At 30.9% G+C, this 55,656-nt stretch carries 68 protein-coding genes and 1 tRNA gene (2 of these 69 only partly in view); 30 read left to right on the top strand and 39 right to left on the bottom strand.

The genetic code is table 11. The features are described 5' to 3' along the window. The 4 genes in view from fabD to rpaB are tightly spaced (at most 53 nt apart) and all read right to left on the bottom strand, a layout consistent with a single transcriptional unit that may run on beyond the window. Nucleotides 1-582, bottom strand: partial view of an ACP S-malonyltransferase gene (fabD, locus tag ACTF45_RS02070; protein WP_288346471.1) — the 5' portion only. 315 nt of this gene lie to the left of the window's left edge; the window shows 582 of its 897 coding nt (coding positions 1-582); its start codon is at nucleotides 580-582; its stop codon lies beyond the left edge, outside the window. A gap of 14 nt (nucleotides 583-596) precedes the next feature. Next, a complete protein-coding gene (locus ACTF45_RS02065; protein WP_288346416.1) occupies nucleotides 597-1,604 on the bottom strand; it encodes a beta-ketoacyl-ACP synthase III in 1,008 nt (335 codons plus the stop codon). 53 nt (nucleotides 1,605-1,657) lie between these two features. Next, on the bottom strand, nucleotides 1,658-3,058 hold the full coding sequence (plsX, locus tag ACTF45_RS02060) for a phosphate acyltransferase PlsX (RefSeq protein ID WP_288346415.1): 1,401 nt from the start codon (nucleotides 3,056-3,058) through the stop codon (nucleotides 1,658-1,660). After that, nucleotides 3,059-3,805 (bottom strand): response regulator transcription factor RpaB, encoded by a 747-nt coding sequence (gene rpaB, locus ACTF45_RS02055; RefSeq protein ID WP_011131773.1) that lies wholly within the window; start codon nucleotides 3,803-3,805, stop codon nucleotides 3,059-3,061. Between the two features lie 106 nt (nucleotides 3,806-3,911). Here rpaB and radA point away from each other — a divergent pair, with 106 nt between their 5' ends. Beyond that, a complete protein-coding gene (gene radA / locus ACTF45_RS02050; RefSeq protein WP_288346414.1) occupies nucleotides 3,912-5,264 on the top strand; it encodes a DNA repair protein RadA in 1,353 nt (450 codons plus the stop codon). A 12-nt stretch (nucleotides 5,265-5,276) separates the two neighbouring features. Here radA and ACTF45_RS02045 read toward each other — a convergent pair whose 3' ends face one another. Next, a complete protein-coding gene (locus ACTF45_RS02045) occupies nucleotides 5,277-5,798 on the bottom strand; it encodes a photosystem I assembly protein Ycf3 (protein WP_288346413.1) in 522 nt (173 codons plus the stop codon). A gap of 120 nt (nucleotides 5,799-5,918) precedes the next feature. Here ACTF45_RS02045 and ACTF45_RS02040 point away from each other — a divergent pair, with 120 nt between their 5' ends. Genes ACTF45_RS02040 through ACTF45_RS02030 form a run of 3 tightly spaced genes read left to right on the top strand, consistent with a single transcriptional unit; the run spans nucleotide 5,919 to nucleotide 9,813 of the window. Further along, complete coding sequence (locus tag ACTF45_RS02040; RefSeq protein WP_438949253.1) at nucleotides 5,919-8,216, top strand: heavy metal translocating P-type ATPase; 2,298 nt, start codon at nucleotides 5,919-5,921, stop codon at nucleotides 8,214-8,216. Continuing rightward, complete coding sequence (tmk, locus tag ACTF45_RS02035; RefSeq protein ID WP_288346411.1) at nucleotides 8,217-8,861, top strand: dTMP kinase; 645 nt, start codon at nucleotides 8,217-8,219, stop codon at nucleotides 8,859-8,861. It begins immediately after the preceding gene. Beyond that, complete coding sequence (locus ACTF45_RS02030; RefSeq protein WP_288346410.1) at nucleotides 8,854-9,813, top strand: DNA polymerase III subunit delta'; 960 nt, start codon at nucleotides 8,854-8,856, stop codon at nucleotides 9,811-9,813. Before tmk ends, ACTF45_RS02030 begins: the two co-directional genes overlap by 8 nt. 29 nt (nucleotides 9,814-9,842) lie before the next feature. Here the strand turns inward: ACTF45_RS02030 and ACTF45_RS02025 are convergent, their stop codons facing one another. Further along, nucleotides 9,843-10,598 carry a response regulator transcription factor gene (locus ACTF45_RS02025; RefSeq protein ID WP_288346409.1) on the bottom strand — a complete coding sequence of 252 codons (756 nt, stop codon included), beginning with the start codon at nucleotides 10,596-10,598 and terminating at the stop codon, nucleotides 9,843-9,845. Nucleotides 10,599-11,023: 425 nt separating this feature from the next. Between ACTF45_RS02025 and ACTF45_RS02020 the strand changes: the two genes are divergently transcribed. Next, complete coding sequence (locus ACTF45_RS02020; RefSeq protein ID WP_288346408.1) at nucleotides 11,024-11,383, top strand: DUF7326 family protein; 360 nt, start codon at nucleotides 11,024-11,026, stop codon at nucleotides 11,381-11,383. A 113-nt stretch (nucleotides 11,384-11,496) separates the two neighbouring features. On the opposite strand, the gene ACTF45_RS02015 is transcribed toward ACTF45_RS02020, so the two are convergent. From ACTF45_RS02015 to ACTF45_RS02005, 3 genes are all read right to left on the bottom strand, one after another. Beyond that, nucleotides 11,497-11,568, bottom strand: a tRNA-Asn gene (locus ACTF45_RS02015). A gap of 49 nt (nucleotides 11,569-11,617) precedes the next feature. Then, entirely contained in the window at nucleotides 11,618-12,301 is a 684-nt protein-coding gene (locus ACTF45_RS02010) for an ABC transporter ATP-binding protein (RefSeq protein ID WP_438949252.1), read from the bottom strand. A 1-nt stretch (nucleotide 12,302) separates the two neighbouring features. Next, the gene (locus ACTF45_RS02005) at nucleotides 12,303-12,572 is read right to left on the bottom strand and encodes a hypothetical protein (protein ID WP_288346406.1); all 270 of its coding nucleotides are present in this window, start codon (nucleotides 12,570-12,572) and stop codon (nucleotides 12,303-12,305) included. A gap of 157 nt (nucleotides 12,573-12,729) precedes the next feature. On the opposite strand from ACTF45_RS02005, the gene cysK reads away from it, so the two are divergent. Together cysK and ACTF45_RS01995 are read left to right on the top strand one after the other, a co-directional pair. Continuing rightward, nucleotides 12,730-13,698: a cysteine synthase A gene (cysK, locus tag ACTF45_RS02000; protein WP_288346405.1), complete on the top strand. Its 969-nt coding sequence runs from the start codon at nucleotides 12,730-12,732 to the stop codon at nucleotides 13,696-13,698. A gap of 16 nt (nucleotides 13,699-13,714) precedes the next feature. Further along, nucleotides 13,715-14,392 (top strand): J domain-containing protein, encoded by a 678-nt coding sequence (locus ACTF45_RS01995; protein ID WP_288346404.1) that lies wholly within the window; start codon nucleotides 13,715-13,717, stop codon nucleotides 14,390-14,392. A gap of 4 nt (nucleotides 14,393-14,396) precedes the next feature. On the opposite strand, the gene ACTF45_RS01990 is transcribed toward ACTF45_RS01995, so the two are convergent. Further along, nucleotides 14,397-14,639, bottom strand: coding sequence for an NAD(P)H-quinone oxidoreductase subunit O (locus tag ACTF45_RS01990; protein ID WP_011131760.1), 243 nt, complete (start codon nucleotides 14,637-14,639; stop codon nucleotides 14,397-14,399). A 143-nt stretch (nucleotides 14,640-14,782) separates the two neighbouring features. Between ACTF45_RS01990 and ACTF45_RS01985 the strand changes: the two genes are divergently transcribed. Next, entirely contained in the window at nucleotides 14,783-15,715 is a 933-nt protein-coding gene (locus ACTF45_RS01985; protein WP_438949251.1) for a TIGR01777 family oxidoreductase, read from the top strand. Here the strand turns inward: ACTF45_RS01985 and ACTF45_RS01980 are convergent. From ACTF45_RS01980 to ACTF45_RS01965, 4 genes are read right to left on the bottom strand one after another with little or no spacing between them, the layout of a single operon-like run. After that, nucleotides 15,666-15,935, bottom strand: a complete 270-nt coding sequence (locus ACTF45_RS01980; protein ID WP_288346402.1) for a hypothetical protein — start codon at nucleotides 15,933-15,935, stop codon at nucleotides 15,666-15,668. The genes ACTF45_RS01985 and ACTF45_RS01980 overlap by 50 nt on opposite strands. After that, complete coding sequence (locus ACTF45_RS01975) at nucleotides 15,932-17,131, bottom strand: lipid-A-disaccharide synthase-related protein (RefSeq protein WP_438949250.1); 1,200 nt, start codon at nucleotides 17,129-17,131, stop codon at nucleotides 15,932-15,934. The genes ACTF45_RS01980 and ACTF45_RS01975 overlap by 4 nt, the downstream gene beginning before the upstream one ends. Nucleotide 17,132: 1 nt before the next feature. Next, nucleotides 17,133-17,561 carry a tetratricopeptide repeat protein gene (locus tag ACTF45_RS01970; protein ID WP_288346400.1) on the bottom strand — a complete coding sequence of 143 codons (429 nt, stop codon included), beginning with the start codon at nucleotides 17,559-17,561 and terminating at the stop codon, nucleotides 17,133-17,135. Between the two features lie 8 nt (nucleotides 17,562-17,569). Further along, complete coding sequence (locus tag ACTF45_RS01965; protein ID WP_011131755.1) at nucleotides 17,570-17,962, bottom strand: HesB/IscA family protein; 393 nt, start codon at nucleotides 17,960-17,962, stop codon at nucleotides 17,570-17,572. 99 nt (nucleotides 17,963-18,061) lie between these two features. On the opposite strand from ACTF45_RS01965, the gene zds reads away from it, so the two are divergent. Both zds and ACTF45_RS01955 read left to right on the top strand, forming a co-directional pair. Beyond that, complete coding sequence (gene zds, locus ACTF45_RS01960; RefSeq protein WP_438949249.1) at nucleotides 18,062-19,516, top strand: 9,9'-di-cis-zeta-carotene desaturase; 1,455 nt, start codon at nucleotides 18,062-18,064, stop codon at nucleotides 19,514-19,516. Between the two features lie 2 nt (nucleotides 19,517-19,518). After that, nucleotides 19,519-19,989, top strand: a complete 471-nt coding sequence (locus tag ACTF45_RS01955; protein WP_288346398.1) for an SRPBCC family protein — start codon at nucleotides 19,519-19,521, stop codon at nucleotides 19,987-19,989. On the opposite strand, the gene ACTF45_RS01950 is transcribed toward ACTF45_RS01955, so the two are convergent. From ACTF45_RS01950 to ACTF45_RS01940, 3 genes are read right to left on the bottom strand one after another with little or no spacing between them, the layout of a single operon-like run. Next, entirely contained in the window at nucleotides 19,982-20,773 is a 792-nt protein-coding gene (locus ACTF45_RS01950; RefSeq protein WP_438949248.1) for a uroporphyrinogen-III synthase, read from the bottom strand. The genes ACTF45_RS01955 and ACTF45_RS01950 overlap by 8 nt on opposite strands. After that, nucleotides 20,766-21,164 (bottom strand): 30S ribosome-binding factor RbfA, encoded by a 399-nt coding sequence (rbfA, locus tag ACTF45_RS01945; protein WP_288346396.1) that lies wholly within the window; start codon nucleotides 21,162-21,164, stop codon nucleotides 20,766-20,768. The genes ACTF45_RS01950 and rbfA overlap by 8 nt, the downstream gene beginning before the upstream one ends. A 5-nt stretch (nucleotides 21,165-21,169) precedes the next feature. Continuing rightward, nucleotides 21,170-21,373, bottom strand: a complete 204-nt coding sequence (locus ACTF45_RS01940; RefSeq protein ID WP_071812981.1) for a DUF751 family protein — start codon at nucleotides 21,371-21,373, stop codon at nucleotides 21,170-21,172. Between the two features lie 54 nt (nucleotides 21,374-21,427). On the opposite strand from ACTF45_RS01940, the gene ACTF45_RS01935 reads away from it, so the two are divergent. Next, on the top strand, nucleotides 21,428-22,153 hold the full coding sequence (locus ACTF45_RS01935) for a glutathione S-transferase (RefSeq protein ID WP_288346395.1): 726 nt from the start codon (nucleotides 21,428-21,430) through the stop codon (nucleotides 22,151-22,153). Here ACTF45_RS01935 and ACTF45_RS01930 read toward each other — a convergent pair. Next, entirely contained in the window at nucleotides 22,140-22,850 is a 711-nt protein-coding gene (locus ACTF45_RS01930) for a DUF6816 family protein (protein WP_438949247.1), read from the bottom strand. The genes ACTF45_RS01935 and ACTF45_RS01930 overlap by 14 nt on opposite strands. Between ACTF45_RS01930 and ACTF45_RS01925 the strand changes: the two genes are divergently transcribed. Continuing rightward, nucleotides 22,849-23,106 carry a chlororespiratory reduction protein 7 gene (locus ACTF45_RS01925; RefSeq protein ID WP_011131747.1) on the top strand — a complete coding sequence of 86 codons (258 nt, stop codon included), beginning with the start codon at nucleotides 22,849-22,851 and terminating at the stop codon, nucleotides 23,104-23,106. The two genes, ACTF45_RS01930 and ACTF45_RS01925, sit on opposite strands and share 2 nt — an antisense overlap. Here the strand turns inward: ACTF45_RS01925 and ACTF45_RS01920 are convergent. Beyond that, on the bottom strand, nucleotides 23,103-23,660 hold the full coding sequence (locus tag ACTF45_RS01920; protein WP_288346393.1) for a shikimate kinase: 558 nt from the start codon (nucleotides 23,658-23,660) through the stop codon (nucleotides 23,103-23,105). The genes ACTF45_RS01925 and ACTF45_RS01920 overlap by 4 nt on opposite strands. 50 nt (nucleotides 23,661-23,710) lie before the next feature. Here ACTF45_RS01920 and ACTF45_RS01915 point away from each other — a divergent pair, with 50 nt between their 5' ends. From ACTF45_RS01915 to petL, 5 genes are all read left to right on the top strand, one after another. Beyond that, a complete protein-coding gene (locus ACTF45_RS01915; protein WP_288346392.1) occupies nucleotides 23,711-24,637 on the top strand; it encodes a 6-carboxytetrahydropterin synthase in 927 nt (308 codons plus the stop codon). Then, nucleotides 24,634-25,296, top strand: coding sequence for a RibD family protein (locus tag ACTF45_RS01910; protein ID WP_288346391.1), 663 nt, complete (start codon nucleotides 24,634-24,636; stop codon nucleotides 25,294-25,296). The genes ACTF45_RS01915 and ACTF45_RS01910 overlap by 4 nt, the downstream gene beginning before the upstream one ends. A gap of 12 nt (nucleotides 25,297-25,308) precedes the next feature. Beyond that, entirely contained in the window at nucleotides 25,309-26,463 is a 1,155-nt protein-coding gene (locus ACTF45_RS01905) for a GNAT family N-acetyltransferase (protein ID WP_438949246.1), read from the top strand. Between the two features lie 64 nt (nucleotides 26,464-26,527). Beyond that, entirely contained in the window at nucleotides 26,528-26,914 is a 387-nt protein-coding gene (locus ACTF45_RS01900; RefSeq protein ID WP_438949245.1) for a DUF4346 domain-containing protein, read from the top strand. Nucleotides 26,915-26,979: 65 nt separating this feature from the next. Then, entirely contained in the window at nucleotides 26,980-27,072 is a 93-nt protein-coding gene (petL, locus tag ACTF45_RS01895; protein WP_011131741.1) for a cytochrome b6-f complex subunit PetL, read from the top strand. Nucleotides 27,073-27,078: 6 nt separating this feature from the next. Here the strand turns inward: petL and rimO are convergent, their stop codons facing one another. Beyond that, entirely contained in the window at nucleotides 27,079-28,443 is a 1,365-nt protein-coding gene (gene rimO, locus ACTF45_RS01890; RefSeq protein ID WP_438949244.1) for a 30S ribosomal protein S12 methylthiotransferase RimO, read from the bottom strand. 106 nt (nucleotides 28,444-28,549) lie between these two features. On the opposite strand from rimO, the gene ACTF45_RS01885 reads away from it, so the two are divergent. Further along, complete coding sequence (locus ACTF45_RS01885) at nucleotides 28,550-29,485, top strand: vitamin K epoxide reductase family protein (protein WP_288346387.1); 936 nt, start codon at nucleotides 28,550-28,552, stop codon at nucleotides 29,483-29,485. On the opposite strand, the gene nadB is transcribed toward ACTF45_RS01885, so the two are convergent. Next, nucleotides 29,475-31,142: an L-aspartate oxidase gene (gene nadB / locus ACTF45_RS01880; protein WP_438949243.1), complete on the bottom strand. Its 1,668-nt coding sequence runs from the start codon at nucleotides 31,140-31,142 to the stop codon at nucleotides 29,475-29,477. The two genes, ACTF45_RS01885 and nadB, sit on opposite strands and share 11 nt — an antisense overlap. Next, complete coding sequence (locus tag ACTF45_RS01875) at nucleotides 31,142-31,909, bottom strand: DUF3120 domain-containing protein (RefSeq protein ID WP_438949242.1); 768 nt, start codon at nucleotides 31,907-31,909, stop codon at nucleotides 31,142-31,144. The genes nadB and ACTF45_RS01875 overlap by 1 nt, the downstream gene beginning before the upstream one ends. 186 nt (nucleotides 31,910-32,095) lie before the next feature. Between ACTF45_RS01875 and ACTF45_RS01870 the strand changes: the two genes are divergently transcribed. The 5 genes from ACTF45_RS01870 to ACTF45_RS01850 all read left to right on the top strand — a co-directional run bounded on the left by ACTF45_RS01870 (nucleotide 32,096) and on the right by ACTF45_RS01850 (nucleotide 37,091). After that, a complete protein-coding gene (locus tag ACTF45_RS01870) occupies nucleotides 32,096-33,508 on the top strand; it encodes a TIGR03279 family radical SAM protein (protein WP_438949241.1) in 1,413 nt (470 codons plus the stop codon). After that, complete coding sequence (locus tag ACTF45_RS01865) at nucleotides 33,501-34,931, top strand: TolC family protein (RefSeq protein WP_438949240.1); 1,431 nt, start codon at nucleotides 33,501-33,503, stop codon at nucleotides 34,929-34,931. Before ACTF45_RS01870 ends, ACTF45_RS01865 begins: the two co-directional genes overlap by 8 nt. Nucleotides 34,932-34,933: 2 nt before the next feature. Then, entirely contained in the window at nucleotides 34,934-35,731 is a 798-nt protein-coding gene (locus tag ACTF45_RS01860) for an inositol monophosphatase family protein (RefSeq protein ID WP_288346382.1), read from the top strand. A gap of 89 nt (nucleotides 35,732-35,820) precedes the next feature. After that, nucleotides 35,821-36,732: a YihY/virulence factor BrkB family protein gene (locus ACTF45_RS01855; RefSeq protein WP_288346381.1), complete on the top strand. Its 912-nt coding sequence runs from the start codon at nucleotides 35,821-35,823 to the stop codon at nucleotides 36,730-36,732. A 32-nt stretch (nucleotides 36,733-36,764) separates the two neighbouring features. Continuing rightward, the gene (locus ACTF45_RS01850) at nucleotides 36,765-37,091 is read left to right on the top strand and encodes a hypothetical protein (RefSeq protein WP_288346380.1); all 327 of its coding nucleotides are present in this window, start codon (nucleotides 36,765-36,767) and stop codon (nucleotides 37,089-37,091) included. Nucleotides 37,092-37,118: 27 nt separating this feature from the next. Here ACTF45_RS01850 and ACTF45_RS01845 read toward each other — a convergent pair whose 3' ends face one another. From ACTF45_RS01845 to ACTF45_RS01835, 3 genes are all read right to left on the bottom strand, one after another. After that, complete coding sequence (locus tag ACTF45_RS01845; protein WP_011131731.1) at nucleotides 37,119-37,265, bottom strand: high light inducible protein; 147 nt, start codon at nucleotides 37,263-37,265, stop codon at nucleotides 37,119-37,121. 68 nt (nucleotides 37,266-37,333) lie between these two features. Beyond that, nucleotides 37,334-37,717, bottom strand: coding sequence for a hypothetical protein (locus ACTF45_RS01840; RefSeq protein ID WP_288346379.1), 384 nt, complete (start codon nucleotides 37,715-37,717; stop codon nucleotides 37,334-37,336). Between the two features lie 32 nt (nucleotides 37,718-37,749). Further along, nucleotides 37,750-38,013 (bottom strand): DUF2973 domain-containing protein, encoded by a 264-nt coding sequence (locus ACTF45_RS01835; RefSeq protein ID WP_288346378.1) that lies wholly within the window; start codon nucleotides 38,011-38,013, stop codon nucleotides 37,750-37,752. 148 nt (nucleotides 38,014-38,161) lie between these two features. Between ACTF45_RS01835 and ACTF45_RS01830 the strand changes: the two genes are divergently transcribed. Beyond that, nucleotides 38,162-39,310 carry a trypsin-like peptidase domain-containing protein gene (locus ACTF45_RS01830; protein ID WP_438949239.1) on the top strand — a complete coding sequence of 383 codons (1,149 nt, stop codon included), beginning with the start codon at nucleotides 38,162-38,164 and terminating at the stop codon, nucleotides 39,308-39,310. 7 nt (nucleotides 39,311-39,317) lie between these two features. Here ACTF45_RS01830 and ACTF45_RS01825 read toward each other — a convergent pair whose 3' ends face one another. After that, complete coding sequence (locus ACTF45_RS01825; RefSeq protein WP_288346376.1) at nucleotides 39,318-39,461, bottom strand: hypothetical protein; 144 nt, start codon at nucleotides 39,459-39,461, stop codon at nucleotides 39,318-39,320. Between the two features lie 166 nt (nucleotides 39,462-39,627). After that, nucleotides 39,628-41,250, bottom strand: a complete 1,623-nt coding sequence (locus tag ACTF45_RS01820) for an ABC-F family ATP-binding cassette domain-containing protein (RefSeq protein WP_438949238.1) — start codon at nucleotides 41,248-41,250, stop codon at nucleotides 39,628-39,630. 71 nt (nucleotides 41,251-41,321) lie between these two features. Between ACTF45_RS01820 and ACTF45_RS01815 the strand changes: the two genes are divergently transcribed. Further along, nucleotides 41,322-41,504, top strand: coding sequence for a hypothetical protein (locus ACTF45_RS01815; protein ID WP_288346374.1), 183 nt, complete (start codon nucleotides 41,322-41,324; stop codon nucleotides 41,502-41,504). On the opposite strand, the gene ACTF45_RS01810 is transcribed toward ACTF45_RS01815, so the two are convergent. Both ACTF45_RS01810 and ACTF45_RS01805 read right to left on the bottom strand, forming a co-directional pair. Beyond that, nucleotides 41,472-41,702 carry a hypothetical protein gene (locus ACTF45_RS01810; protein ID WP_288346373.1) on the bottom strand — a complete coding sequence of 77 codons (231 nt, stop codon included), beginning with the start codon at nucleotides 41,700-41,702 and terminating at the stop codon, nucleotides 41,472-41,474. The two genes, ACTF45_RS01815 and ACTF45_RS01810, sit on opposite strands and share 33 nt — an antisense overlap. Nucleotides 41,703-41,737: 35 nt before the next feature. After that, on the bottom strand, nucleotides 41,738-42,076 hold the full coding sequence (locus tag ACTF45_RS01805; RefSeq protein ID WP_288346372.1) for a hypothetical protein: 339 nt from the start codon (nucleotides 42,074-42,076) through the stop codon (nucleotides 41,738-41,740). A 116-nt stretch (nucleotides 42,077-42,192) separates the two neighbouring features. On the opposite strand from ACTF45_RS01805, the gene ACTF45_RS01800 reads away from it, so the two are divergent. After that, nucleotides 42,193-42,501 (top strand): ribbon-helix-helix domain-containing protein, encoded by a 309-nt coding sequence (locus tag ACTF45_RS01800; protein WP_288346371.1) that lies wholly within the window; start codon nucleotides 42,193-42,195, stop codon nucleotides 42,499-42,501. Here the strand turns inward: ACTF45_RS01800 and ACTF45_RS01795 are convergent, their stop codons facing one another. The 4 genes from ACTF45_RS01795 to ACTF45_RS01780 are packed head-to-tail and all read right to left on the bottom strand — an operon-like array spanning nucleotide 42,502 to nucleotide 47,690. Next, nucleotides 42,502-43,206, bottom strand: coding sequence for a potassium channel family protein (locus ACTF45_RS01795; protein WP_011131723.1), 705 nt, complete (start codon nucleotides 43,204-43,206; stop codon nucleotides 42,502-42,504). An 18-nt stretch (nucleotides 43,207-43,224) separates the two neighbouring features. After that, complete coding sequence (locus ACTF45_RS01790; RefSeq protein WP_288346370.1) at nucleotides 43,225-44,628, bottom strand: potassium transporter TrkG; 1,404 nt, start codon at nucleotides 44,626-44,628, stop codon at nucleotides 43,225-43,227. Nucleotides 44,629-44,637: 9 nt separating this feature from the next. Continuing rightward, complete coding sequence (locus ACTF45_RS01785) at nucleotides 44,638-46,446, bottom strand: SLC13 family permease (RefSeq protein ID WP_438949237.1); 1,809 nt, start codon at nucleotides 46,444-46,446, stop codon at nucleotides 44,638-44,640. 59 nt (nucleotides 46,447-46,505) lie between these two features. After that, a complete protein-coding gene (locus ACTF45_RS01780; RefSeq protein WP_438949236.1) occupies nucleotides 46,506-47,690 on the bottom strand; it encodes an NAD(P)/FAD-dependent oxidoreductase in 1,185 nt (394 codons plus the stop codon). Between the two features lie 95 nt (nucleotides 47,691-47,785). Here ACTF45_RS01780 and ACTF45_RS01775 point away from each other — a divergent pair, with 95 nt between their 5' ends. Then, complete coding sequence (locus ACTF45_RS01775) at nucleotides 47,786-48,508, top strand: phosphoadenylyl-sulfate reductase (protein WP_288346367.1); 723 nt, start codon at nucleotides 47,786-47,788, stop codon at nucleotides 48,506-48,508. Between the two features lie 17 nt (nucleotides 48,509-48,525). Beyond that, entirely contained in the window at nucleotides 48,526-49,206 is a 681-nt protein-coding gene (locus ACTF45_RS01770; protein ID WP_288346366.1) for a type III pantothenate kinase, read from the top strand. A gap of 5 nt (nucleotides 49,207-49,211) precedes the next feature. On the opposite strand, the gene bcp is transcribed toward ACTF45_RS01770, so the two are convergent. Beyond that, complete coding sequence (gene bcp / locus ACTF45_RS01765) at nucleotides 49,212-49,679, bottom strand: thioredoxin-dependent thiol peroxidase (RefSeq protein WP_288346365.1); 468 nt, start codon at nucleotides 49,677-49,679, stop codon at nucleotides 49,212-49,214. On the opposite strand from bcp, the gene ACTF45_RS01760 reads away from it, so the two are divergent. Next, complete coding sequence (locus ACTF45_RS01760; RefSeq protein WP_288346364.1) at nucleotides 49,679-50,335, top strand: 4'-phosphopantetheinyl transferase family protein; 657 nt, start codon at nucleotides 49,679-49,681, stop codon at nucleotides 50,333-50,335. The two genes, bcp and ACTF45_RS01760, sit on opposite strands and share 1 nt — an antisense overlap. On the opposite strand, the gene ACTF45_RS01755 is transcribed toward ACTF45_RS01760, so the two are convergent. The 5 genes from ACTF45_RS01755 to ACTF45_RS01735 form a co-directional block, all read right to left on the bottom strand. Then, complete coding sequence (locus ACTF45_RS01755) at nucleotides 50,332-51,621, bottom strand: replication-associated recombination protein A (RefSeq protein ID WP_288346363.1); 1,290 nt, start codon at nucleotides 51,619-51,621, stop codon at nucleotides 50,332-50,334. The genes ACTF45_RS01760 and ACTF45_RS01755 overlap by 4 nt on opposite strands. Nucleotides 51,622-51,656: 35 nt before the next feature. Further along, nucleotides 51,657-53,294: an alpha-D-glucose phosphate-specific phosphoglucomutase gene (locus ACTF45_RS01750; protein WP_438949235.1), complete on the bottom strand. Its 1,638-nt coding sequence runs from the start codon at nucleotides 53,292-53,294 to the stop codon at nucleotides 51,657-51,659. A gap of 33 nt (nucleotides 53,295-53,327) precedes the next feature. After that, nucleotides 53,328-53,498: a hypothetical protein gene (locus ACTF45_RS01745; RefSeq protein ID WP_011819411.1), complete on the bottom strand. Its 171-nt coding sequence runs from the start codon at nucleotides 53,496-53,498 to the stop codon at nucleotides 53,328-53,330. A gap of 16 nt (nucleotides 53,499-53,514) precedes the next feature. Continuing rightward, nucleotides 53,515-54,621 (bottom strand): DUF4912 domain-containing protein, encoded by a 1,107-nt coding sequence (locus ACTF45_RS01740; RefSeq protein WP_438949234.1) that lies wholly within the window; start codon nucleotides 54,619-54,621, stop codon nucleotides 53,515-53,517. 263 nt (nucleotides 54,622-54,884) lie between these two features. Further along, nucleotides 54,885-55,247: a hypothetical protein gene (locus tag ACTF45_RS01735; protein ID WP_288348405.1), complete on the bottom strand. Its 363-nt coding sequence runs from the start codon at nucleotides 55,245-55,247 to the stop codon at nucleotides 54,885-54,887. A 97-nt stretch (nucleotides 55,248-55,344) separates the two neighbouring features. Between ACTF45_RS01735 and sufB the strand changes: the two genes are divergently transcribed. Further along, on the top strand, nucleotides 55,345-55,656 hold the start of the coding sequence (sufB, locus tag ACTF45_RS01730) for a Fe-S cluster assembly protein SufB (protein WP_438949233.1). Its footprint extends 1,131 nt past the window's final position; the window shows 312 of its 1,443 coding nt (coding positions 1-312); the start codon lies at nucleotides 55,345-55,347; its stop codon lies beyond the right edge, outside the window.

The raw sequence follows: 55,656 nt of genomic DNA, 5'->3' as shown, positions 1-55,656 counted from the left end.
ATGAAAAGCACCCGAAACATTTAATTTAAGGAATCTTTTTGCTTTAATTCGTTTTGAAATATTATCTAAAGCTTTTTCACTTCCTGATAGAACAACTTGAGAAGAGCTATTGTCATTCGCTATTACAAGATCGTCAATCTCTTCTACCAGTAAATCTAATTGATCTCTATCAAAACTTATTAATGCTGCCATAGATCCCTTTGCGGCATCTGCCATTAATTCAGATCTAACTTTTATAAGTTGTACACAATCTTCAAAAGACAAAACATCAGCACAATATAAAGCCGTAATTTCACCTAAACTATGTCCAGCAATATAGGTTGGTTTATAGCCATTTTCTTTTAAAGAGTCTAATAATACTGATTCCACTAGAAAAAGACAAATTTGAGTGTTCTTTGTATTATTTAAATCATCAGAAAGATTTTTCTTATCAGAATTTAGTTCACAAATTTCAAATAAATTTCTCTCGAATACTTCGGAGGCATAATTAAACCTAAATTTTGCATTTGGCAAATCTATAACTTTATTTGCCATACCAATTTTTTGTGAACCCTGACCAGGGAATACCCATGCGACTGTCATAATAAAACTTTTATTTAACCCCATCGAATAAGGGCTGCACCCCAACTTAACCCAGCACCAAAACCACTTGTGGCAATAATATCATTTTCTTTAATTTTCTTATTTCTTATAGCCTCATCTAGCATTAAAGGAATTGTTGCCGCTGAAGTGTTTCCGTAGTTACTTAAATTACTGAGAATCTTTTCTGATGAAACATTTAGCCTTTCTCCAACAGAATCTAATATTCTTTGATTTGCTTGATGTAATAAAAGCCAATTAATTTTCTCAGAATTGAAATTTGTTTTTTTAAATAAATTATCAATAATTAATGGTACCTCTCTAACCGCAAATTTATATACTTCTTGTCCATTCATCTTAATTGAGGAAAACCCCCCACTTGAAAAATTAATATCATCAATAATTAGATCTTGATTATTTTGAGATGGAAGATTTAAGAAAGAACCTCTTTGACCATCTGTCCTCATACTAAAGCCAATTAAATTATCTACTTCATTTGTTCCTTCGATTGCTAATGCACCCGCTCCATCCCCGAATAAGATGCAACTTCTTCTATCATTCCAATCTACATAACTTGAAAGTTGATCTGAGCCTATTACTACAGCTCTTTTATAACTACCTGCTTTTAAAAATTGAGTAGCTGTTATTGCAGCAAATAAGAAACCACTGCAAGCAGCTGTCAAATCAAAAGCAACAGCATTAATTGCGCCTAGTTTTGACTGAATTTCAGGAGCAGAACCAAATAGATCATTTGGAGTTGATGTAGCTAATATTATTAGATCAATTGTTTCAATATCCCATCTAGCCATCTCAATTGCTCCCAATGCTGCCTTATAACCCATTTCGCTAACATTTTCTGATAATCCAGAAATTCTTCTCTGAGAAATACCTGTTCTAGATTTTATCCATTCATCACTAGTCTCTACCTTCTTACTAATTTCCTGATTCGTAAGGATTTGATTTGGTACGTAACTTCCACTTCCTTTAAATGAGACTCCAATTTGATTTAAATTTATTCCTTCCAAAAGAGTTATCTATTTACTTATATAAGTCAAACATAAATCTGACAAAATATGTTTTAAGAATTTAAAACTTGAAGCTTTTGAAGTTGATTTAAATTTTCCATAACATTATGATTTACAGCAGAGTGAGCCAAACGCAGAGCACTTACTACTGATAAAGACTTACTACTACCATGGCCAATTACACAAATACCATTTACCCCAAGCAATAATGCTCCTCCATGTTCAGCATGATCTAACCTTTTCTTAATTCTTAGTAAATTACTTTTTAAAAATGCAGAACCAACCTTCCCCCTTCTTCCTCTAGGCAGTTCGGATCTTAAAATATCTAATAGAACCCCTCCAACTGACTCAAGAAATTTAAGTAATATATTTCCTGTAAAACCATCGCAAACGACCACATCAAAATCACCAGATAAAACATCTCTTCCTTCACAATTACCCCCAAAATTAAAACTTTTTTCATTTGATAGTAATTCAAATGTTTTTATAGATAAATCATTCCCTTTACATTCTTCTTCGCCAATATTTAATAAGCCAATTCGTGGTTTTTCTATTTGTAAAACATCTTTGGCATAAACATCACCAAGAAGTGCAAATTGATGAAGATAAGAGGGCTTACAATCAGTATTTGCTCCGACATCAAGAACTAATACAGGTCGAGTTTGATCTCTAGTTGGGAATAACGCTCCTATTGCAGGTCGTTCGATTCCTTTCAATCTCCCTATCCTAAATATTGCAGAGGCCATAAGAGCTCCTGAGTTACCTGCCGAATAAACAGCTTTTGCCTTATTAGTTTTAACCAAATCCATAGCAACATTTATACTCGCATCTTTTCTTTTTCGTACTGCCGTTGCTTCTTCATTCATCCCTATAGGATCTCCACTATCTATTAATTCAAGACGATTATTATCAATTTCTTTTTCTAACAAATCTATTAGACCAACTCTTTCTGCTTCATATCTAACTTTTTCAATTTTGCCTACAAACTTTATATTTATAGGAAATCTACTGATAGCATCGAGACAGCCTTCCAAAATGGGCACAGGTGCATAATCTCCCCCCATACCATCAACTGCGATCCAAATCCTCTCAGAATTTGGTACCTCTTCTTTACTTATTAAATTATCACTATTTTGTAACCTTTTTAAAGGGTCAAAAACTAATGGCTGCAGTGTATTTTTTGCAATTGAACTAGCACTAGAAACTACATTACTAGCAGTGTTAACAACTGATTCAGCACTAGAAACTACATTACCTGCTACATTACCCGCGACATTACTTGCAGTACTTACAACAGAACCAGCACCAGAAACCACGTTTCCTGCAACATTACTTGCAGTGACAGCAGAATTAGCCGCAGTATCAACTATTGAAGTCACGGCAGAATTTCTTTTATACCAAATAACTAATCTTCTTATAGCTCTAGACTTTTTAATAGAAGAATCTTTTTCCATCTATTTACCGTCAAATGGAGATATATCAACTATCCTCTGAAACAGATATCCTGTACCTCTTGCTGTAAGAATTAATTCAGGATTTGCAGGATCAGCCTCCAATTTCGATCTTAATCTAGATATATGAACGTCAACTACTCTCGTATCTACATGTCTTTCAGGTGTGTAGCCCCAAACTTCTTTCAAAATCTCTCCTCGACTAAATGGTTCTCCTGATCGACTGACTAAAAGTTCTAAAAGACTAAATTCCATGCCTGTTAACCTGATTCTTTCATCACTTTTAAAAACTTGTCTTCGATTTGTATCAATTTTAATATCTGTAACCAAAATTAAACCTGAATTTGGCATTCCAGGAAGTTGCTCTTTATCTATTCGTCTTAATACACACCTAATCCTAGCTTCTAATTCTTTTGGACTAAAGGGTTTAACCACATAATCATCAGCGCCTAATTCTAATCCTGTAATTCTATCTGCTACATCCCCTAATGCGGTAAGCATTACGATAGGTACGTCTGAGTCTTTTCTTAATTCTTGACACACTCCATATCCATCTAATTTTGGCATCATTACATCAAGTACAACCAAGTCAGGATCATAATCTTTGAACAATTTTAGTGCTTCTTTACCATCACAAGCAGTTACCACTTTGTAACCAATCATTGAGAGACGAGTCTCGAGAATTCTTCTAATGCTTGCCTCGTCATCTGCGACAAGTATTGTTTCTTTTGTTTGACTAGATACAGCCATTTGTTTCTATTAGCTAATCAGTAAGAGAATTTATCTTTTACCCAATCTAACTTGTAGAGGGGCAAAATCCCAAACATCTTAGTTACTCAATCTAATCAAAAATTAAATGTCTAATAAATTTTCGACTTTTATTTGTCAAAATTGCGGATCTGAGACTTCTCAATACTTCGGAAGATGCTTAAATTGTAATGAATGGAATACCATCGTTGAAGAAAGAAAAAACACTAGATCTAAAATAACTAGTGTTAATAAAAATAAAAAATCTAAGCTGTTTAATGAAATAGAAATAGGTAATATATCAAGATTTACTAGTGGTTTTAAAGAGTTTGACAGAGTACTAGGTGGTGGAATAGTTCCGGGATCTATAGTTTTACTTGGAGGAGAACCAGGAATTGGTAAAAGTACAATAGTGCTTCAATCAGCAGGGAAAATATCCCTTAATGAAAAAGTTTTATACATCACTGCAGAAGAATCTTTAGAACAAGTAAAAATAAGATGGGAAAGATTAAATCAAAGCAGCCTCGATTTAAAAATTTATGCAGAAACTAATTTATCTTCTATTATCGAAGAGATTAAAAAAATAAAACCTGGTTTTGCGATTATTGATAGTATCCAAGCTATTAATAATGATGAGATGGAAAGTTCTCCAGGATCTGTTTCCCAAGTAAGGAATTGTTCATCTGAACTTCAGAATCTTGCTAAAGAAAATAATATAGCGCTTTTGATAATAGGTCACGTTACGAAAGATGGAGCTCTTGCCGGTCCAAAAACTTTAGAACATTTAGTAGATGTGGTACTCAATTTTGAAGGAGATAATATTGCCTCCCATAGATTACTCAGAAGTGTAAAAAATAGATTTGGATCAACTTTTGAAATTGGAATTTTTGAAATGTTAGAAAATGGTTTAAGAGAAGTTATTAACCCTAGTTCAATATTCACAAATAAAGAAAATATAGCCGGCGTCACAACCACTATCACTAATGAAGGATCGAGACCATTTGCAGTTGATATTCAAGCTTTAGTAAATAAGACTTTCTACAATAACCCAAGACGAACAACAACTGGAATGAGTATCAATAGATTACATCAAATATTAGCAGTGATTGAAAAACATGTTGGGATTAAATTATCAGAATATGACTGCTATATAGCGACAGGAGGTGGTTTTGAAATAAATGACCCATCTTCAGATTTAGGAGTTGCCATATCAATCTTATCAAGCTTAAAAAATATTCCACCATTGATAAATTGTGCATTTATTGGCGAATTAGGTTTAAGCGGTCAGGTAAGGCAGGCAAGTAATATTAGAGCCAAAATTGATGAGGCTGTTAGGCTTGGTATTAAAAATATTTTAGTACCTAAAATTACTAGTGAAATTAAAGATAGTTTTCAAAAATTCATCCAAATTAAAGAAATTTCAAATATAAATGAAGCTATTAATCATGCATTGAACGACTAAATCTATACAAATCTAGAGATAAATATCAATTGAACTCCTTCCAGAAGTTTTTAACCAATTTTCAATATCTAAGTATCCACCAGGATAAAGTCTTACAGCCTTAGACCAAACTTGGGCAGCCTTGTCGTACCACATATCTCTTTGATCTAAATCACCATTCTGTTCAGCAAACCTCCCTCTTTTTTCATAAATTAAACCTATATTCTTAAGACAAGATGGCTGTTTTGGATTTTCTTCTAAGGCCTTTTGATAAGTTTCTATAGATCTATCTTCCTCACCATTACTCATATAAATTATTGCCATGTTCTTTAAAGTTTCTCCTCTATCAATTTTATTTTCTTCTAGTAATAGACTTTCATTATAGTAATCCAGAGCTTCTGAATAATCGCCATTATTTTGAGCAGCTAATCCATCTCTGTAATATATGTAAGCTTTTTTTTCTTTATCAGCAATAGGCATAATCTTTACAATAGATTCAGCAATTACAGTAAAAGCTTTATCTATAAAATTGTCTCTGTTTTGATTATTAGGCACTTTTTTTTAAAAAATAAATTTAAATTAGTCAATAAAGTATCAACTATTTAAAAAGTCTATAACATTTATTACTATAGTAATTAATACAAACAAGCATTACTATGCTTTCATCGCAAAAATATGAATAGTATTCAATTAAATATTACCGGGATGAAATGTGGGGGTTGTGTTAACACGGTAGAAAATATATTAAAAAATTCGGATGGGGTCCAAAATGTTTCTGTTAACTTACTTACTAAAAGTGCATATTTTGAAATTAATAAAACAGTTCCAAACATTGATCAGGTTTTAGAAAACCTCAAGCAAAGCGGTTTTCCAGCAAAGATTTACATAAATGATTTTTCAAAAAAAGTAAATAAAGTTCAATTAGAAAAAAAAAAGAAATGGATTAATCAATGGAAAAAACTTAATTTTGCACTCTTACTTTTATTGTTTTCAGGTTTAGGGCATTTAGCAGAAGGAGGTTTTTTAAATTTACCAATATTAGGAAATTTATTCTTTCATGCTGCACTGGCCACATTAGCTTTATTCTTTCCTGGAAGAGAAATTGTAATCAAAGGATTCAAATCACTTATTAAAAATCGACCAGATATGGATTCTTTAGTAGCTCTGGGAGTAAGTAGTGCTTATACAACAAGTCTATTATCATTAATATTTCCTTCGACTGGTTTTCCCTGTTTTTTTAATGAACCAGTAATGTTATTGGGGTTTATTCTTATTGGACGGTTTTTAGAAGAAAGAGCAAGGTATCAAACTGGTTCATCAATCGGAGAATTACTAGATCTCCAACCAGAAATGGCAAATATTTATATAGAAGCAAATACAGTCAAATCAGTCAGAGTACATTCTTTAAAAATAGGAGATGAAATTCAATTATTAGCTGGAGATCGTGTACCCGCTGACTGTATTGTTATTAATGGAAATTCATCTGTAGATGTTTCTCATATTACAGGTGAATCTAAACCTATAGATGTGTACTCAGGTGAACATTTACTTAATGGCTCATTAAATTTAAATTCCACCTTAAGGCTAAAGGTTATCAAAGTGGGAGAAGAAACTTCTCTAGCAAAACTTGTTAGTCTTATTGAATCAGTTCAATCTAAAAAACCTCCAATTCAGAGAATTGCTGATAAGATTGCAGGGAAATTTACATACTTCGTACTAATTATTGCAACTTCAAGCTTCTTTTTTTGGTGGAAAGGTGCAAAACAAATTTGGCCAGATTTGTTAATAAACAATCATCATGACTTGATAACCACCTCCAATCATACGTTACATAATTCATTAGGTAGTAATGCTGAAAATTTTTTAACTTTAGCCATTCAACTCTCAATTGCTGTTTTAGTCATAGCTTGTCCTTGCGCTTTAGGTCTTGCCACTCCCACTGTAATAACAGTTGCATCAGGTAAAGCTGCAAAAAAAGGCGTTTTATTTAAAGGAGGAGATAAAATTGAAATGGCATCAAAAATTAATCATATTATTTTTGATAAAACAGGAACATTGACCAGAGGTAAACCTTTCATAATCGATTATTTAAATACTGCTGATAAATTATTTCTATTAAAAATATCTGCAAGTTTAGAAAGTCAAAGCCGACATCCCATAGCTAGTGCATTAGTTAATGAAGCCAAAAAACAAAACCTTGGCTTGTTGAAAATTAAAAACATCCATACAGAATCTGGTAGAGGTATATCAGGGGAACTTGATTCAATTGATGGGGAAATCAATATTGGAAGTGTTGAATGGTTGAATAGTAAAGGAGTAATAATTGACAGAAAATCAAAAGAAATATTGGAAACTGAAGAAAACAAATCCCATTCTGTGATTGGAGTATGTATAAATAAAAAGTTACTCGGATTTATTTTATTAGGTGATTTATTAAGAGAGGATTCTATTAATTCTGTTCAAAAATTAAGAGAGAATAATTATCAAATAAAAATTTTAAGCGGAGATAGAAAAGAAACTGTAGTCGAGTTGGCAAAAAAATTAGATATTCCAGAAGCAGAAATAAAATGGGATCTTCTTCCAGAAATGAAATTAAAAATAATTGAAAATTTAAAGAAGAGTAATAAAGTTGTAATGATTGGAGATGGAATAAATGATGCACCTGCTTTGGCAGCTTCAAATTTAGGAATAGCAGTTGGTTCAGGTACCCAGATTGCGAAAGCGAATGCAGATGTTGTTTTAATGGGAGATCAGTTATCTGGATTACCTTATTCACTTAGTCTTGCAAAAAGAACAATAGGAAAAATTAAACAAAATCTATTCTGGGCTTTTGGATACAACTTGATTGCAATTCCCATAGCGGGTGGTATTCTATTTCCAAAATATGGCATTCTTCTTACACCATCAATCGCAGCATTATTGATGGCAACTAGTTCAATAACCGTTGTAATAAATGCTTTATCTTTAGAATAAATGAGGGGTAAATTTATTGTTATTGAAGGAATTGATGGTTGCGGTAAAACAACCCAAATTGATGAAATTTCTAGATGGATCCCTACTAGTGGTCTTTTGAGAGGAAAGCAAAAATTAGTAAAAACTAGAGAACCTGGAGGAAGCTTATTAGGTAAAAAAATTAGAAATTTAATACTTGACAATCATGAAGATAATAAACCTTCTTCTCTGGCTGAATTACTGCTTTATTCTGCTGATAGAGCAGAACATATTTCCAAAACCATATCACCTGCTTTAGAAAATCAAGACTGGGTACTTAGCGATAGATTTTGTGACTCTACACTTGCTTATCAAGGTTATGGTAGAAATATAAATCTTGAGATTATCAAAAATATCGAATCTATTGTTTGTCAAGGAGAATACCCAGATCTGACTATTTTTCTAGAAATTTCAGCAGAAGAAAGTGTATTACGAAGGGAAAAGTTTATTCCTGATAGGATAGAATCTGAAGGTATAAAATTCCTAGAAAAAGTTAATGAAGGTTTTAAGTTGATTGCAAAAGAAAAAAATTGGACAACAATATCTGCTGTACAGGATATAAATACTATCACTAATGAAATAAAAGAAACCTTACTAAAAAAGTTTTCTCGAGTAAACAATGATTGATCTTAAAACTGAGAATCTTTTAATTAATAAAGAAGTTAATGAGAATCTAGAAAGCATACTTAAGAGAAAAGCATTTTCCAACGGTTATATATTTTATGGTCCGGAAGGTATAGGAAAAAAACAAACCGCTATGAAATTTATTATGGAAATTTTTAATAAATATTCATCTAATTCAAACATTAAAAAAAAAATCATAGATAAAAACCACCCTGACTTCTTATTAATTGAGCCTACCTATTTTTTTAAAGGTAATCTTATAAATCGTTCAGAAGCTGAACCTTCAAAAAATAATAAAGAAACAATAAGAATAGAGCAAATTAGAAATTTAAAGACTTTTCTAGGTCAAAAATCCATTGAATCAGGTAGAAAAATTGTATTAATTGATGATGCTCACCTTATGAATGAAGCAGCATCTAATTGTCTTTTAAAAACACTAGAAGAACCCTCTAACGGTATATTTATTCTTTTAACTTCTAGGTTAAACTTACTTTTGGATACTATTATCTCAAGATGTCAACTTATAAGATTTAAATCTTTTTCATATAAACAGCTTGAGATTTTCATAAGAAATAATTTAGATTCTACGGTTTTTGATATTTATAAAGAAATAGATTTAGAATATTTTATTAATTCAGCAAATGGCTCTCCAGGAAAAATACTGAAAGATATAAAAATTTGGAACCAATTACCAAATGCACTTAAAGAAAACTTGAACTTTCCATTAAGTGATAATTTAGAAATACTAAAAATAACAAAATTAATATCTGAAGAACTAGATATTGATCAACAAATGTTTTTAATAAATTTTGTACAACAAAAATGTTGGGCAAAAACTAGAAACAAAAACATCCTTAAAAAACTAGAAGATTTGAAGGTACATCTTAAAGGTTTTATACAACCACGACTAGCATGGGAAGTTACTTTATTAAAAATAGCAATTGAAGATTTGTAAAGTTACTTAATTACTCATTGGATTAAGTTTTAATTTGTAGATTCCGCAAACTCTTGCATCCCATTATCAACCTGAGCTAACGTAGGTAACTCAAGGCAATATCCCGCTCCATAAACAGTTTTTATATATTTTGGCTTGCGAGGGTCAGGTTCTAATTTTGTTCTTAAGTGTCTTACATGAACTCTAATAGTCTCAATATCATCGTCAGGTTCGTAACCCCATACTTCCTTTAATATCAGTGCTGGAGAGACTGTTTGACCATGTCTTTGCAGCAAACAGTGAAGTAGCTCAAATTCTAAATGGGTAAGTCTCACGGCAGATTCGAACCAAATAGCTTCAAATCTTTCCGGAACAAGAGTAAGAGGTCCATAATTTAAAATTTCTTGTTGATTAGTTGAATTCAATTGTGCTCTATTAGTTCTTCTCAATAAAGCTTTAATACGAACGTATAATTCCTCTAAATCAAATGGTTTTGTGATGTAATCATCAGCACCTGAATTAAATCCAGTAACTTTATCTTTAAGTCCACCCAAAGCTGTAATCATTAATATGGGAATATTTGAAGTCCTTTCATCTCTCCGCAGTCTTTGGCATAATGTCAAACCATCAACGCTAGGTAACATTAAATCTAGAAGAATTAAGTCAGGAGAATATTGAAGGGCTAAAGCTTGACCTTTAATACCATCTTCAGCTTTTTGAACATCAAAACCAGAATGCTCAAGATGACCAGATACTAATTCACGCATATCACGATCATCTTCTATCAATAGGATTGAAATTTTCATATCTGACCGATTATTAAACTGAGATTAAGATTTTGTATAACGATTCTCTCAACATTTTGCATTTATTGCAGACCTAATTTAAAGACTTATATAAGTTATTACAATAAAAAAACTAATTACTTCAATGGATTAGACGGAAATATCAACTAAAAAGAAAATATAAATTTTATAAATTCTTTCGATTTGCTTAATAATTACTTAATAATTCAATATAAATCGGCAAGTAACGGCAGTTAAATTTGAATCAAAACATGAATGTCAATATCTATGAGAGTAATAGATTCAGATGATTGTTATTATACCAATTTAAATCTTTTGTTTTTAAACTAAATTTTTTTCGTAGAATAATATGTAAATTATTTGTGACTGAAAATTTTTTTTAGATGCTAATTGTTAACTTTATTATAAAAACAAACTGAATATTAATGAAAAAGAAATCTATTACTTACACCGATTTATCTAAAAAGCAGTTACAACATCTAAAAGAACTTTATATTCAAAAAAAAGTTGAATGCATGAGCCATAAAGAGTTAAAAGAATTTGTTTTAGAAATAATTAGCCATCAGATAAACGACACAATTGGAAAAGAGGAGGAAATGGAAGCATGGATGGAAATGTCTAAATTTTATGGCGATCAATTTGAAATTATAATTTTGGAGATTCAACAAAAATTTGCAAACAACGAAAACTTACAAAATTTTGAAGAAGATTCAAAAGAGCATAGATTAGAATTGCTTGAAAAAAATAATATCGAACAGAGTAAACAAGACATGTGGGATGATTAACTCTTTAAAATTAGGTTATTAGGCGCTTTTAAAGTTTTTCCCATTAGTTAGTTGTATTTTAAATAAAAAAGAGACCCGTAGATCTCTATACCTGCTTAAAAGGAGTTATAAAACTCCCCGGGCGGGATTCGAACCTGCGACCAATCGATTAACAGTCGATCGCTCTACCGCTGAGCTACCGAGGAACATATAGAAATTTAACTCTTACATGTACCTTATGACAAGGGGTAAACCTTAATTATATTGAAAGTTAAATGGTTTCTGCCAATCTGATAAATTTCCATTCTTCATCTCTGCAACTGCATCTGCATAACTTAATTCCTCTAAACGATGAGTAATCCATAAAGCAGTGAATGGGTTTCTTTTATTCTTTGTAAGGCCTTTAATTATTTCTAAAACGGCTAATTGACTAGAACTATCTAATAGCGCTGTGGGCTCATCCATAAGAATGAAATTCTTATCACTTATCAATGAAGATGCAATAGTTAAACGTTGTTTTTGACCGCCACTTAATGTATGAATCGACCTTTTATCAAATCCAGCTAATCCAACCTTGTTTAGAGCAATGTCAATTTTATTAGAAATATCTTTTCTACTTAAATTTTGATTAATATTCAGAAGAAGTTCACTCCTGCAGTTTGGCATTAATATTTGATGATCAGGATTCTGAAAAACCATCCCAATGTTCGCTAATTTATTTATGACTCCATTGCTTGGTTTTAGAAGTCCATTAATTAACTTAAGCAAGGTACTCTTTCCGCTTCCATTTTTACCAACAATCATCCATAACCCAGTTTTATTAATAGAAAAATTACAATTATTTATTACATGGTCATTTTTTCCTGGCCATGAAAAACCTACATTTTTGAAAGTTACATTAGGTACTCCATTTTGCAAAGTATCCTCGATCTCGATCATTTTAAATATCTAAGGAAAATCCAGGTCTTTTTGATCCACCAGCAACTGCTGACTTTTCATATATCTGAACAGAAATAACTTCTTTAGCAAGAACAGTTATCAATTTATCCTGAACTTTTTCACAACTTAATTCGATTAAAGAGGAGTTTTGGTTATCACTATTCATAGAATCTTTGATTTCATCATAGATTCTTTTAATATCCTCATACTCTTTCTTCTGAATTGAAAGGGGAAAGGGGGAATATCTTAGACTTATTTCAAGAGAATACATAAAAGAATTGTAAATTTTATATTATAAACAAACTATAGAACAATCTTTTCTAAGAAGTTGTTTTGAAATTAAGTTCAATTTAAAGTTTTTTTTATAAAAGACATATAAATACATTTAAACTAATAGAGAACAAATTTAATTTTGTAAAAATCTTTCCATGGAAATAGCAGGTGATATTACTTCTTTAGTTGGCAACACACCATTAGTAAAATTAGATCGCATAAAAAAATACTGTAATTGTCATCCAGAAATAATAGCGAAACTTGAAAGTTTTAATCCATCAGCATCTGTCAAAGATCGTATCGCTTATTCGATGTTAAATTCAGCCGAAAAAGATGGTTTAATTTTACCGGGGAAAACAACATTAATTGAGGCAACAAGTGGAAATACTGGAATTGCTTTAGCAATGGTTGCAGCAGCTAAAGGTTATAGATTGATATTAACTATGCCAGATACTATGAGTATTGAGAGAAGGGCAATGCTAAGAGCATATGGGGCAGAATTACAACTCACTCCAGGAAAAGAAGGAATGAAAGGTGCTCTAGATTTAGCAAGTGAATTATCTTCAAGTATTCCAAATAGCTTTCAGTTTAATCAGTTTGAAAATCTTGCAAATCCAGAAATTCATGAAAGAACCACAGCTAAAGAAATTTGGTACCAATCTAATCAAACTATTGATGGATTAGTTACCGGAGTTGGTACTGGAGGAACCATAACTGGATGTTCTCGATTTCTAAAAAAAGTTAATCCAAATTGCAAAATATATGCAGTAGAGCCCGCAAAAAGCGCTGTAATTTCAGGAGAAAAAGCTGGTTCTCATTCTATCCAGGGGATCGGTGCAGGCTTCGTTCCTAAGGTACTTGATACTCAATTAATAGATGAAATTTTCAAGATAGATGATGACGAAGCATTTTATTATGGGAGGTTATTAGCTCGATTAGAGGGCCTTTTATCAGGAATTAGTAGCGGAGCTGCTTTGGCAGCAACAATCAAAATAGGTCAAAGGGAAGAGCTTATTAATAAAAGATTAATAGTGATTCTTCCGAGTTTTGGTGAAAGATACTTATCTACTGCAATGTTTGAATCAAACACTGTAATTAAAGCTAGAGAAGACGGTTATCTATAGGCAAGGGTATTTAAATATGATCAAAAATCTTTATAAAGAATTAGAGGTAAAGGAAAATGCAACTCAAGGTGAAATTAAATCTTCTTATCGTCGCTTAGTTAAACAACATCACCCCGATGCAGGAGGTGAAAAAGATAGGTTTCTTGCAATACAAGATGCATGGGAGACTCTTAATGATCCTTTTAAAAAAGAACAATATGATAAAACCCTATTTTCATTAAAACAATCATCTAATTTCAAAAATGAACATTGGGAAGAGAAATTTAATACAACAAAATATAGTTCTACAATAAAAGATAATGAAGTTAAAAATTGGATTAAAAATATTTATAATCCTATTAATAAATTTATTAGCCAAATAATCAAACCTTTGAGTCAAGAAATTAAAGAACTATCTGCTGATCCATATGATGAAGAATTGATGGATAATTTTTGCAGTTACATTACTTTTTCCCAAAGAAAAATTGAAAAAGTTGATAAGCTTTATAAGTCAATATCTGTGCCCAATTCAATATCCTCTTTAGGTTTAGATCTTTATCATTGTTTTTCTCAAGTTAAAGATGCTTTATCGGAACTGGATAAGTACACACAAGGATATGTAGATGATTATTTATTTGATGGAAAAGAAATGATGAAAGAAGCAAAAAGAATCCAATCAAAAATGGCTTATGATAAAAAATCTATAATTTCCTAAATAACTATTCTGAAACTATATATTCTTTAATTTGGTCTAATTTAAACCAAACATCTGGTACTGGACGACGCCACCTTACTTGAGCATATTCTTCTTTAATACTTAGAATTTCCCCAGGGCCTTCAAATATATAACTAGGTAAATCTTGATCACTAGCTAATGCCTCGACACTTCCATCATAAATACTTTTATCTATAAAGACTAAGCTTCCTTTCTTAAGGGGCTTCTTGGGTATCGACTCAGTCATGATGAGATTTATTAATTTATTTAGATTTCAAAATTTATTATACAAAAAACTTTTTTCATTAATTTTTTTTAAATTGATTACACCATAATAATTACAATTGATACAAAATTTAAATAGTCTAGATTTATTACATAATTAAAAATATGCGTCTGCTACTCCTTGGATGTACGGGTTTTGTGGGGAAAGAGTTAGTCCCAGCTTTACTCAAAGAAGGTCACGAACTTTGCATTATCAGTAGAAAAAATATTAATAATTTGAAGATAAATATTCCGCTAGATAAATTTAAATTTCTTAAAATAGATCTTTCAAAAAAACAAAATTGGAGCAATAAAAATCTATTAAGTAATTTAAAAGATTCTGATGGGATAATTAATTTAATAGGCGAACCAATAGCAGATAAAAAATGGACTGATATTCAAAAAGAAGAGATAAAAAAAAGCAGGATTAATACAACTAAGTTTTTGATGGAAACCCTGAAAAAATCCAGAATCAATCCAAAAGTCATAGTAAATGGTTCGGCAATAGGTTTTTATGGGACAAGCTTAACTCAAGAGTTCAATGAAAATAGTCAGAGTGGTAACGATTTTTTAGCTAACCTTTGCAATAAATGGGAGGAAGTTGCGAACGGAAAACCATTTTTCTCAAGATTAGTAATTTTCAGAATCGGAATAGTCTTAGAAGCAGAAGGAGGTGCACTAGGAAAAATGCTTCCAGTATTTAAAATTGGACTGGGAGGTCCAATCGGAGATGGGAATCAATGGATGAGTTGGATTCATAGAAGTGATTTATGTGGATTAATAATTAAAGCAATAGTAGATAAACAATTTTCCGGGGTATATAACGCTGTTGCACCGGAGCCAGTATTAATGAAGTATTTCTCCAAAACTTTAGGTAGATGCCTCAAAAGACCAGATCTACTACCAGTGCCAGGATCAATACTGAAATTATTATTAGGTGATGGAGCAAAATTAGTACTAGAGGGCCAAAAAGTGATCAGTATTAAATTACAAGAAAAAATATATAAATTTAAATATCCTCTTCTTGAGAAAGCCATTTACGCCTCCACCAAGAATTAATGCCATTAACTACCGCACTTACAATTAAAATAGTGATTAAAGGTGTGATGAGTGGATTCCAAAGATTCTGAAAAATATTAAGGAAAATAAATACTCCATTAATTTGCATAATTACTGCAAAAATAAAAAATATTGCAAAAAAAATAACAACGAATAAATTTATCAATAAAAAATTATCAATAATCACTTTCAACTTTGATTCAGATTTCTGCTTAGTCATTTTTCATGAAACCCTTTTATATCATTAATTATCTTAATGCATGAATTACTCTCTCCGATTCTTAGATTTGCATTATCAAGACAAGAAACCAAAAACTTTTTGTCTAGCTTTATCAGATAAATAACTTTAAGGATTAGATTTATTGTCTGATTTATTTGATCTTTCTTATTTATATAATTGGAAGAACAAAAAACATATCTACCAAGTAATCGTCTTTGAGCTTCTGCAAAAGATTTTGTAAATTGCGGACCGTTGCCTTCAATTTGAATAACTGGCTTTGCTAAACCGATTGCCTGCTCTGATGCAGTTCCAGCCATACTTATTACGAAATTACTTTCAAATAATATTTCTTCAAACAAATTCCAGTTCAAATTAATCGTAATGAATCCATATGTAAATTCTAGACCATCATTTTTTCCTTTTTTTTCTATGTAAATCCATTTTCGTTGATTTAGTATCTGCCTAATTATTTCTATAGAAAGAGCTTTTACTATGGCAAACTTGAATGCAATATTCTCAAAATATTGAAACTTAGACATTGTCTCTAAAACTTCTAAAATCAATTTCAAATTATCTAAAAGTTCAGGAAATCTGCTTCCAGGAAATAACCCAATATTAAAAGGGACGATTTTCGATTTATTTTCAAAAAAAGAAAACTTATCCATAAATGGATTACCTAAAAAAGATACTTTTTTTCTTAATTGTTGAGTTAAATCATCTGCTGTTAGAAAATCCCTAGCATATATTTTTTTTGCATATTTTGAGATTAAAAAAAACTTACAGGGCCAAGGTAATTTCAATTTCCCCTCATAGTGACTAGAGTACGCTACTAAATATGTAAAAAAATCTTTTTTTGCAAACCATGCAAAAAAAACAGGAACTATATCTCCAATTACTAAATAAAAATCATATTTATTTCTTAATTTATAAGACAAATATAATTTTTTAAAAAAGTAAATTATTTGTCCTCCAAATATTTCGAATATTCTTCCACTAAAAGAATTATAACCAATACCACCAGTTCTAAATTTTTTGGTTTTACCAATTATTCTTATATTTTCTTTTTTATAATTTTCACCATCACCCACAATAGGTAGTGCATCTACAAGATCACCTTTCTTTACAAAATATTTGGCTAATAAACTACCAGATAAATCTTCTCCATGTCCGTTACTTAATAGTAAAATTCTGGACAATTTAAAATTCTAACCATTTATTGATTTTGGTTAATTCTGGCCAGTTTGGATATCTATTAAATCCGTCTTCAACTGACTCTTTTAATTCTGTCTTTACATCAGGCATCATCATTGCCATTTTTTTAATTAATTCAACATGCTCTCTAACACCTTTATTATTTGTAGCCAAAAGAGCTAAGGACAAATTCATTCTTGCTTGCGGGTCTTGCTGATTTAAGCGAACCGCCTCTCTAGCTGCTGCTAATGCTTCTTCATTATTCTTCAATAGAAGCTGCAGCCAAGATAAACAAGTCCAAGCAGCAAAGTGGTTGGGTATTTGTTGAATGATTTTTTGAAAATCTTGTGCAATTGGTATTAACTCTTGGCCATCTTGATATCTAGATAAGGCAGCATTGAAATCAGATTCAATTGGATTAATGTCATCTGTCATATTTTTTTCTAAACTGCAAAAGAGCTTCCGCAGCCACAAGTTTGTGAAGCATTAGGATTAACGAAATTAAAACCTCCACCAATTAAATCTTTACTGAAATCTAGTTGCATGCCGTAAATATACAGAAGACTTTTTGGGTCGCATATTACTTTGAAGGTTTGTTCGGAACTTAATGAATAATCATATACTTTATCATCTGCATTTATTTCATCTCCACCAATAAAATCCATCGTATAACTCATACCACTGCATCCGCCAGATCTTACCCCAACTCTTAGAGCTTTCTTATCAGTCTGATTCTTCAATAAAGAAGATATTTGCTCTATGGCATCATTGGTTATTAAAATTCCCTTTCCGTCATCTGAGGTCTTTATTTTTTCTTCTATTTTTACATTTTCCATAAATACATATAAACGTATAACTACACTATAAAAAATATAGATACATCATGCATATTTCAAGCGATATACAAAGTTGATTTGTTATAATTAATAAAAAAAGTGAAAATAGCAATAGTAGGTTCTGGGTTAGCGGGTTTAACAGCGGCAGTTAATCTAGTTGATGAAGGTCATGAAGTAGAGATTTACGAAAGCAGATCATTCTGGGGCGGAAAAGTTGGAAGTTGGGAAGATAAAGATGGTAACCACATAGAGATGGGATTACATGTATTTTTTTATAACTATGCAAATCTATTTAAACTCATGAAAAAAGTTGGAGCATTAGATAATTTGCTTCCGAAAGAACATACTCATTTATTTGTAAATAAAGGTGGTGATTTAAAATCTTTGGATTTTAGATTTGCCTTAGGAGCTCCTTTTAACGGTCTAAAGGCTTTTTTCACTACTGAACAATTGACTTGGGTAGATAAGTTAAGAAATGCATTAGCTTTAGGAACCAGTCCTATAGTTAGAGGATTATTAGATTACGAGGGTGCAATGAAGATAATAAGAGACTTAGATAAAATAAGCTTTAAAGAATGGTTTTTAAATCATGGCGGAAGCTTAAGAAGTCTTGAAAGGATGTGGGATCCAATTGCATACGCATTAGGTTTCATAAATTGTCAAGATATATCGGCAAGATGCATGTTAACTATTTTTATGATGTTTGCATCTAAGACTGAAGCCTCTAAACTTAATCTTTTAAAAGGATCCCCTCATAAATGGCTTACAAAACCCATCGTTGATTACATAACAAAAAAAGGATGCAAAATCCACTTAAATCATAAGGTTGACGAAATTATTTTTGAAAAAGGATCTTCCTCCTACTCGGTCACGCAACTTAAAATATCCACTCCTGAAGGCCCAAAGGCTATATTTGCTGATACATTTCTCGCTGCTTGTGATGTTCCTGGAATTAAAAAGATAGTTCCTAAAGAATGGTATCAATTTAAGGAGTTTGAGGGTTTAAAAAAACTCAGAGCTGTTGCAGTAGCGACAATTCAATTAAGATATGATGGATGGGTTACAGAATTAAATAACGATAACAAAAGTCAAAACCCTACAGGTTTAGATAATCTTTTATATTCAGCAGATGCATCTTTCAGTTGTTTCGCAGATTTAGCTTTAGCAAGTCCCGTAGATTATAGAAAGGAAGGAATGGGATCTTTACTTCAATGTGTTTTGACTCCTGGAGATCGTTGGATGGGTAGATCAACAGAGAGAATCACTAAAGAAATTGATTCTGAAGTGCGTCGTCTATTTCCTTCTTCGAAAAATCTAAAATTACTTTGGAGTAATGTCGTACAAGTTCCACAATCACTTTATAGAGAATCGCCAGGTATGGACCCATATAGACCTGATCAAAAGACTTCAATATCAAATTTCTTTATGGCAGGTAGTTATACAAAACAAGACTATATAGATTCAATGGAGGGGGCTACTATGAGCGGTCATCTAGCAGCAGCAGCAATTTTAGATAAGAAAGCTGAATTAGCAAAGAATCTTGCGGTCAGCTAACTATGGGTACTTGGCTAAAACATGACGTAATTACAATTGTTAATGCACCATTAGATAACGTTTGGAACACCTGGAGTGATTTGGATTCCATGTCTCTGTGGATGAGCTGGATTGAATCGGTAAAAACAATTGATCAAGAGACATCAACTTTACCTGATCTGACTGAATGGACTTTAGCTGCTAATGGATTCAAATTTAAATGGAAGGCACAAATAACAGAAAGGATTGAGAAAAATAAATTAAAATGGAAATCTATCGGAGGATTACCAACTCAGGGTTCTGTTATTTTTGAATCAAAAGGAGACCAATTAACATCAGTAAACTTAGCTGTTACCTATGAATTACCTAGAATGATTGCTCGATTTATGGAAGAAAAAATTTTGGGTAAAATGGTAACTAATGAATTACAAGCAAATATTGATAGATTTCGAGACTTAGTAGAAAAAAATTACAAAAATGAATTAACTAATTAAAAATATCAATTGCAGCATCTAGTAATCCTTCAAAAGTGTACTTAACCGCCTCTCTATCAACTCTGCCAAAAGTTTTTCCACATATTTTTGAAGTTTGAGGTCCAATAGTTAATAATTTTGCATTTTCTAGATAGGTTAACCATTCTTCCCCAAATTCTTTTTCAAGCAAGAAAGAAGAATTTGATACTGTTTTACCACTTGAAAAAACCATTGCATCAATTTTTCTGTTAGAGATAGCATTTATTGTTTCTATAGGAATTGAATCCGGACATCTTGTTTCATAGGCTGGAACCTCTACAACACGCGAACCAGAATTCCTGAATTCATCAGCTATGAAATTCCTTCCTCCTGTTTGAACTCTTGGCAAAAAAACTCTGAGTCCATATCCTGATACCGGAAAATTTTCAATTAAACTTTCTGCTACAAATTCTGGGGGGACGAAATCAGCCTCAATACCTAAATCGCTTAGAGTTAAGGAAGTTTTCTCCCCTACTACAGCAATTTTTATTTTCTTCGAACATTCTTTTAATGAAGTATTTAAATTTCTTAATCTCTCATCTACAAATTGTATTCCATTACTACTAGTAAAAATAATCCAGTGAAAATCGTTAATTTCGCTTAAGGCATCATCAAGAGGATTTAAATCATCGGGATATCCAACATCAATTGCTGGAAAATCAAATATTTGAGCTCCTTTATTAGTGAATAACTTTTTTACATCAGATATCTTATCTTTTGATCGAGTAATAATTATATTTTTTTGATTCAAAGAAAGCTCAGACATTTTTATTATTTCCCTCAACTTTTGAATCTTGATTATGTTTTTTATTTTTTAATTCCGCAAGGAGCTTGAGTACTGACAATCCTTTTTCTAATACTGTATCGTCTTTAAAAGTCATTTCTGGTACTCGTCTCATCTCTATTCTTTGACCTAAAGTATGCCTGATATAGGTCTTAGCAAGATTTAATTCTTCAACAATTTCTTTTCTTATTGCTTCTTCAGCAGTTGAAGTTATATAAATCTTGCAAAATTGCAAATCTCCTGATAAATCTATTTTTGAAATATTAATAAAATTACTCCTTAATAGATCATTTTCCAAATCATTCTGCAAAATAAGAGTTATCTCTTTTTTCAACAAAGAAGAAACTTTTGCAATCCGATAATTATTAGGCATTATTGTTATAAGTTGATTGGATTAGTCATTGCTTTTAGTACGAAATAAAATGTTATGAAGGCACTTATTACTGAAGAAATTAAACCTACCAATGTTAATGGATTTGATCTATTTTTAAATAAAGGTTCTAGTAATGCAACTAATCCTCCAGCAATAATAGAAATTAAATACTTAGGATATCTTGCAACATTAGAGAAAAATTGGCCCATTAGCTCCACAATTTGATTACTTTTTTAGCTAAGTTTTAACAAACATTAAACAGCATGATTACATTATATCAATTTAGACATAGCGCTTTTTGCTTAAAGACAAGAATGGCTCTTCACGCTAAGAAATTGCAATATAGAGTTGAAGAAGTTACACCAGGCTTAGGTCAATTTGAAATCTTTAAGATATCAGGTCAAAAACAAGTCCCAATAATTGTTGATGATAATGATCAAATTATTAGTGACTCTACAATTATTTGCGAATATATAAATAAAAAAAATGATAATAATCCACTTTTTCCAGAAGATCCTTTATTGTTTGCACAATGCAAATTAATAGAAGATTGGGCTGACACTACTATGGCTTCAACTTGTAGAAAAGCTCTGATTAAATCAGCAATAGAGAATCCACAACTCCGCACTGCTTTACTTCCAGACGAAATACCATCTTCAGTAAAAGGTTTAGTTGATAAATTACCTTTTAAAAATCTTAGTAAAATTTCTAATGTAGTTTTTTCTACCAAGGACAATTTAGAACTGCAAAAAATATTAGAGGCTTTATCTAAAGCCCTAATTAATAAAAAATATTTGATAGGCGATAATTTATCAATAGCTGATATTGCAATTGCTGCACAATTATCTCTTCTTAAATTTCCAAAATCATCGGGACCAATTCTTTCAGGGGAAGGTTGTCAAGAATACATAAATAATCCTTATTTAGAAAATATATTTATTTGGAGAAACAACATAGAAGAATATCTTTTTAGTGCTAACTCTCAATAAATTCAAAAGATAATTTAAATTTACTAGTTTTAATTGCATGCACTGAGGGATCTCCAACTTTTGAACCGTATGTAGCAATATATTGAAAACCGCAGATATTAGGTTTTAAAGTATTCTCTGAATTGGAATTATGACGATTACATTTTTGAAATTTACTAATTGTCTCGACCTGATTAACCCTAGATGCACCTGGTTTATGAAGAGTTTGAATAACTAATTCGTCAGCAAAAAACATATCATCATCTTGAATTTGATTTCTTCCTGTGATCCTTGAATCAATATATAGATCATCTTTTAAATAAGTAATTTGTTTGTTAATTGATTTAGGATCATTAACAACTTTAATCAAAGTATCACCAAATATCGCTTTACCAATTGACTCAGAATTTTTCGATCGATTACCAATAACTTCATTTAAATTATTTTTGAAAAAATTTACTTTGTAAATCACTGGTGCTTGAGAGTCATCTTCTAAATCTTGAGAAGTAACAAGCCAATTACCCTCAAACCAATTAGGATAAATTAAATCTTTTGAAGTATTTGAAAATTTGAAATTTGGTAAGTATAATTCTGGCCATAAATTTTCTCTTTCATCTAAAAATTCTCTTACATTATGATCATTGAAAGCAAATGCATTATCTAAAGAAATTACTTGAATAATTAGAAAAATAATTAACCCAAAAAAATTTTTAATCATGTCTAATCCATTAATAAGATCTGAAGACCATTTTGTATTATTAGAGCCAGATTCAAAAGAAAAAATAGTAACTAAAAAAGAAGCAATATTATGGTTAAGAAATTGGCTTCATAAGGTTGATTCATCAACTATATATCAAAAAAAAGATTATTCCAATGAGGAATTTCTCGAAGAATTATTAGAAAGTACTTATGAATTAGAAATAAAATTTGGATTCGTTATTAAATGGTTTGCTGTGAGAGTGGAACCTGATTAATTTATAATTTTTTTGTAAATTCCATAAACTATTTGTTTTGCAACTTCTTCAACATCTTCGTTATTAACCTCAACTCTTAAGTCAGCCTGAGAATATAAATTTTTTCTAGATTGAAAAATTTGGTTATATAAATCACTTAAATCTTCTCCCTGTAATAGAGGTCTATTTTCAATATCTTTTTTCAACCTCTCAAGAGCAATCTCTTGCTTTGTGTCAATCCAAATAATAATTCCTTGCCTTAAAACACCCCAGTTTTCTGGTTTAGAAATAATTCCTCCACCAGTAGAAACGATTAAAGAAGGGATTTTAATTGTTTCTTTTAAGCAATTTGTTTCTAGTTCTCGGAATGCTTTTTCTCCATCTTCCTGGAACATCTCATTAATTGTTTTTTTTGCTATATTTTCTATTAATTTATCCAGATCAATATACTTATACCTCAATAACTCGGCTAATACTGGACCAGTTTTAGATTTACCACTAGCCATCATACCTATCAAATATATACTTCTTCCTTTAATTATTTTGTTTGTTTTCTCAATAATAGATTTTTCCATACAGACAAAAGAGTATATAAAACCTTAAGATAGTATTATTACAGACATTTATGACTTTTACACATACCAAACCATTACATGGGCAGGGACGTGAATGCGTCATAACTCGACGTGCCTGTTTTAGTTCGAGTCATCGTTATTGGCTTCCTGAAAAAAGCTCAGAAGATAATTTCTCTCTTTTTGGGAAATGTAGTATAGCTCCAGGACATGGCCATAATTACGAACTTATCGTATCAATGGGGGGCAAACTTGACTCGGATGGCATGGTCCTTAATCTTTCTGATGTAAAACATTCTATTAAGAGTAAGGTCACTGGACAATTAGATTTTCGTTTTTTAAATGACGTATGGCCTGAATTTAATATTCATAGTCAAGAAGGCATTCTTCCAACGACTGAGGCTCTAGTTAAAGTTATCTGGAATCGTTTAAAAGATGAACTACCTCTTACAAGTTTAAGACTTTATGAAAGCCCAACTTTATGGGCAGATTACTATGGAAAAAACATGGAAGCTTTATTAACAATTCAAAGTCATTTTAATGCTGCTCACCGATTAGCAAAAGATGAGATTTCTCTTGATGAAAACAAGAAGATTTATGGGAAATGTGCCAGAGTAAATGGACATGGACATAATTATTTTCTCGATGTAACTGTCCGAGGAAAAATTGATCCAAGAACTGGGATGATATGTGATTTAACTTCATTACAAGCAATTATTGATGATCTTATAGTTGAACCGTTTGATCATACTTTCTTAAACAAAGATATCGAATATTTTAAAACTTGCGTCCCAACATGTGAAAATATTGCACTACACATTGCTGATATTCTCTCATCTCCGATTAAAAAAATTGGAGCAAATCTGCATAAGATAAAACTTCAAGAGAGCCCAAATAATGCTGCGGAAATTTATGTTGAACAAAGCGTACCAAATTCTTTGCAAAGAAATCTTACTAACTCTTTAGTTGCTCAAGCTTGAATACTCCAAGCATAGCGATCATTATCGCTTCTAGTTTAGATGGAAGGATTGCCTTCCCAAGTGGAGGTGAATCTCATCTTGGAAGTAAGGAAGATAGGAGAATGTTAGATGAAAACTTATCAATAGTTGACGCTACCATTTTTGGATTGGGAACTCTAAAAGCTCATCAAAGTACATATTTAGTAAAAAATCATTGTAAAAATGGCGAAATAAAAATTTCAAAAAATCAGCCTATTTCTATAGTGGCCTCCAATAGCAAAAAATTTAAAAAAGATTGGAATTATTTCAATCAACCAATTAAAAGATGGTTAATCAGCTCTAATAAAAAAGATGCAATAGAGACTAAAGATTTTGATAAAGAAATTTTCTACAAAAATTCCTGGAGTAAAACTTTGTTAAGTATTAAAAAAGCTGGAATCAATCGTCTAGCACTTCTTGGTGGAGCAAATCTTATAAATTCTTTTATAAAAGAAGATTTGATTGATGAAATCAAAATTACAATAGCCCCAAGAATTATTGGAGGAAAATTTACATGGATACCTGCTGAACAAACAAATAAAATTTTTAATTTAAAGCAATTTTGGAATATAAAATCGATTCAAGAATTAGATAGAAATGAAATATATATTCATTACACAAGAAAAACTAAAGATGATTAAAGTAAAAAAAATATGAATCATATTGAGCACAAAATTGAAATTAAACTATCAATTCAAGAAATAAATAAAAAAACATGGAATGAATTAAGAAAAGAAATCAATAATCCATTTTACGAATGGGAATGGCTCTATAACCTTGAATTATCGAAAAGTGTCTCAAGACAAACTGGATGGCAACCTTTATATTTTATTGCTTATGAAAATGAAGAAATATGCGGAATAGCTCCACTTTTTCTTAAAAATCATAGTTATGGAGAATTTATTTTTGATCAATCATTTGCAAAATTAGCTCAAGATTTAAATTTAAATTATTATCCTAAGCTTATTGGGATGAGCCCTTACAGCCCTATTAATGGATACGAATTTTTATATAAAGAAAATAAAAATAAAATTGAGATTACAAATTCATTAATAAAACATATTGATGACTTTGCTTTGAAAAATAATATCTTGAGTTGCAATTTCTTATATGTAAACGAAGATTGGGGAAAACATCTAAAATCCTTAGGATATCAGGAATGGATAAATACAAGTAGTGAATGGAAGAATAATGGGGAAAAGACATTTGATGATTTTTTATCCAGATTCAACTCTAATCAAAGAAAAAACATTAAAAAAGAAAGAAAATCAATTTCAAAACATAACCTCGAGATCAAAATTCATACAGAGGAGAATATAAATCTAGAAATGGTTCAAAAAATGCATAATTTCTACGAGCAGCATTGTTTAAGATGGGGAGTATGGGGTAGCAAATATCTTACCTCTGAATTTTTTGAAAACATTCTTGAAAATAAAAAAAATCTATTGTTTTTTAGTGCATCAAGAAATGATTCTGAAAGTACGATTGCAATGTCAATGTGTATAAAAAATGAAAAATATATATGGGGTAGATATTGGGGTAGTCAAGAAGAAGTACTTAACTTACATTTTGAATTATGCTATTACCAGCCTATTGAGTGGGCAATAAAAAATAACATTGAAAGTTTTGATCCTGGAGCAGGAGGTAAACATAAAAGAAGAAGAGGGTTTTATGCAAAAGGTGCTAAAAGTTTTCACAAATGGTTTAACAAAAACATGAAAGATATAATTACCCCTTGGTTAAATGAAGTTAATTTTCAAACTGTTAAAGAAATTGAGTTAGAAAATAATTCTATTCCTTTTAAATAAAATAGAAATTAATTGATCTGATAATTGTTTATATTAATAATATAATTTTATTAAAAATTTGAAGATGGATTTTATTAAAATATTTGAAAAAAAAATAGATATAGATAATGATTTATCTAATAGATATATTGAGCTAGACCCTAATGGATATTTTATTATAAAGATAGATTTGGAGACAAAAAAAATCATCTTAGAACATTATTTAAATACTATTAATAAAGAAGGATATGCAATAGATCCAAAAACTAATGAGCCTATTAAATGTGACTCAAAGGAAATCAAAACTTGTAATGAGACCTTCACAGGAATTAGCGCTAAAGAGATTGGAATAGCAATAACAGAAAAGCGTAATGATCTAATATCTAGATTTGATCATGCCTTATATTTAGGACGAGAGTTACAAAAAGCAGAAGAATGCTTATACAAACAATTATCCTACATTCAAGATTAAGAAATTAAACGAAAGAATTCTAATTCTTATTGAGGTGCTAAATTAAATAAAAATATAAAAGATAAATGAACATCATTTTCTATTTTGCATTTCTAGGATTTGGTTTTGGAGCCGCTTTCTTATTAGATAAACTTTTAAGAGCAGTTAAATTAATTTAAAAAAATTCATAAGGTTTTTATAACCTCTCCATATAAATCATATTCATCCGCAAAACAAATATTTGCTTCAACAAATTTACCGATATAATTTTTTTCATCTTCATTATTTTTAATAGATAAGATGACATTGCCGTCTATTTCAGGAGCAAAGTTATAAGAACGTCCTATCAGTTCTTTATTTTCTGATATTTTTTCTACTAATACTTTAATCGTAGTACCCACATATAACTGATTTTTTTTCTTAGAAATATTTTGTTGAATAGATATTATATTATCTTTTCTCGCATCAGCTACTTCTGAGGGTACCCTATTTGGCAAATCGAAAGCACTTGTTCCTTCCTCCGGAGAAAAGATAAAAACGCCAACATGATCAAACTCATGCCTATGCAAAAAATCTAAAAGATGTTGAAAATGTTTTTGATTTTCTCCAGGAAACCCAACAATTAAGCTTGTTCTCAATACAGCAGATGGTATTTGCTCCCTTATTTGACTCAAAATTGATTCATTTAAAGAAGCCTGCCAAGGTCTATTCATACTCTTTAGAACATCTGGATGACTGTGTTGCAAAGGTAGATCAAAATAGGGAACTATATTATTTGAATCTTTAAAAGCTTTAATAACTTCATCAGTTAAACCAGTTGGATATGCATAATGAATTCGTATCCAAGGAACTGAAACTTTAGACAGTTCTTTCAAGAGTCTTGCTAAAGAAGGTTTACCATAAATATCTTGACCATAATTTGTTGTAATTTGACTAATTAGTATTATTTCTTGAATACCTTGAGCTGCAAGATTTTTTGCTTCTGAAACTATAGATTCTATATTCCTACTGCGTTGAGGACCTCTTAACTTAGGAATAATACAAAATGCACACTTATAATCACACCCTTCAGCGATACGAAGATAAGCAACAAATTTATTTTTATCTACAAAGCGTGGAATTTTTTCATCTGCAATAAATTCAGGTATTTTTGAAACTTCATTTACAATTTCCCCTTTTTCTACTCTATTGATAACCTTAGCTATTTTTTGATAATCACCCGTTCCTACTAAACCTTTTATTTCAGGAATTTCTTTTAAAAGTTCTTCTTTGAAATGCTGAGCCATACAACCAGCAACTATTACCTCTTTACCTTGTTTAGTAAATTCAATTATCTTCCTTATAGATTCTTCTCTAGCTGTTTCTATAAAACTACAAGTATTGACTACAACCACATTCGCATCTTCTATATCATTTCCTACTTCATATCCCTCCTTATCTAACAACCCTTGCATATGTTCAGTATCAACAAGATTTTTCTCACAACCAACATGACTAAAAGCAACCTTTGAAATTGTTTTATCCTTTACATTTTGATTATTTTGCTTCACGTAATTTAGATTTTATATAAGAAATAATTTATCAAGAAACTTTTAATAAGTCTCATTCAAAGATAATATTAGGACAGATTCCGCAAATTACAAAGATAAAAGATCTATGGCTCTTAAGACTTTGAGAAGTAAAAAGAAAAAAGATCTGAAATGGCCAAAAATTATAATTGCTATTCTGAGCACCATTGGATTAGTTGATACGGGCTCTATTACCTTGAAAAATTGGGGATTATTTAACTCTCTTTCATGTCCTGGAATCAAAAATGGTTGCGAAACAGTTTTAAATAGCCCTTGGGGTACATTATTCGAGAATAGTCAATACAATATTCCTCTCTCATTAGCAGGAGTTATTACTTATGGTTCAATACTAGGATTTTCAATATTTTTATCATTGAATTTAGTTTCTCCTAAAGAAAAATTAAATAAGATTATATGGTGGGCAATATTTTTAATCTCTTGTGCTTCTTCTGTGTTTAGCATCCTTTTGCTAAATATTATGTTCTTAAAAATCAAGGCTTATTGTTTTTTTTGTATTCTTTCGGCAATTTTATCTATTTCGATCTTTATTATCTCTATGATTGGTGCAAAGTTTGAAAGTAGAGAACCTATGTTTTATAGAGGATTTATTGTTTTTTTATCAGTTCTTGTTGGGGGATTGATATGGTCAAATAGTGTTGACCCTTCTAATGCAATTGATATTTCTAAAAGTACAGAAAAAGTATCTCCTGCAATCACTACAACTAGCTCACCCCAGAAAATTAAGTTTGCTAAATTTTTAAGCGATAATAATATTAAAATGTTTAGCGCATACTGGTGCCCACATTGCCATGATCAAAAACAATTATTTGGTAAAAAAGCAGTTAAAGAGTTATCGATTATAGAATGCGCACAAGACGGTAAAGATAATCAATATAAACTTTGCAGAGAAAAACAGATTGAAGGGTTTCCATCATGGGAAATTAATGGTGAAATATATAGTGGAGTCAAAGATTTAAATGATTTGGCAATAATGACTGAATATAATGGCGACTCTAATTTTTAACAAACCTTTTAATTATTTCGTGATTTAGTTGCTGCCTAGTATGGCATTTCCAAGTTGTTTCTTTAATTGGAAAATCTTCCCTATAATGGCCTCCTCTACTTTCCTCTCGAAAAAGACAAGCTTTTAACAATAGCAATGTTGTAATTTGTCTATTATGCAAATCAAGCAATAAATTAAGTCCTCTTCTATTTGGCTCACTTAGTTTCAATTTTTGATCAATTTCTATTTTATTAAGACATTCAAGTAAAGGATTTTTTTGTAGTTGATCTATCTCATCTTGAAGCGTTTTTAAAAGTTCAGTCATATTTTTTTTATTACGAGAGACACCTAAATTAGACCAGCATAATTTTCTCAAACAATCAATTTTATCTGAAATACCTAAGATAAAATCTTCCTTTGGATTATCCATAAAAATTTCCGTAGTATATCTATCTAACCTTCTTGCGTTATAAGGAGCATTCAACTCGATACAAGACATTTTTCTTGCAAATACAAGGCATTCCATAAGCGAATTACTAGCTAGTCTATTTGCACCATGCACTCCTGTAGAGGCTACTTCTCCCACGGCATATAATCCTTTCATTGTAGAAGATGCATTTAAATCTGTATGAACACCTCCCATCCAATAGTGAGCTGCTGGCGCAACAGGAATCACCTCATTCAAAGGATTAACTCCATAATCTTGACATCTACTTATAATTGTAGGAAATCTTTCTACAATTTTTTCTGGATCAATAAATCTTAAATCCAGACCAACATGATCAACATCGTTCTCTTGCATATTATTCATAATTGCTCTGCTAACTTGATCTCTTGTGGCTAGATCACCATTTTCCAAATGCTTTACTGGGCTCTCACCATTCTTATCAACGAGAACTGCTCCCTCACCTCGAAGGGCTTCAGAGATTAGAAAGCAGGGAGAACCATAAAACTTTAATGCTGTAGGATGAAATTGAATAAATTCTAAATCCTCTATTGCAGCTCCAGCTTTCCATGAAAGAGCAATTCCTTCCCCAGAAGATTGGGCAGGATTTGTAGTATTAGTAAATAAGTGTCCCCCTCCGCCTGTGGCTAAAACAACAGCTTTAGAAGTAATCCAATATAAATTAGATCCATCTAATACTTGAACTCCCCTACATACTTCCTTTTCAATAAGCAATTCTGTTACTCTCACACCTCTACAATGCAAAATATTCTCCTTGTTTTCGATATGATCCTCTAAGACTTCTACAAGTGCTCTCCCTGTTCTATCTTTAACATGTAAAACTCTTCTACAAGAATGGGCCGCTTCTAAAGTTGTTGATAGTTGATCTGAGCTCTGATCAAAAATCATACCTAAATGTTGTAACCTATCAACGCAACCAGGAGCCTCTTTCACAAGCATTTCAACAGCAGACAAGTCACACAAATCATCTCCAGCTTTTAAGGTGTCTTCAATATGAAGAGCAAAAGAATCTTCAGGTCTAACTACTGATGCAATCCCTCCTTGGGCCCATCTGCTAGATGATCTTTTACTTGTATTCCTATTTAAAAGAAGGACATTTAAATCTTCTGGCAATTCCAAACAAGTCATTAAACCAGCTGCTCCTGCACCAATGACAATCACATCCCATTTATCAATAGATATTGATTCTTGCGAAAATGGCGGTCTTAGCATTAAACCAAACCACTTAGTGTTGGTTGAATAATTGCTAATATAATAAAAATACCATCGACAATTAAAGTAGTTTGAATTACATAACTTGATACTAAAAGAGCCTTCCCATTTATCGAATTAGATATAGCATAATTAAAAATTTCTTTTGATATGAACCAGAGTACTAATGCCGCCAAAATAATAATAGACAAGGATTTAAATTGAATAAGATTTTCGGAAGTTTTCTGAAGTATTACTGGAGCATTATCAGAATCCGCAATAATAACCTCCTTCCATTGATCCATTATTCCTGTCAAAAATATTGTCAAATCTGTAATCGCCGTTCCAAATAAAGACGAGATATAAAAACTTGAGCCGATTTTCCATCTTGTTCCAAGTCCTACAATAGCAAGAGGCAATGCCACTGCTTCAACTGGGATATGGAGAATAGGATAAGCACTTAACCAGCCCCAAAATAAACAACCTCCAAGCCAACTTCCCGAGACTCCTAATAATAACGAGCCTACAATAAACCATTTATCTCCCTCTTTTCTAGACAATAAAAAAGCAGCAGCAAGGATAAAAAAAGTAGCGCAAAGAGCACTAATAGGAGCAAATCTAACCCATGGTGCCTGTACAAAAATTGGCAAAATTACAAAAAAAGAAGACCATAGTCGTAAAGCAATTGGTCTAGATAAAAAAGTACTTTTAACAATATCGAATCCATTATGATATCTAGGTTTCAAATTATCATTCACTTCTAATTTTTTAGTAATTAATTCTTCCAATGCATTAAGTCTTTTAAAATTTTTGAATTAATTTATGTCTAGTTTAATAAAAATGCAGATGACATATTTTATTAATTTAATAGTTGAAATAAATTAATCATATTTAGTATTTTAAGAGTATTTAATATACTTTGAGTCTTATATGAGTTTACAATAAATATAAAGATAAAAGATTGGTCTTTAATTGTGTGGAAAGAAATTAATTATAAAGAGAATTCTAATGATCTTTTGATTCCGAATATTAACTACCAAATTAATCCAGCAGAAATTGAAAGTATTGAAAATAATTCTATTGCTGAAGAAATAGGATTTGAATCAGGTGATTCAATTATTAGTATTAATGGTAAAAAACCTAGAGACTTAATTGATTATCAGATCCTGATTAGTGAAGAAATTTTAGATATATCGGTATTGGATAAAAACAAGAAGATTCACAACATTAGTATTGAAAAAGATCAAGATGACAATTTAGGAATTAATTTTAAAGATGCATTATTTGACTCAATTAAACAATGTAATAATAAGTGCCCTTTTTGCTTTATAGATCAACAACCAAATGGTAAAAGAAAAAGTCTTTACGTAAAAGATGATGACTATAGATTAAGTTTTCTATATGGTTCATATCTAACGCTAACCAATTTAAATAAAGATGACTGGAATAGAATATCTACTCAAAAACTATCACCGCTTTTTATTTCAATACATGCCACTGACCCAAAGACCAGAGAACAATTATTAAAAAATAAAAAAGCAAGTCAAATTCTTGAACAAATTGAATGGTTAGAACAAAATTCAATCCAGATACACGCGCAAATAGTTGTATGTCCCGAAATTAATGATGGTAAAATCTTAGAAAAATCTATTTGCGATCTTGCAAAATTTCATAAAAAAAGTTTTAAAACGGTACTTTCAACAGCCATAGTTCCAGTAGGCCTAACAAAGTTTAGGCCTGAAAACGATGGCTTAATAGCGATAAGCAAAGAATATGCAAGAAAAATTATTCAACAAGTGGAAAAAATTCAAACCTCTCTGCAAAAAAGTATTGGGACTCGCTTTTGTTGGCTTGCCGACGAATGGTACTTAATAGCTGGTCTCAAATTACCAAGCTATAAAACATATGAAAATATGCCCCAAGAATCTAATGGGGTTGGTTCAATACGAAGTTTTCTTAAAATATTGGAAACTAAAACAAAATCTCTTCCTGAAAAAATAGATAAACAAAGAAAAGTCAGTTGGATTGTTGGGAAATTAGTTTACGAAGCACTACTTCCAACAGTGAACAAACTTAATAAAATTGATGGCCTCAGAATTAATTTATATGGATTGCCAAGTGTTTACTGGGGGCAAGATCAAGTTGTAACAGGGCTTTTAACTGGTGAAGATTTAATTACTGGACTACAAAATAAAGATCTAGGAGAAAGTATATTTATACCATCAATAATGTTAAAGCTTAATAGTGATTTGTTTTTGGATGACAAAAATATAACTGAAGTTTCAAATAAACTGAAAACTAATATTCACGTTCTTGATGATACAAATGATATTATTAGTAATCTAATCGGTTTATCTAAAACAAAAGAAATACATAATTATGCTTAGAAAACTTATACATCCAATTTTAGTTTTGCCTTTTTGTTTGTATATTAATTCTCAAGAAGCACTATTAAGTAAGGCCAACAATAATATTGAAGAAATCCTACAAGAAAACGAAAAACAAATATTCCTTAATTATTCAGAAATAGATAATATTACTCTAAAGAATAATCAAGAACTTAAAGCATTAGAAAGTTTAGTCAATTCAACAACGTTTACTCTTTCGAGCAAAATCGCTAAAAGATATCCATCATTAGATTTGCAAGCCAGTGGATTACCTAAATATGTTTCGGGCAAAAATTATAGTAGTAGCTTATCAACTAGAAAAACTTCGCAATTTTCAGCAAATCCATCCCTTAATATTAAATTAGACTTAATAGACCCTCTAAGGGGATCTGAAATTAAAATAGCTAGAAATAATTATGCAATAGCTAAAAATAATTATGAGATTAAAAAGAAAGATCTCATAAAAGAGGCAAAATCTAGATATCACAAACTACAAAAGTCTTATCAGGATATTAAAAACAAAACATTATCTCTTGATTTATCAATTACTAGTTTGAATGACGCTCAGTCAAAATTTGATGCAGGGATAGGAACAAAATTTGAGGTCCTTGAAGCTGAAGCACAATTATCTAGAGATAGGCAATCACTAAACGAGAAAAAAATTCAGACTCAGATTAATAAAATTGCACTAAAAGAAATCTTAAATATAAATGGGGACTTCGAGATTAATCAAAAGCAAAAATTAATAGGTTTCTGGAACCATAAATTAAACAAGAATATTACTGAGGGTTTAGTAAATAGCCTTTCCCTCAAAAATATTAAGCTACAAAAATCAATCAAAGAAAATCAAGCTAAGAATTATTTGAATGTTTACAAGCCAAATGTTTACATAAGTAATACTTTTACTAATTCTTTTTCTAAGGGTTCTTCTTTGTTAGAGACAATAGACCCTGATAAATCTGGATCGTCATATACAAATACTGTAAGCTTAAACTTTGGCTGGAATATTTTTGACGGCGGGCAAAATAAAAATTTATATAAATCAAGCAAAGCTGATGCAAAATCGGAAGATTACTCCTATAAAAATCTTGAAAATGTTTTAAAGACAAATATTAGTAAAGCCTATTTAAATTTAAAATTAAATGAAGAAAAAATTCTTTCATCTCTAAAAGAAATTTCTTCTACAGAAGAATCCTTAAGATTAGCAAGGTTAAGATATGACATAGGAATATCTACACTAAAAGATGTTCTTGTAAGACAAAAAGAGTTAAGTAATGCTAATTCAAAAAAAATTGATTCAATTTATAATTACAATTTAAATTTAGATGAATTAGTTAGATTGACTTTTCTTGAAATAAGTAATATTTGTAACGAGGAAAATAATCTTATCAAAAATGAAATTCAATCTATTTGCAATATCTGAATATGAATAAGAATAATTTAACCAGTCAACAGTTAAAAGATTTAGAATCTTTATTTGAATTGGTTAGTGATCGCCAATTAAAAGATTTTGGAAACATCAGTGCTAGCAGCAAGTCAGATGGTTCGTTAATCACAAGTTGTGATTTATGGAGCGATAAAACGATTGTAGAGGCTCTATCTAAAATTGCTCCAAATGAAGGGGTTCTAAGTGAAGAGGGAGGAAAGTTAGTTCCTAATACAAATGCTTATTGGATAGTAGATCCTCTTGATGGGACGACAAATTTTGCTGCAGGAATTCCATATTGGTCTATTTCGGTAGCAAGATTTGTGGATGGTACCCCTCAATCTTCTTTTTTAATCATTCCTACATTAAAGAAAAAATTTGTAGCAATCAAAGGAGAGGGTGTTTGGCTTAACAACAAGAAAATTGAGGTTAATAATAATCAAAAAAGTGAATGCGTATCTTTATGCAGTAGATCTATAAAAATTTTACAAAAAAATCCTAGTTCTATATTTCCTGGGAAAATAAGACTTCTTGGTGTATCCAGTTTAAATTTAACAAGCGTTGCAATGGGACAAACTTTTGGAGCAATAGAATCAACTCCTAAAATATGGGACATTGCGGCAGCATGGCTATTACTTGAGGAGCTAAATTGTTCAATTGAATGGTTAGAAATAAACCCTATGCATTTAACTGCAAAACAAGATTTACAAGATACTAATTTTCCCTTAATTGCCTCCATAACAAAAGAAAAAATGAAAGTATTAAGACCATGGGGTAATTTATTATTGGAAAATTAGTTGCATCATAAATATATAAAAGACTTGAAAAATATCCCTATTGGATACAATAAAAAAGATCTTGGAATAAGTATTTGAAGAGAATTAATATGCAGCGCAGTACAACATGGATTATTAAAAGTTTATGGGGAGCTTGTGAAAGATGGAGTAAATCGGATTGTATTGATTTAAGCGCTGCTTTTGCTTATTACACTCTTCAGTCATTCTTTCCAATACTCCTTATTTCTCTTTCAATAGCTTCTTGGTTTCTAGGTAAGCAAGATGGTTTAGATCAACAAATAATATCTATTGCCGCTCAAATTTTACCTCCATCGGTTGTTGAATTAGTTGAAACAACATTATTTAAATTAATTGACCAAGGCTTTGGAGCAGGTATTTTAGGAGCTATGTTTTTACTATTTACTGCTGGCAACGCCTACTTATCACTTCAAAGAGGTTCAGATAGGTTATGGGAAGACCAACTACCTTCAAGAAGAATAAACTCTGCCTGGCAAGAGCAAGCATCAAGATTTCTAAGAAACAGAATTGAAGCTTTCTTAGTAGTATTTTTTATAGGGTTTTTAATGGTATTAGATCAAATCAGTGCAAACCTCAGAATGATTCCAACTACTGTCTTAGAAAAGATATCAAATTCTAGTAATTTCATATCTGAATTCATTATAAAATTACCACTCTTACAAGTTGGTCAATTTGCTTTGCCACTGGTAGGATTTTCATTAATGGCTTTATTACTTCAAGCACTATTGCCTAGTAGAAAAGTTCCTTTAAAACCACTAATCCCTGGTTCAATTCTGATTGGAATTGGGCTAACTACTCTTAATCTAGCAGTAAGTAAAAGTATTCTTTCCCTTGGGACAAGATTTCAAGCATATGGCTTTATTGGAGGTTTTTTAGTACTAACTTTATGGGTTTGGCTATTAGGCGTTGTTTTATATTTTGGACAATGTTGGAGTGTGGTTATAGCTAGTATGTCTTTAACAAGCAGGAGAAGAAAAACTTAATGCTAAAAGAATCATATGTTTCCTTTTCTAAAATGAACAAAAGTTTATTCACCTACTCTTTAATTTTTTTAATATTAATTTCCCTTTTTGGATTTAACTTTTTTTTAAATCTTATCGGAAATCTTTTATTACTTATATTTTTAATTCCTCTTTTAATACTTGCTGTTTTATTTATAAGTTTTAATTCCTTAAAGTCAAAAGTAAATACTTGTAATCAGTGTGGCACTGTGACTTTAGGAATTAATAATACCTGCATGAATTGTGGTGCAGATTTAGAAAATACAAATTCAAAAAGCTCTGAAATTTTGAAAAAACCCAGCGAAACTACAATTGAAGTAAAAGCAGAGGAAATCAAATGATTGTCCTTAAATACTTCTTGAAAAAGTTTAACCAATCCCAATTTGTCTTAGAATACTTTGTCCTGTAATCAATTCTGTACCTAAACCTATCAATATTCCCATCATTGCCATTCTTCCGTTCCAAGTTTCTGCAAAGTTGACAAAACCAAATCTTGGTTGATTATCCTCATTCATAATGATTTATTCGAGAAAGTAATTATATTTTAGCGTTTTAAGGTTGAATTTATGTAAAAATTCATGATTTATCTAACATGTCTTATTCCATCAACTGGCTTGTACTCATCTCCAGTTAATTCTTCATATATTATTGATGGCAAACCTGTTTCAAACATAGTTTGGAGAGCTTCTTTAAGCATTGGGTTCCAACCTCCAGTGCTTACTTTTCCATGTCTTACAGTCCAATCCCAAGTTCCTTGTAGATCTCTTGGCATTCTTCCCTCTCTATCTCTCCTGGCAACTAAATCAAGAGACTCCACTATTCCAACTATTACTGGATTTTTTCCATAAGAAGGGGTTAGACTCAATTCAAGTCTGACAGGATCTTCTTTAACCATTTTAAGACGGAACCTAGGCGGTAACTTAAGTGATCTAATAACTCCAGCGACAATCTTTGTTCTTAATTCCAAATTTTTATCCGTCATAAATGTGCTTAATGAATTTAATCAGTTGTAGTTCCCTTTTCCTCCAGAGTTGAATCTGTATCATTAGAAAACCTCACTGTAAGTAATTCTTCTTGAGTTATATTTCCAGATTTATCAAGAAGTTCAGGATGAATAGTATATTTCTTTTGTTTGATATTTGTTTTGTAAGATCGATTTGGTTGTTTATCAAGTGCCCCCCAACCATTTGACATTACTTTAAAAGCTTTCCAAACTAAATAGATTAGAGCAGCTGAATAAACTATTGGAAATAAGAAAGACATTTAGTGTATTAATCTATTATTACTTATAATCTATAATAGCTCGAAAAAAATAAATTTAGCTAATTTAAAGAAACATATTCTTCTATTTGCCAAATAATTTTAGCGATTTTTGTAATTATCACTAACATAAATAATAAATTATAAACGAATGTTTTCGAAGACAATCACAAAAGGAAAATTTATAAAATTCTCTTTTAAAAAACTATTCTTCCTGTCCTGTTTAACACTTGGCCTAATTAATAAATCAAATGTAATATCTCAGCCCATAGTAAATCAAAATCTTAATGAAGAATCTAAAATTTCAAATATATCTTTCATAACAAAAGCAGTAAAAAAAACAGGGGCTTCAGTAGTAACTATTGACACTCAAAGATTTGTTGAAAATAGACAATTTTCTAGAGATTCAAGAATATTCTTAGATCCATATTTTGAAAGATTCTTCGGGTTACAATTACCTCCTGAAAATCAACCACGGATAGAACAGAGCCAAGGAAGCGGCTTTATATTTGGAGATGGTCTAGTAATGACTAATGCACATGTTGTTAATAGATCACAAAAGTTAATAGTTGGTTTATCAAATGGAAAAAAATATAAAGGGAAGTTAATAGGACAAGACTTACTTACTGATTTAGCTGTTATCAAGCTTGAAGGAAAAGGACCTTGGCCAAAAGCAAAGTTAGGTGATTCAACAAAAATTCAAGTTGGTGATTGGGCAATAGCTGTTGGTAATCCTTTTGGACTAGAAAATACAGTAACCCTAGGAATAATTAGTAACTTAAATAGAAATGTCTCACAATTAGGGATATATGATAAAAAGTTTGAATTAATTCAGACAGATGCTGCAATAAACCCTGGCAATTCTGGGGGACCATTATTAAATAGTAAGGGAGAAGTGATTGGAATTAATACTCTTATTAGATCAGGCCCTGGGGCAGGCTTAAGTTTTGCAATCCCAATAAATAAAGCTAAAAATATCGCTTCGCAACTGATAAAAAATGGAAAAGTAATACATCCCATGATTGGAATCAACTTAATAGACGAAAATTATTTTGAGACGAATGAAAGTATTGTAAAAGTAGGATACGTTGTCCCAAATAGCCCCGCTGCAAAGAGCGGAATTTTTATTAATGACATAATCCTAAAAGTGGGGGAAACAAATATTAATAATTCTTCAGATGTCATCAATGAAATAAGTAACAATGGAATTAATAAATTTATAAATATAACCTTAAAAAGAAAAAATAAAATTATTAAATTAAAAGTTAAACCTATAGATATTACTAAATTAACAAAATAAAAATTTTCTAACTTTCATCGTCTCTAAGTATTTCTACACATTGAGAGATACAAATACCATCAGAAATATCACAACTAGAAATACACTCAAAATAACTTTCTACTGGATCAGAAGTAACATATTTACTGTCTTTTAAATCATACTTTTTCATAAGGATTCTCAATAAAACAAATTAGTAATTATTACATTAATCAAAGTTATGAAGTCTGTAAAGAAAAATAAGTGATCTTGCCTAGAGGATTGTAAAGTTTTCTAAAAGCTAGTCGTCAAAACTAAAAAAAACAAGAATAAAATATTTAAAAGATAAACATAAAACGTTATTTTGTATTTCTTTTCTTCTCTAAAAAATATTCATAATTACCATTAAAAGATAATAATTTAGAGTCTTTAATTTCAAGAATTCTATTTGCAACTTTTGAAATAAAATATCTATCATGCGAAATAATAAATACTGTTCCCTTATAATTATTTATTGCTAGTTCCAAATTCTCTTTCGATTGTAAATCTAAATGATTTGTAGGTTCATCAAGAAGTAAAAAATTGCTTGGATTCATTATCATCAAAGCCAATGCTAATCTAGCTTTTTCGCCACCACTAAGTTGTTGAACATGTTTAAAAACAGCATCATTATGAAAGCCAAAACTTCCTAAGAATGTCCTTACTTTTTGTTGAGACCAATCTGGTGCTTTTGAATATATTAAATCAATAACCTGTTTTTCAACAGCAAGTGCTGAAGCCTGATTTTGCTCATAATAACTTGTAATTATATTATGTTTACCTAAATTAACTTCTCCTATTTCAGGTTCTATTTTTTTCATAATCAACTTTAACAAAGTAGATTTACCACATCCATTAGGACCTAAAATTGCTATTTTTTCTCCCGCAGAAACCCTTAAATTGACATCAAATAATAGTATTTTTTCTTCAAAACTATGAGATAAATTCTTAATTTGAAGAACTAATTTACCAGAGCGCGGACACTCAGGAAAATTAAAAGAAGGACTTTTTAGTCTTGAAATAGGTGCATCAATTTTTACAATCTTTTGTAATTGCTTCTCCCTACTTTTAGCTTGAGTACTCCTTGTCGCACTAGCTCGAAATCTTTCAATATACTTTTTTTGTGTTTCGATCTCTTTTTGCTGCAACTCAAAAGCTTTGCTTTGAGTTGCTTCATTTAAAGACTTTTGTTCAATAAAAAAAGAATAATTCCCATTATATGTTTCAGAAATTCCTCTTTCTATAAAAATAATCTTTTTACATAGTTTATCTAAAAAATATCGATCATGACTAATTAATATGATGGATATTTTTAGAGATATTAAATATTCCTCTAACCAAAAAATTGTTTCCAAATCTAAATGATTAGTTGGTTCATCAAGTAAAAGTAAATCAGGTTTTTGCAAAATAATTTTTCCAAGAGCAACTTTCATTTGCCAACCCCCAGAAAAATTACCTACCAATTTATCTGCATCATCCTGAGAAAAACCTAGTTTTGGCAGCATCTTCTCTACTTCTGCCTGCATTTGGTAGCCGCCTAAAACTTCAAACTTTTCTTGAAATTTGGCTAGTTGATTTACAAGATGATCAAGTTTTTCAGAGTCTTTGCTAGTTTCTAAAAATTTCATTTCATTTTCAATCTCTAGAAGTTTATTTGAAACTATTTGAATATCTTTAAAAGAACTTTCTAATTCTTCTCTGACTGTTCGATTTAAATTACAATCAAATTCCTGTTTTAAGTGAGAAATTTTGGGACTTCCTTCTTTAAGAACAAGTCCACTTGTTTGATCCTCTTCTCCAATTAAGATTTTAAACTGAGTAGATTTACCTGCTCCATTAGAACCAACTAAGCCTATCTTTTCTCCCTTCCTAATTTCCCAATTAATATTTTTTAGAACAACATCAGTAGAGTAAATTTTACTTACATTATCAAATCTAATCACTTTAAAAAAATTGAATTTACAAACTAAGAGACTTTTTTACCAAAAAAATTTTTGTGGAATAAAATTGTTATATGAAAAGAATAGAACAAATCGTGGTAATTTTCATAGCTGCAGGATTGGCAATTCCAAGTTACTGGTTTTTTTGGACATTGGCTGGTGGTGGAGGTTACAACAGAAGAATAACCCCAACATTAAAAGAAGGAACTACACAAAATCTTTTACTAAAGACCTCCTCGAGCCTTGATCAACCATAATTTAGTTGCTTCGTCATCAACAGTCGACAAATACTCTATTACCTCTTCTTTAGTAACCTGAATATCTACTTCTCTACCAATCTCGCAAATCTTTTCAAGAGCTGATTTTGGATTAGTAAGAGCCATCAAAAATAAACTTTGTTTTTTTCTTGAATCATCGGCTATTAAATTGTAGAGTTTTTCAACATTACTAGTCATCAGTTTCTATTAATTCATATCTATAGACTATTCCCTCAAGCTACATTTTGTTCATTATTTTTATTTATAGAAAAATCATGATCAGTATCTTTTATTTCTTTGGCTGAGGCATCTGCCATACTTCTTGCATCTAAACATAAAACTTTCCTAAGCTTTGCAAAATTAGCAGCGTGAGATATTCTTCCATCTTTCTGAGCATAATATTCAGAACGTTGCAAAATTTGATGCAGATGTGTCAACAAATATGGACTGATCACTGCAGATACTAATACATCACTATTCTCGTTACTTAAAGACTCAGACTGTATTAATTTTTTTTTCTTTTTATCAATTGTTGATCTTTGAGAAGAATCAAGATTTCTTGAATTTTTCATAATTTACACAAGGAACAAATTAATCAAAGGCTTATATCCTTACTATTAATATACACAAAGATACTACCCTTGACTAACTGTGTATACTTAAAAGTAACAGTTATTCAGTTTGACTAATGGCAACCCGCCAAAACTCAACTAATGGGAAGCCAAAATCCCCTAGAATACAGGTAGTTCTTCCAGAATTGATTTGTGAGCAACTAAATATTTTAGCTGAGAATGAATCAAGAACTGTCAGCAATATGGCCAAGGTATTAATTCAGCAAGGAATTAAAAATTATCTCAAAAGAGAAGCCAAATCACAAACATCAGATACTGCAGTTAATACCGAGAATTTCCGGGATACATTAGAAAGACAAAGTATTAAAAGATTAAAAGGGGCTCCTCAAAGGATTAGATATACCAAAAAATCTGAGAATAAATAATTAATTTTGAGGTAATTTTTGTAAATCTAAAGTTTTCCCCATAACTACCAAAATATTTCCTCTCTCAAGAATATATTTTGCAGGAGGATTTACTGTTAATTGTTCTGGAGGACCAGCAGCAAGAACGTTAACTAAATAATTTTTTCTTAAATTTAAATCTCTTAAAGATCTACCAATAAATTCTTCTGGAACTGTTAATTCATCTATTCCAGTTTGATTATCCAATTCTAATCTTTCAATTAGATTTGGTCTAACGAGTTCTAAACCTAACCTTTCACCTTGCATTCTAGAAGGAAAAACAACCTTATCAGCACCTACTCTTTTTAACATCTTTTCATGCAAATCACTCGTGGCTCTTGCAATTACTCTTTTTACTTTTGTTCCTTCACTATCCTTAGCAATAAGAGTAGTGGTAATACTTGCTTCAATAGGCTCACTAATCCCGACCACAACTGTATTCATCTCTAAGATACCTGATTCCTTCATTGATTCCTCATCAGTACAATCTATTACTCTGGCTTCAATAGAAGGTTCTAATTGTCTTAAATCATCAATAGCCTTCTCAGAAGCATCTGCAGCTAAAACATCTACGCCATTACTTATAAGTTCTCTACAAACAGCCGTTCCAAATCTTCCAACTCCTACAACTGCGAAAGTTAGAGCTTGCTCTTCTTTTTGTTGAGACCATTGCCACCAATCAGCCATAATAAATATTAGTAAAGGCTAAACATAAAGATCAGCTTTTGGATAGCCAATTCTTTTTTGTCTTTCTATTCTACTCTTATATAGAGCCTGCCAAAGAGCACTTAAAAGCAATAGAATCCCAAGTCTTCCTACGAACATACCAATAATTAAAATAAATTGACCAAAATGATTTAATTTTGCTGTTAAACCAATATCAAAACCTACAGTTGCAAATGCAGAAATACATGTGAAAAGAATTTCTAGAAATGTAAATGATTCTTTTTTAATAAAAGTATTTGTAGTACTTAATAACATAGCCATCAAGAGAACAAAAAGTAAAGAACCAACAGTTATTCCAACTGCTTTCAAAATAACTTTATCTGAAATTAATCTATTACTAATAATTACATCTTTTTGTCCCCTTAACGTTGATCTAGTTGCTGCCATCAAGGCAATAAAAGTTGTAGTTTTGATTCCCCCACCAGTACCACCGGTGCTAGCCCCAATAAACATCAAAGTCATTAATAGCAAAAGACCAGTATCTGATATTGAATTTAAAGATATTGGAAAATTTGTAAATCCCGCTGTTCTTGCACTCACAGTCTCGAACATAGATGATAAAATTTTCTCAAAGAAATTTAGATCACTAAAAAATTGACTATTTAATAACGTCTCTATTACGAAAAAACCTAATGATCCAAAAATTATTAAGGAAAAACTTGTCCTAATTACTAATCTAGAATGAAGACTCAATTTTTTATATGAAAGATTTTTTCTATTGCTCCATATATCATCAATAACTCTCCAACCAAGTCCTCCCATCACAATTAAAAAAATAAATACAATATTGACAACAAAATTAGATCGATAATCTTGGAGGCTGTTAGACCACAAAGAAAAACCTGCATTGTTATATGCAGAAATGCTATGAAAAATTGCAGACCATAGTCTTTGCCAATTATTTTGAATTTCTAGAAACCCGAAAAAATATAATACCATTGCTCCAAAAGAAATAATAGAAGTGGCAGTTATAGCAATGCTTTGAAAAGTTCTCCCAATTCCACCAACCCCAAATTCATCAAGAGTCTTACCTTTATCCAATCTAGTTCTAAGCTGAGTACCTTTTACAACAAATCCCTGTAAGAAAGTAGTAATAGCCATTAATCCTAAACCACCTGATAAAAGCATTAAAGCTAAGAAGATTTGCCCAAAAATATTTAAATCAACTCCTACATCAATGATAGTTAATCCCGTAACAGTTATTGCAGAAGTAGATGTAAAGAATGCTTCCCACAAACCTACATCCGATGAAGAACATAATGGAGAACTTAAAATTAGGGTTCCAAAAATAATAATAATTAATCCTGTGACAATCGTGAATTGAGGTACAGATAACTTTCTGTATATTTCTTTTAATTTATAAACAACGTTCTTTATTTTCACTTTATTTAATTATTTATAATTTAAAATTATCAAAGCTGGCACAGTCAATGACATTATAAGTGTTAAACCCGCACCATATTTTGCAATATCAAAAAATCTATATCTCCCAGGTCCGTAAACCATTAAATTTGTTTGATAACCCATGGGAGTTAAGAATGATTGACTTGCACCAAATAATACAAGCATTATTAGGGCGTTTGGCGAGATCCCTAGAACGCTTGAAAACTGAATAGCAACAGGCAATATAAGCGCAACAGAAGCAGCGTTACTTATAAATTGAGTAAGTATTACAGTAGCTATAAAAATTACTATTAAAGCAAAATAGAGTGGCATTCCACTCAGGGCAAAATCCAAATTTATGGCTATTAGATCGGCCAATCCAGTAGCTTGCATAGCTACACTGAAACTTGATAATGAACCTAATAATAAAATAATATCTAGCCTAATTGACCTTTGTATTTCTGCAGGACGCAAACATCCAAAAGCAACCATCGCTATAATTGCTAAAAGAACTGATCCTACTAATGGAATATTAGTTAAAGAAGGCAAGAGAACCATACCAATTGCAATTGCAATTGCAATTGGTTTTCTAATTAAAAATGGCAAATCATCTTCAAATTGATCTAAAATTAATAAGTCATTACTTGCTTGCAAACCTCTTATTGAGTCTAAAGGTGCCTGAAGTAACAAAACATCTCCTGCTCTTAAAACGGCTTGACCTAATCTTTCCTGAACAGTTTGTTGTCCTCTTCTGAGAGCTAAAACTGTTGCATTATGACGTTGCCTAAATCTTAGTTCTCTCAAGCTTGCTCCTGCTAAAGTTGATCCTGAAGGAAGCAAAGCCTCGAAAGTTTTGGTACCTTCTTCAGTAGAAAGAAGATTAGCGCCGCTAAAAGATCTCTTATTTTCAGCTAACAAAATTGTATGTTCTTGTTGTAAGCGCAATAAATCCGCCCTCGTAACACGTACTATCAATCTATCTTCAGGCTCAAATTTGCGATCTGCAAGAGGGGGTAATATTACTTTTCCTTTTCTTTGCAACTCAAGAACATCAACATCAAATCTTCTTTGTAATCTACTATTTCTAACTGATTGGCCAACTAATTCAGAGGAAGAAGGAATGGTAACTTCTGTAAAATAAATATTCAAATTACCATTTTTAATAAAATCTTTATTTCTTCCTCTATCAGGCAAAAGAAGGTCAGAGACTAAGATCATATATGTTGTGCCTATTAACCAAACTGGAATTCCTATTGAAGTCAAGCTAAATAATTCAAGAGACCCATAGCCTAATTGCTGACTAATATCACTAACTAGCAGATTTACTGAGCTCCCTAATAATGTAAGTGTTCCTCCTAATAGAGTCGCAAAAGACAAAGGTAAAAGAACTTTGGAAGGTGAAATATTTCGTCGTTCACACCAGCCTTCAATCAAAGGCAAAAGGGATGCAACAACTGGTGTATTAGGAACGATCCCAGATATTGGAGCTATTAAAAAAGTAATAAGTAAAATTAATTTTCTAGGCGTTTTAATATTTTCAGAGGATATCAGCTCCCTTACTCTGTCTAACGCACCACTTTTAAATAATGCAGATGAAACTGCAAATAAACCCATCAAAGTGATTAACGATGGGCTTCCAAATCCAGATAAGGCTTTTTCAGGGGTTAGAACTCCAGTAACAATAAATATTCCAACGCATAATAAACCAGTTAATTCAGGGGCTATGGTATTTCTTATAAATAAAATTAATGACAGAAATAAAACTAATACTGTTATTAGTGCATCTAAATTATTACTAAAAAAAGAAATCAGATTCATATCAAACTTATTTAACTCAATATACCTATAAACAAGAGGCCAAAAAAGTTTAAACTTGTTTATGGTTTTTTATTAATAAAGTTATTTAAAGTAGATTTTTTTTGAAATAACCAAGAAGCGGTAGATTTTAAGCTTTTACTAACATCAGGCATTTTTGAAGCATAAATCAATCTTCTTGCTTCAAATGCCAATTTACCCGATAAAGTAACCCCTAAAGCAGAAATGGATGCTTCACCAATTCCTAAACTAATCATTTCACCATTATCCTCAAAATTAAAAGGCAAAAGCTCTTTTTCTTGAAAGAGTAATTCAATATTTTTAGCAAGATGATTTCCTTGTTGCATTGCAACTTGAGCGGTCAAAGGCAAATCCTCCATACCTTTAATGATTGAAATATCTCCAATAGCAAAAGAGTTTACACAATTATCTATCTGAAAATTTTCATTCACGAGAATTCTTCCGTCTTTTTGTGTGACTTGTTCGTCAATGTAGGGAAGGTTAGGTTTGACCCCAGCAGTCCAGATAACAATATCTTGATCTAAGTCTTTAATCTCAGAATCATCCAAAATACTAATTTTTTTGTCAGAAATTTCTTGAACAGTTGAATTTAAAAGAACATTTATTTTTCTTCTTTCTAAAGCTTTCTCCGCTTCTTCTCGATTAAAAATCTTATTTCGACCTAAAATTTCATTAGACCTTTCAACAACACTTATATCAAATTTATTTTTATATATATCATTAATTTTGCATGCGATCTCTACCCCAGAAGGACCAGCTCCAATTACAAATAAGTTTTTCTTTATTTTGTCATTCTGAAATTGTTGTAAAAACGACTTTAACTTTTTAAGATCATTTAAATTATTGAAAAAATAACAATTTTCATCTACTCCTTTAACTGAAAAATTACTAGATAAGGATCCTGTACAAAGAATCAAACATTCATAATCTATATTTAAATCATCACTAAATTCGAGAATCTTTTCATCAAATCTAATTTTAGTTAAACAATTTCTTAGAAAAGTAATACCTAAATTTGAAAATATATTTGAAAATTCAGGAGCAGTCTCCCACATTGATAATTCTTCGCTTAAAACTTCATACATTAAAGGTTTAAATATAAACTGTGCTTCAGAATCAACGACTAGGATCGGCAAACAAGGATTAAGTCTTTTTAAGTTTGAAGCAACTGTCATACCTCCAAAGCCTGCGCCAACTATTACTATTGGTTTTTTTATTGATTTCATGAAGGATATATTGTTAAACCTAAATGTATTATTAAATTAAACGAATAATATTCAAACTGAGCGAAATAACCTCTAATCCCTAACTACCTTTGATAATGATTGAGAAAACGCTAGAAAGTATTCAACTTAATTTAGAAGGGCATAATAAAAAATTAAAAGATATGACCCCCAAAGAAATAATATTATGGGGTTATAAAAACTTTGATAACCACTTCGCAATTACAACAAGCTTTGGGATACAATCATCAGTTATTTTACATATGGTGCATCAGCACTCACTACAAAAAAAAATTAAGATTTTCTGGATAGATACAGGTTACTTACCATCAGAAACTTATAAATATGCAGATAGACTAATTAATGATTTATCTCTGGAAATAGAAGTTTTACAAAGTGAACTATCTCCAGCAAGAATGGAATCCCTTTATGGAAAACTTTGGGAAACTAATAAATCTAGTGATTTAGATAAATATCATGACATAAGAAAAATCAAACCTTTAGAAAATGCTTTAGATAAACACGACATATTCTGCTGGGCTAGCGGTGTGAGATCAGAGCAAACGAAAAATAGGAATAAAATGAATTTTGTTGACGTAATACGCAAACGACTTTCTTTAAGGCCCTTACTCAACTGGAAAAACAAAGATATTTTTTATTACATGAAAGAAAATCAATTACCTTCACACCCACTTTTCTCAAAAGGTTATTCAACTGTTGGAGATTGGCATTCCAGTTCTCCTGAAAGTGTTGATAAAGAAGGCAGGACAACAAGATTTGGCGGAATGAAGCAAGAATGTGGAATTCATACTGAAAATTAAATTTTTCTTTCAGGACTATGATTGATGATATTAATTTTCTTTTAGTTGGCAATAGCAGGCTTCACTGGGCAGAAAATTCACAACCAAAGTATAAGTTTTTTCACACACAAAAAAATAATAATGTGCCTCAAAATATCAATTTAAATAATTTAATTTGGGCATCAGTAGGGAAATTACCAGATTTGTCTCTTAAGCAAGCAAATAGGATCTCAACTCAAGATATTAAATTAAAAAACCTTCCGAATCATTTTGGGGTTGATAGAGCTCTTGGTTGTTTGGAAGCTTTAAAAATAATAGAGAACCCATCCAGAAAAGATCTATTAGTAGCAGATTTTGGAACAACTTTGTCTATTACGAAGTTAACTGCAAAAGGCTCTATTATCGGTGGGCAAATAACACCTGGTTTTCTGACACAGCTAAGATCCATGGAGAAATATACAGATACTCTCAAAGCTCCTAAAAAATATGATATTCCTGTTCAAGATTTTCTAATTAATACAGAAGATTCAATGTTAAAGGGAGTATCTAACTCTCTCATGGGTGTGATTAATTTATCATTTAACCCTGCTAAGGATATTTTGATTATGTGCGGAGGCGACTCTGAATTAATTGGTAGTCTATTAAAGCAAAAGAAAGAAGAAATTATTATCGCCCCGAATTTAGTTATGCAAGGGATGATCACACACTTCAATCATTAGAATATTTACCTTAATCCTAAATCTGAAATAATATGGTCTGCCATAATGGCTGCTTTAACCTTAAAGTAAATTTTTTCAACTTTACCATCAACATCAATTAAAAAAGTATTTCTTATCATGCCCATGTATTCCTTTCCCATAAATTTTTTAAGACCATAACTATCATAATCAGAAGAGGTTTTATAAGGTTCAGGGTCAGTCAAGAGAACAAAAGGTAAGTCAAATTTTTCGATGAATTTCTGATGTGAAGCAGCACTATCTTTACTAATGCCAAGAACTACAAAATTATTTTCCTTGAGTAAATCCCAATTTTCTTTAAAATTACAAGCCTCTTTAGTACATCCTGGAGTATTATCTTTTGGATAAAAATATAGTATTATTCTCTTACCTTTAAAATCTTTTAAAGATACATCTTTTTCAAAAGAGTCTTTTAAATTAAATTCTGGTGCTTTATCACCAACCTTAAGAGCCATTGACATTATTAAATAACTATGAATATAAAATACCAAAAATTTGGTTTCATGAGCTAAAAGGTGTACAAGCTGTCGCAACGAAGAAAGAACTTGAAATAGCAAATCAGCTTTCTAGGCGACGAGCAAATATTTTTTTAGAAAGCAGAGCTTATATAAGACAATGTTTAGGAAATCTTTTCGAGATAAATCCATTAGAGGTACCCATAATTGCAAATCCAGGAGAACCTCCTGAACTACCAAAAGGGATGGGGTATTGTAGTTTTAGTCATTGCAATGATGCGATTATATTAGTTTGGTATGAAAAAAAAATTGGGATTGATATTGAGAGACTTGATAGAAATTTCAATTATGCAAAATTAGCGAAAAAATATTTCTTCAAATCAAATAGGTTAAATACTACGAGCGAATTATATAGAAACACCATCTTAAATCAATGGTGTGCAGTTGAGGCCGCTATAAAATGGGATCATGGGAAGTTAGCTGAAGACATAAAGGAATGGCAATATTCTGAAAATGACAAAATCCTATTTCATAATAAAAAGAAACTGAAGTTAAAATTTACCCAAATTAACTTATATAAATGGACTATCTCTTTAGCTTATAAAGATACTTCTCACTTTATACCTAATATTATTTGCAGCTCAAAAATGGTCTAACTTTTTTGTTTTTTAGGTAAACCTTCATATTTATTTTTTTCCCATCCAGAATCTTTTGGTTTCCAAAACTTCATTCCTTGTAAATCTTTTGGCAGATATTCTTGTTGCAACCACTTCTCTTGATAATTATGTGGATTTAAGTAATTACTAGCATTATTTTTCAGATGATTGGGAACTAACGATACGCTAGTAGACTTAATTGCTTCTACCGCTTTAAAAATTGATTTAGTACTATTACTCTTTGGAGAAATTGCTAAGTATAAAGAAGCTTGTGAAAGAAAAAATAATCCTTCAGGGAAACCAACTCGATCAAAAGCATCACAACATGATTGCACAACAACTATTGCATTGGGATCAGCAAGACCTATATCCTCACAAGCAGAAATCAAAAGTCTTCTAAAAATAAAATTTGGATCTTCACCAGCTTCTACCATATTGGCAAGCCAATATAAAGTAGCATCTGGGTCTGAACCCCTAATAGATTTTATAAATGCACTAATAACATCAAAATGATTTTGTCCATTTTTGTCATATACAATATTTTTCTTTTGGATTGAATCTTCAGCAATTGAGAGATCAATAACAACCAAGTTTTCTTTATTTTCCTTGGTAATACTAATACCTAACTCTAAAGCGTTTATGAGATTCCTCGCATCGCCCCCAGAAAATTTTATTAAATGATTAATTGCCTCTTCTTTTATTTCAATAACTTTGGAATCTCTAAGGCACGAGTAATACTTTATTACTTTATCAATTATTTTCTTCAAATCATTTTTATTTAAAGGCAGTAATGAGAAAATACGAGCTCTACTTATTAGAGCTTTATTTACGGCAAAGAAAGGGTTTTCTGTTGTCGCGCCAATAAAAGTAATGGTGCCATTCTCAATTGAGGGTAACAAAGCATCTTGTTGAACTGATGTGAATCTATGTACCTCATCAATAAATAAAATTGTTTTCCTATTAGAACTACGTAATCTTTCCTTCGCATTAGCAATCTCAGTTCTTAACTCCTTAATACTAGACAAAACAGCATTTAACTTTATTAATGAGGAACGAGTATTAGAAGATATAATCTCAATTAAAGTTGTTTTACCTACACCAGGTGGGCCAGAAAAAATAATATTTCCAACCTTATCATTCAAGATTGCATTTCTCAATAAAGAATTATGTCCTAAAATAGATTCTTGACCGAAAAAGTCATCTAAATTTTTTGGTCTTAATTTATCCGCTAATGGCGCGTTACTTTCTATTCGATAAGTATTGCTAAATAAATTATCTGACTCCATATTTTTTAATCTAACGAATAAATCATTTTTGAAAATTATGTAATAACAGTAGGTTTTTTCATTTTGGTAAGTTTTGAAATATTTAATAAATGATCTAAATCGTTAATTAAATCTTTTAGAGCTATTTGAGGATTTAAATCTAAATTATGTTGAGAATTGGCAAATTTTTCAAAATATAATCTTAAAGTTGAACCTTTGGTACCAGTACCTGATAAACGTATGATTACTCTGGAATTATCCTCAAGTATAATTCTTAATCCTTGATTTTTACTAATTGAATTATCTACTGGGTCTAAATATGAAAAGTTATCAGCTTGTTTTACCAGATTTCCAGCAAACTTATTATTTTTTAAACTTGGAAGCATATAAGATAAATTATTAAATATTTGATTTGCAATAGTAGAAGGAATAGCCTCATAATCATGTCTTGAATAATAATTTCTTCCGTATTGTTTCCAGTGGTTTTTAATTAATTCACTAACTGAACAATTTTTCACAGCTAAAATTTGTAACCAATATAAAACTGCCCATAAGCCATCTTTTTCTCTTACATGATTACTACCAGTTCCGAAGCTTTCCTCTCCACAAATTGTAATTAAATTAGAATCTAAAAGATTTCCAAAAAATTTCCATCCAGTTGGTGTTTCAAAACAAGGAATATTTAAAGCACGTGCAACAAAGTCTACTGCTGAACTCGTTGGCATAGATCGGGCAACACCAGCAATACCGTCTTTATATCCAGGTACACAATTTGTATTAGCAGTAATAACTGCCAAACTATCACTTGGATTTACAAAACATCCTTGACCTAAGATCATATTTCTATCACCATCACCATCACATGCAGCTCCAAAACTATAGGCTTTTTGAACTAATAACAAATCTGCCAATTTAGACGCATAAGTAAGATTTGGATCAGGATGTAAACCTCCAAAATCCTCGAGGGGTGTGCCATTCATGACACAAGCATCTACAAGACCCATTTTTTCAACAAAAATATTTTTTGCATATGGACCAGTAACTGCATTCATTGCATCAAAAATTAAAGAGAAATCATTTTTAAGAAAATCACTTATTTGATCAAAATCAAAAATATTCTCCATTAAATCTGAATAATCCTTTAATCCATCAATTATTTCTAATGAAGTTTCTCCAAGCGAGAATACACCAAACTTATCTAAGTCTGGAATTTTAATATTACTAATTTTGTAACTCTTAAGTGATTGAGAAAATTGGAATATTTGATCTGTAATTGACTCAGGAGCAGGTCCACCATTCGCAGTATTTAATTTCACTCCGAAATCCCCGTCAATACCACCAGGATTATGACTTGCTGAAAGAATAATTCCTCCAATAGCCTCCTCTTTTCTAATCAAATGAGATGTCGCAGGTGTTGATAATAAACCATTTTTTGGAATAATAACTTTTCCAACTTTATGAGCTACACATATTTGAATAATCTTCTCGATTGCTTCGATATTCCCATATCTACCATCCCCACCAACAACCAAAGTTGATCCGCGCAAATTATTAAGTGATTTTAAAATTGCCTCTATAAATATTTCCAAGTAATGCTCTTCTTTAAATTTTAAAGTGCTTTTTCTTAACCCAGAAGTGCCTGGTTTCTGATCTAGAAAAGGATTTTTTATATTAATAACATTAACTTCATTCATGATTTCTATAAAACTTAGAAAAATCTAACTAAATTAATGTGGCATTTCGGATGTTCTTAACATAGCGATAAACCATAAGGAGGAAATAACTAATGCACTTAGAATTCCATAATTTACTCCAAACTTAGAAATAGTAATAGGAACTATCAAGGGGAAAGTCAAAGCTCCAAATAAAGGTGTAAAAGCAACAATTTTTTTTAGCATTAATATTTTTATTTATTTAAAACCATTTTTTCTCAGCATTATCTTTCTCATTTGTATCGTCAATAGGAGTAACTCTATCAAATTTCATTGTAATACTTTTTTCTTGGTCACCAGAAGCATTTGTAGCTTTAATTTCGTATTTTTGCGTTCCATCCCTAAAAGGAACTTGAAGCCTAAAAGTACCGTCAGCAGCCAAAGGAACTTTTTCTTCACCAATAGTTAAATTGGCGGATGGATCTGTTGCTCCATAAACAATTAATTCCGCATCAGCAACTAACCAAAAAGATTTATTTTTAACTATTCCACTACCAGATTCATTTAAGCCTGAAGACCATTGCCCTGCACCAGAATCGGTGAGATTTGAGTTTAAATTGTTTGAATTCATGTTTTCCATAAATTCTTCAGAACCTACTTTTCTTCTTGTAGGAAAACTTGTTGCTGCCTGGTATAAGCGCTCATGCAAACCATTAGTTTCTTGTACCTGTGGATTTTGCATAATCGAAGGAGGCTCAGGTGATGCAGGAGTATCTAAGTTAAAAGGAACAAATTTATCTAAAATCTGATCTGAAGGCTGAGTACCTGGTACATGGCTTACAGATGAAAAAGCTAATGACATCCATTTAAAGCCATATTTGTAACCTAATTCAACCTTATAGTCCCTATCCGCAAGAGGAATAGGCAAATACCATTCGGTGCTATAACTATCTACAGCAATTTCTCTTAAAGTACCCTGATTTAGATTTCCTTCACCACTACCTGAGGCATCATATAAACGTAGACATAATTTATTAGCACCTAAAGACTGAGCTTTATCTCTATCACTTTCTGAAATTTGCCAAAATACATATGCCCACTCTGGGTCTCTGGGCAAAAATACTAGTTTTGTTTTAACTTCTTCTGTTGTTGTTTGAGTTTTAAGTTTAGAGGATTTTGGAGGAATATTTTTAGTTAAGGTTTTATTAAGTGATTGATTAGCATTTTTTTGGTATTTATCAATTAGTTCAATAAGTACAGCTTTTGTCTTTCTACTGTATAAAGGGACAGATAATTTACTAGCTTCTTGTCGCAATTGTCTGAGGGTTAAACTAAGTAAATATTCTTTGTTCTTGATCCCGTCAACCACTTTTAAAACTCCATAAATTGCATGAAATTAGTATGTTCTTTTTTTTTGCAGTTTGGGTGACATTAGAGGCAGTCGTCAGGATCTTCTGACTACTTTCAAATTTTTAAATTTTACAACTTTCTTATAAGTAACTGGTATAAGTGAATTTTAAAGAAATCTAGAAATCTATAACTTGTAAATTAATTTTCTGTTTTTTAAATTTTATTACCTTGAATTGTTAAGAACTCAACAAAAATATATTTTTTCTTCGGGATCGCTTCATATTAATTTGCCTGATTTTGCTCAACTAAAGTGATTAAATCCTCAAGATCCAATTCTTTGAAATTTTTATTAATACTCTTGGAAAAAAAGTTTATTTTTTTTGCAGCAGAAGACATTTGTTCATAAAAAAGTTGATTGAAATTTTTATCATTAAACCTCTGGGATTTTTTTTCACACCATTTCTTAAGAAGTTCATCTTCTTCAAAGAAAGATTTTTCATCTTTTCCGATTTCTTTGAAGATTTCAAGACAATGGGCAAGTAATCGAACATGGTGCTTTTTAATTATGGGCAAATTCAGTTGATCTATATTTTTCACGATCTCATCGCTTAACGGACTTGGAAAAGAATTTGTTTGATTAGACATTAATTTTTTAATTTAATTAAGGATAAAAACTCAATATTGGGCATATATTTAGCTAAAGTATAGAAAACTAATTGTAATAGATTAATTTATAGAAACTATGGTAAGTGAAAATTTAGTTAAAGATGTCGTATCTGAACCATACAAATATGGTTTCGTTACCGATATCGAAACTGAAAAGATTTCCAAAGGCCTAAATGAAGATACAATTCGATTAATTTCAGAAAAAAAAGAAGAGCCACAATATCTTCTTAATTTCAGACTTAATGCCTTTCGGAAATGGCAAAAAATGGAGGAGCCTAACTGGGCAGACCTAGGTTACAAAAAGATCGATTATCAAGATATAATTTATTATTCTGCACCTAAACAAAAAGAAAAGATTTCTAGCTTAGATGAAGTTGATCCCAAGCTC

The sequence above is a fragment of the Prochlorococcus sp. genome, assembly GCF_965655815.1.
Classification (GTDB): domain Bacteria; phylum Cyanobacteriota; class Cyanobacteriia; order PCC-6307; family Cyanobiaceae; genus Prochlorococcus_A; species Prochlorococcus_A pastoris.
Note: the sequence above shows the minus strand (reverse complement) of the source record. Positions and strands in the feature narration are given on the sequence as shown.

Excerpts from the sequence above, each read along its gene's own strand:
- ACTF45_RS01990 (WP_011131760.1), bottom strand. The coding sequence starts at position 14,639 with ATGACTGAGTCGATACCCAAGAAGCCCCTTAAGAAAGGAAGCTTAGTC.
- rbfA (WP_288346396.1), bottom strand. The coding sequence starts at position 21,164 with ATGCCTAATAATTATCGGATTGCAAAAGTTTCTTCTTTGTTGAAAAAA.
- ACTF45_RS01830 (WP_438949239.1), top strand. The coding sequence starts at position 38,162 with ATGTTTTCGAAGACAATCACAAAAGGAAAATTTATAAAATTCTCTTTT.
- ACTF45_RS01805 (WP_288346372.1), bottom strand. The coding sequence starts at position 42,076 with ATGAAAAATTCAAGAAATCTTGATTCTTCTCAAAGATCAACAATTGAT.
- ACTF45_RS01925 (WP_011131747.1), top strand. The coding sequence starts at position 22,849 with ATGTCTAATCCATTAATAAGATCTGAAGACCATTTTGTATTATTAGAG.
- ACTF45_RS02020 (WP_288346408.1), top strand. The coding sequence starts at position 11,024 with ATGAAAAAGAAATCTATTACTTACACCGATTTATCTAAAAAGCAGTTA.
- cysK (WP_288346405.1), top strand. The coding sequence starts at position 12,730 with ATGGAAATAGCAGGTGATATTACTTCTTTAGTTGGCAACACACCATTA.
- ACTF45_RS01905 (WP_438949246.1), top strand. The coding sequence starts at position 25,309 with ATGAATCATATTGAGCACAAAATTGAAATTAAACTATCAATTCAAGAA.
- radA (WP_288346414.1), top strand. The coding sequence starts at position 3,912 with ATGTCTAATAAATTTTCGACTTTTATTTGTCAAAATTGCGGATCTGAG.
- ACTF45_RS02010 (WP_438949252.1), bottom strand. The coding sequence starts at position 12,301 with ATGATCGAGATCGAGGATACTTTGCAAAATGGAGTACCTAATGTAACT.
- ACTF45_RS01795 (WP_011131723.1), bottom strand. The coding sequence starts at position 43,206 with ATGGCTGATTGGTGGCAATGGTCTCAACAAAAAGAAGAGCAAGCTCTA.
- ACTF45_RS01885 (WP_288346387.1), top strand. The coding sequence starts at position 28,550 with ATGGCTCTTAAGACTTTGAGAAGTAAAAAGAAAAAAGATCTGAAATGG.
- ACTF45_RS02040 (WP_438949253.1), top strand. The coding sequence starts at position 5,919 with ATGAATAGTATTCAATTAAATATTACCGGGATGAAATGTGGGGGTTGT.
- ACTF45_RS02030 (WP_288346410.1), top strand. The coding sequence starts at position 8,854 with ATGATTGATCTTAAAACTGAGAATCTTTTAATTAATAAAGAAGTTAAT.
- ACTF45_RS01835 (WP_288346378.1), bottom strand. The coding sequence starts at position 38,013 with ATGTCTTTCTTATTTCCAATAGTTTATTCAGCTGCTCTAATCTATTTA.
- rpaB (WP_011131773.1), bottom strand. The coding sequence starts at position 3,805 with ATGGCTGTATCTAGTCAAACAAAAGAAACAATACTTGTCGCAGATGAC.
- ACTF45_RS02025 (WP_288346409.1), bottom strand. The coding sequence starts at position 10,598 with ATGAAAATTTCAATCCTATTGATAGAAGATGATCGTGATATGCGTGAA.
- ACTF45_RS01815 (WP_288346374.1), top strand. The coding sequence starts at position 41,322 with ATGAAAAGAATAGAACAAATCGTGGTAATTTTCATAGCTGCAGGATTG.
- ACTF45_RS01755 (WP_288346363.1), bottom strand. The coding sequence starts at position 51,621 with ATGGAGTCAGATAATTTATTTAGCAATACTTATCGAATAGAAAGTAAC.
- ACTF45_RS01780 (WP_438949236.1), bottom strand. The coding sequence starts at position 47,690 with ATGAAATCAATAAAAAAACCAATAGTAATAGTTGGCGCAGGCTTTGGA.
- ACTF45_RS01785 (WP_438949237.1), bottom strand. The coding sequence starts at position 46,446 with ATGAATCTGATTTCTTTTTTTAGTAATAATTTAGATGCACTAATAACA.
- petL (WP_011131741.1), top strand. The coding sequence starts at position 26,980 with ATGAACATCATTTTCTATTTTGCATTTCTAGGATTTGGTTTTGGAGCC.
- bcp (WP_288346365.1), bottom strand. The coding sequence starts at position 49,679 with ATGGCTCTTAAGGTTGGTGATAAAGCACCAGAATTTAATTTAAAAGAC.
- ACTF45_RS01935 (WP_288346395.1), top strand. The coding sequence starts at position 21,428 with ATGATTACATTATATCAATTTAGACATAGCGCTTTTTGCTTAAAGACA.
- ACTF45_RS01955 (WP_288346398.1), top strand. The coding sequence starts at position 19,519 with ATGGGTACTTGGCTAAAACATGACGTAATTACAATTGTTAATGCACCA.
- plsX (WP_288346415.1), bottom strand. The coding sequence starts at position 3,058 with ATGGAAAAAGATTCTTCTATTAAAAAGTCTAGAGCTATAAGAAGATTA.
- ACTF45_RS01845 (WP_011131731.1), bottom strand. The coding sequence starts at position 37,265 with ATGAATGAGGATAATCAACCAAGATTTGGTTTTGTCAACTTTGCAGAA.
- ACTF45_RS01920 (WP_288346393.1), bottom strand. The coding sequence starts at position 23,660 with ATGGAAAAATCTATTATTGAGAAAACAAACAAAATAATTAAAGGAAGA.
- nadB (WP_438949243.1), bottom strand. The coding sequence starts at position 31,142 with ATGCTAAGACCGCCATTTTCGCAAGAATCAATATCTATTGATAAATGG.
- ACTF45_RS01930 (WP_438949247.1), bottom strand. The coding sequence starts at position 22,850 with ATGATTAAAAATTTTTTTGGGTTAATTATTTTTCTAATTATTCAAGTA.
- ACTF45_RS01970 (WP_288346400.1), bottom strand. The coding sequence starts at position 17,561 with ATGACAGATGACATTAATCCAATTGAATCTGATTTCAATGCTGCCTTA.
- ACTF45_RS01865 (WP_438949240.1), top strand. The coding sequence starts at position 33,501 with ATGCTTAGAAAACTTATACATCCAATTTTAGTTTTGCCTTTTTGTTTG.
- ACTF45_RS01855 (WP_288346381.1), top strand. The coding sequence starts at position 35,821 with ATGCAGCGCAGTACAACATGGATTATTAAAAGTTTATGGGGAGCTTGT.
- ACTF45_RS01810 (WP_288346373.1), bottom strand. The coding sequence starts at position 41,702 with ATGACTAGTAATGTTGAAAAACTCTACAATTTAATAGCCGATGATTCA.
- ACTF45_RS01825 (WP_288346376.1), bottom strand. The coding sequence starts at position 39,461 with ATGAAAAAGTATGATTTAAAAGACAGTAAATATGTTACTTCTGATCCA.
- ACTF45_RS01950 (WP_438949248.1), bottom strand. The coding sequence starts at position 20,773 with ATGTCTGAGCTTTCTTTGAATCAAAAAAATATAATTATTACTCGATCA.
- ACTF45_RS01860 (WP_288346382.1), top strand. The coding sequence starts at position 34,934 with ATGAATAAGAATAATTTAACCAGTCAACAGTTAAAAGATTTAGAATCT.
- ACTF45_RS02005 (WP_288346406.1), bottom strand. The coding sequence starts at position 12,572 with ATGTATTCTCTTGAAATAAGTCTAAGATATTCCCCCTTTCCCCTTTCA.
- ACTF45_RS01980 (WP_288346402.1), bottom strand. The coding sequence starts at position 15,935 with ATGACTAAGCAGAAATCTGAATCAAAGTTGAAAGTGATTATTGATAAT.
- ACTF45_RS01770 (WP_288346366.1), top strand. The coding sequence starts at position 48,526 with ATGATTGATGATATTAATTTTCTTTTAGTTGGCAATAGCAGGCTTCAC.
- ACTF45_RS01985 (WP_438949251.1), top strand. The coding sequence starts at position 14,783 with ATGCGTCTGCTACTCCTTGGATGTACGGGTTTTGTGGGGAAAGAGTTA.
- ACTF45_RS01775 (WP_288346367.1), top strand. The coding sequence starts at position 47,786 with ATGATTGAGAAAACGCTAGAAAGTATTCAACTTAATTTAGAAGGGCAT.
- ACTF45_RS01965 (WP_011131755.1), bottom strand. The coding sequence starts at position 17,962 with ATGGAAAATGTAAAAATAGAAGAAAAAATAAAGACCTCAGATGACGGA.
- ACTF45_RS01800 (WP_288346371.1), top strand. The coding sequence starts at position 42,193 with ATGGCAACCCGCCAAAACTCAACTAATGGGAAGCCAAAATCCCCTAGA.
- ACTF45_RS01940 (WP_071812981.1), bottom strand. The coding sequence starts at position 21,373 with ATGGGCCAATTTTTCTCTAATGTTGCAAGATATCCTAAGTATTTAATT.
- ACTF45_RS01915 (WP_288346392.1), top strand. The coding sequence starts at position 23,711 with ATGACTTTTACACATACCAAACCATTACATGGGCAGGGACGTGAATGC.
- ACTF45_RS01745 (WP_011819411.1), bottom strand. The coding sequence starts at position 53,498 with ATGCTAAAAAAAATTGTTGCTTTTACACCTTTATTTGGAGCTTTGACT.
- ACTF45_RS01995 (WP_288346404.1), top strand. The coding sequence starts at position 13,715 with ATGATCAAAAATCTTTATAAAGAATTAGAGGTAAAGGAAAATGCAACT.
- ACTF45_RS01735 (WP_288348405.1), bottom strand. The coding sequence starts at position 55,247 with ATGTCTAATCAAACAAATTCTTTTCCAAGTCCGTTAAGCGATGAGATC.
- tmk (WP_288346411.1), top strand. The coding sequence starts at position 8,217 with ATGAGGGGTAAATTTATTGTTATTGAAGGAATTGATGGTTGCGGTAAA.
- ACTF45_RS01900 (WP_438949245.1), top strand. The coding sequence starts at position 26,528 with ATGGATTTTATTAAAATATTTGAAAAAAAAATAGATATAGATAATGAT.
- ACTF45_RS01750 (WP_438949235.1), bottom strand. The coding sequence starts at position 53,294 with ATGAATGAAGTTAATGTTATTAATATAAAAAATCCTTTTCTAGATCAG.
- ACTF45_RS01850 (WP_288346380.1), top strand. The coding sequence starts at position 36,765 with ATGAACAAAAGTTTATTCACCTACTCTTTAATTTTTTTAATATTAATT.